Source organism: Escherichia sp. F1 (genome assembly GCF_046764225.1).
Taxonomy (GTDB): domain Bacteria; phylum Pseudomonadota; class Gammaproteobacteria; order Enterobacterales; family Enterobacteriaceae; genus Escherichia; species Escherichia coli.
Window position 1 is genome coordinate 1 of sequence record NZ_CP177202.1, and the last position, 57671, is coordinate 57671.

Genomic DNA, 57671 nt, shown 5'->3' on the forward strand with positions numbered 1-57671 from the left:
GTGTCACTTTCGCTTTGGCAGCAGTGTCTTGCCCGATTGCAGGATGAGTTACCAGCCACAGAATTCAGTATGTGGATACGCCCATTGCAGGCGGAACTGAGCGATAACACGCTGGCCCTGTACGCGCCAAACCGTTTTGTCCTCGATTGGGTACGGGACAAGTACCTTAATAATATCAATGGACTGCTAACCAGTTTCTGCGGAGCGGATGCCCCACAGCTGCGTTTTGAAGTCGGCACCAAACCGGTGACGCAAACGCCACAAGCGGCAGTGACGAGCAACGTCGCGGCCCCTGCACAGGTGGCGCAAACGCAGCCGCAACGTGCTGCGCCTTCTACGCGCTCAGGTTGGGATAACGTCCCGGCCCCGGCAGAACCGACCTATCGTTCTAACGTAAACGTCAAACACACGTTTGATAACTTCGTTGAAGGTAAATCTAACCAACTGGCGCGCGCGGCGGCTCGCCAGGTGGCAGATAACCCTGGCGGTGCCTATAACCCGTTGTTCCTTTATGGCGGCACGGGTCTGGGTAAAACTCACCTGCTGCATGCGGTGGGTAACGGCATTATGGCGCGCAAGCCGAATGCCAAAGTGGTTTATATGCACTCCGAGCGCTTTGTTCAGGACATGGTTAAAGCCCTGCAAAACAACGCGATCGAAGAGTTTAAACGCTACTACCGTTCCGTAGATGCACTGCTGATCGACGATATTCAGTTTTTTGCTAATAAAGAACGATCTCAGGAAGAGTTTTTCCACACCTTCAACGCCCTGCTGGAAGGTAATCAACAGATCATTCTCACCTCGGATCGCTATCCGAAAGAGATCAACGGCGTTGAGGATCGTTTGAAATCCCGCTTCGGCTGGGGGCTGACTGTGGCGATCGAACCGCCAGAGCTGGAAACCCGCGTGGCGATCCTGATGAAAAAGGCCGACGAAAACGACATTCGTTTGCCGGGCGAAGTGGCGTTCTTTATCGCCAAGCGTCTACGATCTAACGTACGTGAGCTGGAAGGCGCGCTGAACCGCGTTATTGCTAACGCTAACTTTACCGGACGGGCGATCACCATCGACTTCGTGCGTGAGGCGCTGCGCGACTTGCTGGCATTGCAGGAAAAACTGGTCACCATCGACAATATTCAGAAGACGGTGGCGGAGTACTACAAGATCAAAGTCGCGGATCTCCTTTCCAAGCGTCGATCCCGCTCGGTGGCGCGTCCGCGCCAGATGGCGATGGCGCTGGCGAAAGAGCTGACTAACCACAGTCTGCCGGAGATTGGCGATGCGTTTGGTGGTCGTGACCACACGACGGTGCTTCATGCCTGCCGGAAGATCGAGCAGTTGCGTGAAGAGAGCCACGATATCAAAGAAGATTTTTCAAATTTAATCAGAACATTGTCATCGTAAACCTATGAAATTTACCGTAGAACGTGAGCATTTATTAAAACCGCTACAACAGGTGAGCGGTCCGTTAGGTGGTCGTCCTACGCTACCGATTCTCGGTAATCTGCTGTTACAGGTTGCTGACGGTACGTTGTCGCTGACCGGTACTGATCTCGAGATGGAAATGGTGGCACGCGTTGCGCTGGTTCAGCCGCACGAGCCAGGGGCGACGACCGTTCCAGCGCGCAAATTCTTTGATATCTGCCGTGGTCTGCCTGAAGGCGCGGAAATTGCCGTGCAGCTGGAAGGTGAGCGGATGCTGGTGCGCTCCGGGCGTAGCCGTTTTTCGCTGTCTACCCTGCCAGCGGCAGATTTCCCGAATCTCGATGACTGGCAGAGCGAAGTCGAATTTACCCTGCCGCAGGCGACGATGAAGCGTCTGATTGAAGCGACCCAGTTTTCTATGGCGCATCAGGACGTTCGCTATTACTTAAACGGTATGCTGTTTGAAACCGAAGGTGAAGAACTGCGCACCGTGGCGACCGACGGCCACCGTCTGGCAGTCTGTTCAATGCCAATTGGTCAATCTTTGCCAAGCCATTCGGTGATCGTGCCGCGTAAAGGCGTGATTGAACTGATGCGTATGCTCGACGGCGGCGACAATCCGCTGCGCGTGCAGATTGGCAGCAACAACATTCGCGCCCACGTTGGCGACTTTATCTTCACCTCGAAACTGGTGGATGGTCGCTTCCCGGATTACCGACGCGTTCTGCCGAAGAACCCGGACAAACATCTGGAAGCAGGTTGCGATCTCCTCAAGCAGGCGTTTGCTCGCGCGGCAATTCTCTCTAACGAGAAATTCCGCGGCGTACGTCTGTATGTCAGCGAAAACCAGCTGAAAATCACCGCCAACAACCCGGAACAGGAAGAAGCGGAAGAGATCCTCGACGTTACCTATAGCGGTGCGGAGATGGAAATCGGCTTCAACGTCAGCTATGTGCTGGATGTTCTGAACGCGCTGAAATGCGAAAACGTGCGCATGATGCTGACCGATTCGGTTTCCAGCGTGCAGATTGAAGATGCCGCATCACAGTCGGCTGCCTATGTTGTCATGCCAATGAGACTGTAATGTCCCTCACCCGCTTGTTGATCCGCGATTTCCGCAATATCGAAACCGCGGATCTCGCTTTATCTCCCGGCTTTAACTTTCTGGTAGGTGCCAACGGCAGTGGCAAAACCAGCGTGCTGGAAGCCATCTATACGCTCGGCCATGGTCGGGCGTTTCGCAGTTTGCAGATTGGTCGCGTCATTCGCCATGAGCAGGAGGCGTTTGTTCTCCATGGGCGATTACAGGGCGAAGAGCGCGAGACGGCGATTGGCTTAACCAAAGACAAACAGGGCGACAGCAAAGTCCGTATTGACGGTACTGACGGGCATAAGGTTGCGGAGTTGGCGCACCTGATGCCGATGCAGCTGATAACGCCTGAAGGGTTTACTTTACTCAACGGCGGCCCTAAATACAGAAGAGCATTCCTCGACTGGGGATGCTTTCACAACGAACCCGGATTTTTCACCGCCTGGAGCAATCTCAAGCGATTGCTCAAGCAGCGCAATGCGGCGCTGCGCCAGGTGACACGTTACGAACAGCTACGCCCGTGGGATAAAGAACTGATCCCGCTGGCGGAGCAAATCAGTACCTGGCGCGCGGAGTATAGCGCCGGTATCGCGGCCGATATGGCTGATACCTGTAAGCAATTTCTCCCTGAGTTTTCTCTGACTTTCTCTTTCCAGCGCGGCTGGGAGAAAGAGACAGAGTACGCTGAGGTGCTGGAACGTAATTTTGAACGCGATCGCCAGCTAACCTACACCGCGCATGGCCCGCATAAAGCGGACTTACGCATTCGCGCCGACGGTGCGCCGGTGGAAGATACCTTATCGCGTGGGCAGCTTAAGCTGTTGATGTGCGCCTTACGTCTGGCGCAAGGAGAGTTCCTCACCCGGGAAAGCGGGCGGCGGTGTCTCTACCTGATAGATGATTTTGCCTCTGAGCTTGATGATGAGCGTCGCGGGCTGCTTGCCAGCCGCTTAAAAGCGACGCAATCACAGGTCTTTGTCAGCGCGATCAGTGCTGAACACGTTATAGACATGTCGGACGAAAATTCGAAGATGTTTACCGTGGAAAAGGGTAAAATAACGGATTAACCCAAGTATAAATGAGCGAGAAACGTTGATGTCGAATTCTTATGACTCCTCCAGTATCAAAGTCCTGAAAGGGCTGGATGCGGTGCGTAAGCGCCCGGGTATGTATATCGGCGACACGGATGACGGCACCGGTCTGCACCACATGGTATTCGAGGTGGTAGATAACGCTATCGACGAAGCGCTCGCGGGTCACTGTAAAGAAATTATCGTCACCATTCACGCCGATAACTCTGTCTCCGTACAGGATGATGGGCGCGGCATTCCGACCGGTATTCACCCGGAAGAGGGCGTATCGGCGGCGGAAGTGATCATGACCGTTCTGCACGCAGGCGGTAAATTTGACGATAACTCCTATAAAGTGTCCGGCGGTCTGCACGGCGTTGGTGTTTCGGTAGTAAACGCCCTGTCGCAAAAACTGGAGCTGGTTATCCAGCGCGAGGGTAAAATTCACCGTCAGATCTACGAACACGGTGTACCGCAGGCTCCGCTGGCGGTTACCGGCGAGACTGAAAAAACCGGCACCATGGTGCGTTTCTGGCCAAGCCTCGAAACCTTCACCAATGTGACCGAATTCGAATATGACATTCTGGCGAAACGCCTGCGTGAGTTGTCGTTCCTCAACTCCGGCGTTTCCATTCGTCTGCGCGACAAGCGCGACGGTAAAGAAGACCACTTCCACTATGAAGGCGGCATCAAGGCGTTCGTTGAATATCTGAACAAGAACAAAACGCCGATCCACCCAAATATCTTCTACTTCTCCACTGAAAAAGACGGTATTGGCGTTGAAGTGGCGCTGCAGTGGAACGATGGCTTCCAGGAAAACATCTACTGCTTTACCAACAACATTCCGCAGCGTGACGGTGGTACTCACCTGGCAGGCTTCCGTGCGGCGATGACCCGTACCCTGAACGCCTACATGGACAAAGAAGGCTACAGCAAAAAAGCCAAAGTCAGCGCCACCGGTGACGATGCGCGTGAAGGCCTGATTGCGGTCGTTTCCGTGAAAGTGCCGGACCCGAAATTCTCCTCCCAGACTAAAGACAAACTGGTTTCTTCTGAGGTGAAATCGGCGGTTGAACAGCAGATGAACGAACTGCTGGCAGAATACCTGCTGGAAAACCCAACCGACGCTAAAATCGTGGTCGGCAAAATTATCGATGCTGCTCGTGCCCGTGAAGCTGCGCGTCGCGCGCGTGAAATGACCCGTCGTAAAGGTGCGCTGGATTTAGCGGGCCTGCCGGGCAAACTGGCAGACTGCCAGGAACGCGATCCGGCGCTTTCCGAACTGTACCTTGTGGAAGGGGACTCCGCGGGCGGCTCTGCGAAGCAGGGGCGTAACCGCAAGAACCAGGCGATTCTGCCGCTGAAGGGTAAAATCCTCAACGTTGAGAAAGCGCGCTTCGATAAGATGCTCTCTTCTCAGGAAGTGGCGACGCTTATCACCGCGCTTGGCTGTGGTATCGGTCGTGACGAGTACAACCCGGACAAACTGCGTTATCACAGCATCATCATCATGACCGATGCGGACGTTGACGGCTCGCATATTCGTACGCTGCTGTTGACCTTCTTCTATCGTCAGATGCCGGAAATCGTTGAACGCGGTCACGTCTACATCGCTCAGCCGCCGCTGTACAAAGTGAAGAAAGGCAAGCAGGAACAGTACATTAAAGACGACGAAGCGATGGATCAGTACCAAATCTCCATCGCGCTGGATGGCGCAACGCTGCACACCAACGCCAGTGCACCGGCATTGGCTGGCGAAGCGTTAGAGAAACTGGTGTCTGAGTACAACGCGACGCAGAAAATGATCAACCGCATGGAGCGTCGTTATCCGAAAGCAATGCTGAAAGAGCTTATCTATCAGCCGACGCTGACGGAAGCTGACCTCTCTGATGAACAGACCGTTACCCGCTGGGTGAACGCGCTGGTCAGCGAACTGAACGACAAAGAACAGCACGGCAGCCAGTGGAAGTTTGATGTCCACACCAATGCCGAACAAAACCTGTTTGAACCGATTGTTCGCGTGCGTACCCACGGTGTGGATACTGACTATCCGCTGGATCACGAATTTATCACCGGCGGCGAATATCGTCGTATCTGCACGCTGGGTGAGAAACTGCGTGGCTTGCTGGAAGAAGATGCATTTATCGAACGTGGCGAGCGTCGTCAGCCGGTAGCCAGCTTCGAGCAGGCGCTGGACTGGCTGGTGAAAGAGTCCCGTCGTGGCCTCTCCATCCAGCGTTATAAAGGTCTGGGCGAGATGAACCCGGAACAGCTGTGGGAAACCACTATGGACCCGGAAAGCCGCCGTATGTTGCGCGTTACCGTTAAAGATGCGATTGCTGCCGACCAGTTGTTCACCACGCTGATGGGCGACGCCGTTGAACCGCGCCGTGCGTTTATTGAAGAGAACGCCCTGAAAGCGGCGAATATCGATATTTAATGGCGTTAACAATGCGAGCGTGCCTGATGCGCTACGCTTATCAGGCCTACGAGACTCCTGCAATATATTGAATTTGCATGATTTTGTAGGCCGGATCAGACGTTAACGCCGCATCCGGCAAGAAGCTATAAGAAAAGGGCGGAGATCATCTTCGCCCTTTTTATTTCTGCAATCCGCAATTATCATCCCGCAGATCTATACTTTTTGAGTCAACACGTAACGCTTTACAGGTGATTATCATGGGGCTTTTTGATGAAGTTGTCGGTGCCTTTCTGAAAGGCGATGCGGGGAAATATCAGGCCATTTTGAGCTGGGTTGAGGAGCAGGGCGGCATTCAGGTGCTGCTGGAAAAACTGCAAAGTGGCGGTTTAGGTGCCATTCTCTCAACCTGGCTGAGTAATCAACAGGGCAACCAACCAGTTAGCGGCGAGCAACTGGAATCGGCGCTCGGCACAAATGCGGTGTCCGATCTCGGGCAAAAACTGGGCGTTGATACCAGTACGGCTTCCAGTTTACTGGCAGAACAATTGCCGAAGATTATTGATGCACTCTCACCGCAAGGTGAAGTGTCACCACAAGCCAATAACGATCTGCTTTCCGCAGGCATGGAACTGCTGAAAGGGAAACTCTTCCGCTAAGCAAATGGGGAGCACGCAACGCGCGTTGCATCCCCCTTTTCCCTCGGGTGTTGTACTGATTTTTGAGCGGAATCGCGTTAGCATGGGTCAGGAACCAATCTACCTGGGGAACTCATGGCTATCAAACTCATTGCTATCGATATGGATGGCACCCTTCTGCTGCCCGATCACACCATTTCACCTGCCGTTAAAAATGCGATTGCTGCAGCTCGCGCCCGTGGCGTGAATGTCGTGCTAACGACGGGTCGCCCGTATGCAGGCGTGCACAACTACCTGAAAGAGCTGCATATGGAACAGCCGGGCGACTACTGCATTACTTATAACGGCGCGCTGGTACAGAAGGCCGCTGATGGCAGCACTGTGGCGCAAACCGCTCTCAGCTATGACGACTACCGTTTCCTGGAAAAACTCTCCCGCGAAGTCGGTTCTCATTTCCACGCGCTGGACCGCACCACGCTGTACACCGCCAACCGTGATATCAGCTACTACACGGTGCATGAATCCTTCGTTGCCACTATTCCGCTGGTGTTCTGCGAAGCGGAGAAAATGGACCCCAATACCCAGTTCCTGAAAGTGATGATGATTGATGAACCCGCCATCCTCGACCAGGCTATCGCGCGTATTCCGCAGGAAGTGAAAGAGAAATATACCGTGCTGAAAAGTGCGCCGTACTTCCTCGAAATCCTCGATAAACGCGTTAACAAAGGTACGGGTGTGAAATCACTGGCCGACGTGTTAGGTATTAAACCGGAAGAAATCATGGCGATTGGCGATCAGGAAAACGACATCGCAATGATTGAATATGCAGGCGTCGGTGTGGCGATGGATAACGCTATTCCTTCGGTGAAAGAAGTGGCGAACTTTGTCACCAAATCCAACCTTGAAGATGGCGTAGCGTTTGCTATTGAGAAGTTTGTGTTGAATTAATCTGTGGGCGGGCAAACAGCATAAACGCGTTTGCCCGCAGCGATTAACAATTTCTGGTAGTGCATAAAATCACGAACTGCAGTGGTGACGTTACTATATCCAGCGTAAGAGTGACTGGTAGCAGCGCATTAACGAGGCCGCGCGGAACGCCATCTGATGCTTTGTACTCATAAAATCCCACCGTAAAGGGTTGATGGAAAACCATCACGTTTGAGTAATCCGCTTTTTTATTTTTCTGGTGGATAGAGCCTTTCAGGCCGTCCAGCATCCATGTACAACGGCGGGTATCACAAATAAAACCATATTGTGTTGCCAGTGCCTTATCTTCTTCGTTGTTCCAGTCGTAATAGAGCGTAATAGCACCAGAGAATTTCTTATTACTGCTGCTTAAAATAAATTTCGCGTTATCAGAAACGGTGATTCTTTCACCATGAATTGCCGGATCGTTCAGCATTTTAACCACCTCACCGCCGCCGGTGGTCAACAGATAGTCCAACGATTCACCAACAAAAACATAGCCTTTCGTACCGTTACTATCTTCTGCCAGCGATAAACCCTTAATCGTGTCTGACCGCCATTGCTCGGCATGTGGACGGCTTGCAGTATTGGAAACCAATCCCCAGGTGATACATCCGGTCAACGCAAATGCCAAAGAACACAAACCGGCAGCCTTAAAAAATCCCTTAAAATTCAACTTCATGATTAATCCTTTAAACGAGTAGCTAAGCCGTTGAAAGCATACTCTTCTTTCCCTCCTGTTTAGCGCCTGTTCTCCCTTTTCAGATTTCTGCCCGACGCATGTCATTTTTTATGCATTGTTCTTTTTGTGATCTAAATTGTAGTACAACAATATAATTTTGTACTACATTACGCACACGGCAAACGCGAACGTCATCACGCTGGTACTACAAAGTTGCCGCGTTATGCATCGATCGGGGTAAAGTAGAGAAGAACATACAGAGCACAAGGACTCTCCATGACTCTCAATAAAACCGATCGCATCGTTATTACGCTGGGTAAACAGATCGTTCACGGCAAATACGTGCCAGGCTCGCCGCTTCCGGCTGAGGCGGAACTCTGTGAGGAGTTTGCAACCTCGCGCAACATTATCCGTGAGGTGTTTCGTTCGCTGATGGCGAAGCGGCTGATTGAAATGAAACGTTATCGCGGGGCGTTTGTGGCACCGCGTAACCAGTGGAATTACCTCGACACTGACGTACTGCAATGGGTGCTGGAAAACGACTACGACCCACGGCTTATCAGTGCAATGAGCGAAGTGCGAAACCTGGTGGAACCGGCGATTGCCCGTTGGGCGGCAGAACGCGCGACTTCCAGCGATCTGGCGCAGATTGAATCGGCGCTGAACGAGATGATTGCCAACAATCAGGACCGCGAAGCGTTTAACGAAGCGGATATTCGCTACCACGAGGCGGTGCTGCAGTCGGTGCATAACCCGGTGTTACAGCAACTTAGCATTGCGATCAGTTCGTTGCAGCGGGCGGTTTTTGAACGAACCTGGATGGGCGATGAGGCCAACATGCCGCAAACGCTCCAGGAACATAAGGCGCTGTTCGATGCTATACGGCATCAGGACGGCGATGCGGCAGAGCAGGCGGCGCTTACCATGATTGCCAGCTCGACACGAAGGTTAAAGGAAATCACATGACAGCTCGCTACATCGCAATTGACTGGGGATCGACCAATCTGCGCGCCTGGCTTTATCAGGGCGACCACTGCCTGGAGAGCAGGCAATCAGAAGCAGGCGTCACGCGCCTGAACGGAAAATCTCCGGCTGCGGTGTTAGCAGAAGTCACAACCGACTGGCATGAAGAGAAAACGCCAGTGGTAATGGCAGGAATGGTCGGCAGCAATGTCGGCTGGAAAGTCGCGCCGTATTTATCCGTTCCTGCCCGTTTTTCGTCTATTGGCGAACAATTAACGTCGGTTGGCGACAATATCTGGATTATTCCCGGATTATGCGTCTCTCATGACGATAACCACAATGTGATGCGCGGCGAAGAAACACAATTGATCGGCGCGCGCACTTTGGCTCCTTCCTCTCTTTATGTTATGCCCGGAACCCATTGCAAATGGGTGCAGGCCGATAGCCAGCAAATCAACGATTTTCACACCGTAATGACCGGTGAATTACATCATTTACTGTTAAATCACTCATTGATTGGCGCAGGTTTGCCGCCGCAGGAAAACTCTGCCGATGCCTTCGCGGCTGGCCTTGAGCGTGGCCTTAATGCTCCCGCCATATTGCCGCAGCTTTTTGAAGTTCGCGCTTCGCATGTGCTGGGAACACTTCCCCGCGAACAGGTCAGCGAATTTCTCTCTGGATTGTTGATTGGCGCAGAGGTTGCCAGTATGCGCGACTATGTGACCCATCAACACGCCATCACCCTTGTCGCCGGAACATCGCTGACCGCGCGCTACCAGCAAGCCTTTCAGGCGATGGGTTGCGACGTGGCGGCGGTAGCGGGCGACACGGCATTTCAGGCTGGTATAAGGAGCATCGCTCATGCAGTGGCAAACTAAACTCCCGCTGATCGCCATTTTGCGCGGTATTACGCCCGACGAGGCGCTGGCGCATGTTGGCGCGGTGATTGACGCCGGGTTCGACGCGGTTGAAATCCCGCTGAATTCCCCTCAATGGGAGAAAAGCATTCCCGCCATCGTTGATGCATACGGCGATAAGGCGTTGATTGGCGCGGGTACGGTACTGAAACCTGAACAGGTCGATGTGCTCGCCAGGATGGGCTGCCAGCTCATCGTTACGCCCAATATCCATAGTGAAGTGATCCGCCGTGCGGTGGGCTACGGCATGACCGTTTGCCCCGGCTGCGCGACGGCGACCGAAGCCTTTACAGCGCTCGACGCGGGCGCGCAGGCGCTGAAAATATTCCCGTCATCGGCTTTTGGTCCGCAATACATCAAAGCGTTAAAAGCGGTACTGCCACCGGACATCGCAGTCTTTGCCGTTGGCGGCGTGACGCCAGAAAACCTGGCGCAGTGGATAGACGCAGGTTGTGCAGGGGCGGGCTTAGGCAGCGATCTCTATCGGGCCGGGCAGTCCGTAGAACGCACCGCGCAGCAGGCAGCAGCATTTGTTAAGGCGTATCGAGAGGCAGTGCAATGAAAATCACCAAAATTACCACGTATCGTTTACCTCCCCGCTGGATGTTCCTGAAAATTGAAACCGATGAAGGCGTGGCCGGCTGGGGCGAGCCCGTGATCGAAGGCCGCGCCCGTACGGTGGAAGCGGCAGTTCACGAGCTGGGTGACTATTTGATTGGTCAGGATCCATCGCGCATCAATGACTTATGGCAAGTGATGTATCGCGCCGGATTTTATCGTGGCGGTCCAATCCTGATGAGCGCCATCGCCGGGATCGACCAGGCGTTATGGGATATCAAAGGCAAAGTGCTGAATGCGCCGGTCTGGCAACTGATGGGCGGCCTGGTTCGCGACAAAATTAAAGCCTACAGTTGGGTCGGCGGCGATCGTCCGGCGGATGTTATCGACGGCATAAAAACCCTGCGCGAAATCGGCTTCGATACCTTCAAACTGAATGGTTGTGAAGAACTGGGGCTAATTGATAACTCCCGCGCGGTAGATGCGGCGGTCAACACCGTGGCACAAATTCGTGAAGCTTTTGGCAATCAGATTGAGTTTGGTCTTGATTTCCACGGTCGCGTCAGCGCGCCGATGGCGAAAGTGCTGATTAAAGAACTGGAGCCGTATCGCCCGCTGTTTATTGAAGAGCCGGTGCTGGCAGAACAAGCCGAATACTACCCGAAACTGGCGGCACAAACGCATATTCCACTGGCGGCGGGTGAACGCATGTTCTCACGTTTCGATTTTAAACGCGTGCTGGAGGCGGGCGGTATTTCGATTCTGCAACCAGATCTCTCTCATGCAGGCGGTATTACCGAATGCTACAAAATTGCCGGAATGGCAGAAGCCTATGACGTGACCCTTGCGCCGCACTGTCCGCTCGGACCGATTGCACTGGCGGCTTGTCTGCATATCGACTTTGTTTCCTATAACGCCGTACTTCAGGAACAAAGTATGGGCATTCATTACAACAAAGGCGCGGAGTTACTCGACTTTGTGAAAAACAAAGAAGACTTCAGCATGGTCGGCGGTTTCTTTAAACCATTAACGAAACCGGGCTTAGGCGTGGAAATCGACGAAGCTAAAGTTATTGAGTTCAGTAAAAATGCCCCGGACTGGCGTAATCCGCTCTGGCGTCATGAAGATAACAGCGTAGCAGAGTGGTAATTCCTGCCACGTAAGCCCCTCATCGGGCACTAAAACAGCAATACAAAAATATAACCCTCTGTAAATTACAGGGCATGGTGAGCGGCTTCGCTATGCCCAAAATCTGGAGAAAGCTCGCTATGGATATTCCCGTTAATGCAGCAAAGCCGGGGCGTCGGCGTTATCTGACGCTGGTGATGATCTTTATTACGGTGGTCATTTGTTATGTTGACCGCGCTAACCTGGCCGTGGCTTCCGCCCATATTCAGGAAGAGTTCGGTATTACGAAAGCGGAAATGGGCTATGTATTTTCGGCCTTCGCCTGGCTTTATACGTTATGCCAGATCCCCGGCGGTTGGTTTTTAGATCGCGTAGGTTCTCGCGTGACTTATTTTATTGCGATATTTGGCTGGTCAGTGGCGACTTTATTCCAGGGCTTTGCCACGGGCTTAATGTCATTAATTGGTCTGCGCGCGATAACCGGTATTTTCGAAGCGCCCGCTTTCCCGACCAATAACCGGATGGTGACCAGCTGGTTCCCGGAACATGAACGCGCTTCTGCCGTTGGTTTTTATACGTCTGGTCAGTTTGTCGGTCTGGCGTTTCTGACTCCGCTGCTGATCTGGATTCAGGAGATGTTGAGCTGGCACTGGGTGTTCATTGTCACCGGTGGTATCGGCATTATCTGGTCGCTGATTTGGTTTAAGGTTTATCAGCCGCCGCGTCTGACCAAAGGCATCAGCAAAGCTGAACTGGATTACATTCGTGATGGCGGCGGTCTGGTGGATGGCGATGCGCCGGTGAAAAAAGAGGCGCGTCAGCCGTTAACAGCCAAAGACTGGAAACTGGTGTTCCATCGTAAACTGATCGGTGTCTATCTTGGGCAATTTGCGGTGGCTTCTACACTGTGGTTTTTCTTAACCTGGTTCCCGAACTATTTAACCCAGGAAAAAGGAATCACGGCGCTGAAAGCAGGCTTTATGACCACGGTGCCGTTCCTCGCGGCGTTTGTCGGCGTCCTGCTCTCTGGCTGGGTCGCGGATCTGCTGGTACGTAAGGGCTTTTCACTGGGCTTTGCGCGTAAAACGCCGATTATCTGCGGCTTGCTGATCTCCACCTGCATTATGGGCGCTAACTACACTAACGATCCGATGATGATTATGTGCCTGATGGCGCTGGCATTCTTCGGCAACGGTTTTGCTTCGATTACCTGGTCACTGGTCTCTTCTCTGGCACCGATGCGCCTGATTGGTTTAACCGGCGGCGTGTTTAACTTTGCCGGTGGTCTGGGCGGCATCACCGTTCCGCTGGTGGTGGGGTACCTGGCGCAGGGTTACGGTTTCGCACCTGCACTGGTTTATATTTCTGCCGTCGCGTTGATTGGCGCGCTCTCTTACATCCTGCTGGTGGGCGATGTGAAGCGCGTTGGCTAATCTTTCAACTGTGGAATATGCGCCACACCACTGCGCATAATCCACTTTCTTAAAGCCGGTGCGGTCAGGCATCGGCTTTTTACTATCTTGCCGAAGAGTTTTAAACGCAGTTTGCGGGTGGCGCGCCAGTAGGCGGCGTTGCTCTTCTCCGGCTGCTTCAGTAACACCGAACGCAGAATCTCTGCGCTATCCAGCGCATAGCTAATTCCCTCCAGCGAGCTGGCGCTGATAAATCCCGCTGCTTCACCAATCAGAAAGGCGTTGTCCTTACCGCAGACAAAATCCTGCCAACGTGAGGGAAACAACACGGTACATTTCTCACTTTTCACCGCTTTGCCAAACTGGAACTGAAAGGCGCTCATTTTCTCTTTCAGCGTCGCGAAACGCGTCTGACCGTCTTTCATTGGATAGGCACCGCCAAAGATAAAATAACCGTCTTTGCTGATACTCCATGAGTAACAGTCAGTTATCGCATTATCAAAGATGCAGGAGTAGAACGGCACCGGATGCTTCTCTGCGAACCACTGCTGGATAGCGACATATTTACGAATTTGATGGTCCGGGTAGAGATGTCGCCGCACCATCGAGTTGGCACCATCGGCACCGACCAGATAGCGGGCGGTAATATGCTGCTCCCAACCGTCTGCACGAAAAATGACATGCCATTTATCATCCTCACGCCAGATTTTCCGGCACAGGCTATCGTGGTAAACCTCAACGCTGGCGGGGATCAGCGATTTCATCCACAAGTCGAAAGCATGGCGATTAATATTGATATAGCTTCGCTGGTAGTTACGCGTGAGCGATGCGGCGACGTCGACAGTTTTGACGCTGAAAATCTGCGGATTGGCGATCACATCGACAGGAAGCGTCAGTCCATCGCGAATAAAAGATCGCTGCGCGTCCGGTGCCAGCAGACCGCCACAAGGTTTGCTGAAACCTTCAGTACCATGCTGGTGCTTTTTATCCAGCGCGATCACCTGCATTTTGCCTGCTAACTTTCGTGCCAACGCCGACCCTGCCGGGCCGAGGCCAATAATCGCCACGTCGAAATGTTCCATCTTTTCACTCACATTCATCACGATGGCGAAAGACTATTGTCTGAAAGTGAAGTCCTTGTGAAGTATGATGGCGGGAACCGTTTTGTATCAGGACCGCGCCATGAAACAGATAACCTTTGCTCCCCGTAATCACCTGCTCACCAATACCAATACCTGGACGCCCGACAGCCAGTGGCTGGTATTTGACGTTCGTCCTTCAGGGGCGTCGTTTACCGGCGAGACCATTGAGCGTGTGAATATCCATACCGGCGAGGTCGAGGTTATCTATCGCGCGTCACAGGGCGCACACGTCGGCGTGGTGACCGTTCATCCGAAGTCAGAGAAGTATGTCTTCATCCACGGCCCGGAAAATCCTGATGAAACATGGCATTACGACTTCCATCATCGGCGCGGAGTGATTGTTGAAGGCGGCAAGATGAGTAACCTTGATGCGATGGATATTACCGCGCCGTATACGCCAGGAGCGCTGCGCGGCGGCAGCCATGTGCATGTCTTTAGCCCGAACGGTGAAAGGGTGAGCTTTACCTATAACGACCATGTAATGCATCAACTCTGCCCGGCGCTGGATTTGCGAAACGTCGGTGTTGCTGCACCGTTTGGCCCGGTCAACGTACAAAAGCAGCATCCGCGTGAATACAGCGGTAGCCACTGGTGCGTGCTGGTGAGTAAAACCACGCCCACACCGCAGCCTGGCAGCGATGAAATCAATCGTGCTTATGAAGAAGGATGGGTAGGAAATCACGCGCTGGCATTTATTGGCGACACACTTTCGCCAAAGGGCGAGAAAGTGCCGGAGCTATTTATCGTTGAGTTACCGCAAGATGAAGCTGGCTGGAAAGCAGCAGGTGATGCGCCGTTAAGTGGAACGGAAACCACCCTGCCCGCGCCACCGCGCGGCGTCGTGCAGCGACGTTTAACCTTTACCCACCATCGGGCTTATCCGGGATTAGTCAACGTCCCGCGCCACTGGGTGCGCTGTAATCCGCAGGGTACGCAAATCGCGTTTTTAATGCGTGATGATAACGGCATTGTGCAACTGTGGCTTATCTCGCCACAGGGCGGCGAGCCGCGCCAGTTAACCCATAACAAAACGGATATTCAGTCTGCATTTAACTGGCATCCATCAGGAGAATGGTTGGGCTTTGTGCTGGATAATCGAATTGCTTGCGCCCATGCGCAAAGCGGCGAGGTTGAGTATTTAACCGAAAACCACGCCAATCCACCTTCTGCGGACGCCGTGGTCTTCTCGCCGGATGGTCGATGGCTGGCGTGGATGGAAGGCGGCCAGCTGTGGATCACCGAAACTGATCGCTAAATCAGTTATCAGGCATTCTGGCGGGTGGAATAACCGCATTGGTGGCTTGCGCGTTGGCTTCGCTTTTTTCAACGCGTGAGCGCACCGAGCTGTCTTTGCGGAACACATCCCACGGCAGTAAAAGCGTGTCCATCACAGCGGTAAACGGCATATCGAGAATCGCCAGCGACTTAGTGCCCCAGTTGGTTTCATCGTCGCCAATCATGGTGGCGCTGGCGCGGGTGCCGGGATACGTTCCTTCTTTCCCCCCGGTATGGGACATCACGCTGGAGCATCCTCCGAGTAATGTCATTCCGCTGCATATCATGAACGCTAACAACACATTTCTTATCATAATAAATTCATCTGTTGATCGTGGGTGTTGGCCTGATGAGTTATAGCGATCCCTTGCTGAAAATAACATCATCATTACGTCGCACTGTGGCGGCTATCGCACTTTAACGTTTCGTGCTGCCCCCTCAGTCTATGCAATAGACCATAAACTGCAAAAAAAAGTCCGCTGATAAGGCTTGAAAAGTTCATTTCCAGACCCATTTTTACATCGTAGCCGATGAGGACGCGCCTGATGGGTGTTCTGGCTACCTGACCTGTCCATTGTGGAAGGTCTTACATTCTCGCTGATTTCAGGAGCTATTGATTATGCGTAACTTTGATTTATCCCCGCTTTACCGTTCTGCTATTGGATTTGACCGTTTGTTTAACCACTTAGAAAACAACCAGAGCCAGAGTAATGGCGGCTACCCTCCGTATAACGTTGAACTGGTAGACGAAAACCATTACCGCATTGCTATCGCTGTGGCTGGTTTTGCTGAGAGCGAACTGGAAATTACCGCCCAGGATAATCTGCTGGTGGTGAAAGGTGCTCACGCCGACGAACAAAAAGAGCGCACCTATCTGTACCAGGGCATCGCTGAACGCAACTTTGAACGCAAATTCCAGTTAGCTGAGAACATTCATGTTCGTGGTGCTAACCTGGTGAATGGTCTGCTGTATATCGATCTCGAACGCGTGATTCCGGAAGCGAAAAAACCGCGCCGTATCGAAATCAACTAATTCCTTAAGGCCGCCTGGCGCGGCCTGACATCTCCATGCTCGCCGTCAGGGAGCATATGCGAATCTTCGGATTTGCAGGTACTTACTCGCTTCTTAGAAGGAGAAATGACTATGCGTAACTTCGATTTATCCCCACTGATGCGTCAATGGATCGGTTTTGACAAACTGGCCAACGCACTGCAAAACGCCGGTGAAAGCCAGAGCTTCCCGCCGTACAACATTGAGAAAAGCGACGATAACCACTACCGCATTACCCTTGCGCTGGCAGGTTTTCGTCAGGAAGATTTAGAGATTCAACTGGAAGGTACGCGCCTGAGCGTAAAAGGCACGCCGGAGCAGCCAAAAGAAGAGAAAAAATGGCTGCATCAAGGGCTTATGAATCAGCCATTTAGCCTGAGCTTTACGCTGGCTGAAAATATGGAAGTCTCTGGTGCAACCTTCGTAAACGGTTTACTGCATATTGATTTAATTCGTAATGAGCCTGAACCCATCGCAGCGCAGCGTATCGCTATCAGCGAACGTCCCGCGTTAAATAGCTAACTAGCTATTCTCTTTGCCCCGCCATTCTGGTGGGGCTTTTTTTGTCTTTCTTCTTCAACAATGCGTTAATTTTCGCCTGTTTAAGATATTTCGGCACGTTCTTTCCCGTGATAATGTGCGCTATAAGGCAAATCTGCTTCACCGATTCAGCCATAATCCGTAGCAATTAAAATGTTATCTCAAGAGAAATGGACGATGAGTGATATAGCATTAACGGTCAGTATTCTGGCTTTGGTGGCAGTCGTCGGTTTGTTTATCGGCAACGTCAAATTTCGCGGCATAGGATTAGGTATTGGCGGCGTGCTGTTTGGTGGGATCATCGTCGGCCATTTTGTTTCTCAGGCGGGGATGACATTAAGTAGCGATATGCTGCATGTTATTCAGGAATTTGGCCTGATCCTGTTCGTTTATACCATCGGGATTCAGGTGGGTCCGGGCTTCTTTGCCTCATTGCGCGTCTCCGGATTACGCCTCAACCTGTTTGCTGTTCTGATCGTCATCATCGGTGGTCTGGTTACCGCCATCCTGCATAAACTGTTTGATATTCCACTGCCGGTAGTACTGGGGATTTTCTCCGGTGCGGTAACCAATACGCCAGCACTGGGGGCAGGGCAGCAGATCTTGCGCGACCTGGGTACACCAATGGAAATGGTCGATCAGATGGGGATGAGTTACGCGATGGCGTATCCATTCGGCATTTGCGGGATTTTGTTCACCATGTGGATGTTGCGGGTTATTTTCCGCGTCAATGTCGAGACAGAAGCCCAGCAGCACGAGTCTTCACGCACCAATGGCGGCGCGCTGATCAAGACTATCAATATTCGCGTTGAGAACCCTAACCTGCATGATTTAGCCATTAAAGATGTACCGATTCTCAACGGCGACAAAATTATCTGCTCGCGTCTGAAACGAGAAGAAACCCTAAAAGTACCTTCGCCAGATACCATTATCCAACTGGGCGATTTGCTGCATCTGGTGGGGCAGCCAGCGGATTTACATAATGCGCAACTGGTGATTGGTCAGGAGGTCGATACCTCGCTGTCTACGAAAGGCACTGATTTGCGCGTCGAGCGTGTGGTGGTCACCAATGAAAACGTGCTCGGAAAACGTATTCGCGACCTGCACTTTAAAGAACGCTATGACGTTGTTATTTCGCGCCTGAACCGTGCCGGGGTCGAACTGGTTGCCAGTGGCGATATCAGCCTGCAGTTCGGCGATATCCTCAACCTGGTGGGGCGTCCGTCCGCAATTGATGCCGTTGCCAATGTGCTGGGGAATGCGCAGCAAAAACTGCAACAGGTTCAGATGCTGCCGGTGTTTATTGGTATCGGGCTTGGCGTATTGTTAGGTTCTATTCCCGTCTTTGTGCCGGGATTCCCGGCCGCGTTGAAACTGGGGCTGGCGGGCGGTCCGCTGATTATGGCGTTGATCCTCGGGCGTATCGGCAGTATCGGCAAGCTGTACTGGTTTATGCCGCCAAGTGCCAACCTCGCGCTGCGGGAGCTGGGGATCGTGCTGTTCCTCTCGGTCGTTGGTCTGAAATCTGGTGGGGATTTTGTGAATACCCTGGTCAATGGCGAAGGGCTAAGCTGGATTGGTTATGGTGCGCTGATCACCGCCGTTCCGCTGATTACTGTTGGCATTCTGGCGCGGATGTTAGCCAAAATGAATTACCTGACCATGTGCGGGATGCTGGCTGGCTCCATGACCGATCCTCCGGCGCTGGCGTTTGCTAATAATCTTCATCCAACCAGCGGTGCGGCGGCGCTTTCTTACGCCACTGTCTATCCGTTGGTGATGTTCCTGCGCATTATCACCCCCCAATTACTGGCGGTGCTCTTCTGGAGTATCGGTTAACTCTTCTCCGGGTGGAGTCGCCGTAAATGGTACTCCACCTGGTATTCGTTGGCATTTCTGAACATTACTGAATAATTCAAAAACTCCCCGCTCTCGCTATATGACAACGAGGTGATCCGCAGCAGTGGCGTGTGTTCCGCTACCTTCATTTGCCGCGCCAGCAGTCTATCGGCGAGCACCGGCGTCAGGCTTTCATAATTACCGCCAATCAGAATCCCGCACTCTTGTTCAATATATTCAAACTTCGACCCTTCCAGATGTTGCAGCGAAAGGTTACGGAACAGTTTTACCGGCATATAGCTGTCTTCCAGCATCAGCGGTTTCCCTTCCACAAAACGAACGCGACGGGAGAAGTAGATCTGCTCGTTGATTTGAATCCGTAACTGGCTGGCAATGGCCGGAGGCGCAGGCATGATTTCAAAAATCAGCACCTGGCTGGTGACCGTTTTTCCCTGGCGTTTTAACACCTCCACCAGCCCGGTCAGACTGGCGGTTTGATGCAGTACATCTTTGCGCACCAGGTAAGTGCCGCTACCGTGGCGGCGGACCACCAGCCCCCACGCTACCAGCAGGTCAATGGCTTTACGGATGGTCATCCGCGATACCGCAAATTCTTCCGCCAACTTTTTTTCACCGGGAAGAAGGCTGTTTAGCGTGAAATCCGCGGAGTTAAGTCGAATTCTTAACCGCTCCGCAATGCTTTTGTAGATCATCTCTAGATCTCTTTTTTGCCTGCAAGCCCGGGTAATGCGCCCACAAGTTCTGCTTAATCGATTGAAAAAACATCTTTTTTTTAAAGATGTGTTCGATGCTGTGTACCAGTGCTCACAGATGTCTACTTTTTTGCGAAAACGTAGATCTCTACCGCCCAACGAAAAGCATGAAAGCGATCACGAATCCCACTGGGTCGTCATGTTCTGCCGATCGCATCTTCCTATCCTCGCTCCAGGCCTGCCGCATAACCAATCAGGCTTCCTACTTACAGAATTGAGAAAAGAGGATGTGGAAATGCTCAGTCAAATTCAACGCTTTGGCGGCGCGATGTTCACGCCAGTGCTGCTGTTTCCCTTCGCCGGGATTGTGGTGGGTCTTGCCATCTTGCTGCAAAACCCGATGTTTGTCGGGGAATCACTGACCGATCCAAACAGTTTGTTCGCGCAAATCGTACATATTATTGAAGAGGGCGGTTGGACGGTATTCCGTAATATGCCGCTGATTTTTGCTGTCGGTTTACCCATTGGCCTTGCTAAGCAAGCGCAGGGGCGAGCTTGTCTGGCGGTGATGGTGAGTTTCCTGACCTGGAACTATTTCATCAACGCGATGGGAATGACCTGGGGAAGCTACTTCGGCGTCGATTTCACTCAGGACGCGGTGGCAGGTAGCGGTCTGACAATGATGGCCGGGATTAAAACCCTCGATACCAGCATTATCGGCGCAATTATCATTTCCGGCATTGTGACGGCGCTGCATAACCGTCTGTTCGATAAAAAACTGCCGGTGTTTCTCGGCATTTTCCAGGGGACATCTTATGTGGTGATTATCGCCTTCCTGGTGATGATCCCCTGCGCCTGGCTGACGTTGCTCGGCTGGCCAAAAGTACAAATGGGGATTGAATCTCTGCAAGCGTTCCTGCGTTCGGCGGGTGCGCTTGGGGTCTGGGTTTACACCTTCCTCGAACGTATTCTGATCCCAACCGGTTTACACCACTTCATCTACGGACCGTTTATCTTTGGTCCGGCAGCTGTTGAAGGCGGCATTCAGATGTACTGGGCGCAGCATCTGCAAGAGTTCAGTCTGAGCGCCGAGCCGCTGAAATCGTTGTTCCCGGAAGGCGGTTTTGCCCTGCACGGTAACTCAAAAATCTTTGGTGCCGTGGGCATTTCTTTAGCGATGTACTTCACTGCCGCACCGGAAAATCGGGTAAAAGTGGCGGGCTTGCTGATTCCCGCAACCTTAACCGCCATGCTGGTGGGAATTACCGAACCGCTGGAATTTACCTTCCTGTTCATTTCACCGTTGCTGTTTGCGGTACACGCTGTGCTTGCGGCCTCAATGTCGACCGTGATGTACCTCTTTGGTGTGGTGGGCAACATGGGCGGTGGTTTGATTGACCAGGTTTTACCGCAAAACTGGATCCCGATGTTCAGCAACCACGCGGATATGATGCTGACCCAAATCGCCATTGGGTTGTGCTTTACCCTGCTGTACTTCGTGGTTTTCCGCACCCTGATTCTGCAATTCAACATGTGCACGCCGGGACGTGAAGATGCGGAAGTGAAACTCTACTCAAAAGCCGAATACAAAGCCTCGCGAGGCCAAACCACCGCGGCAGAGCCAAAAAAAGAGCTGGATCAGGCTGCCGGTATCCTGCAAGCCCTGGGCGGGGTCGGCAATATCTCCAGCATTAACAATTGCGCGACGCGTCTACGGATTGCACTGCATGACATGTCACAAACGCTGGATGACGAAGTCTTTAAAAAGCTGGGAGCGCACGGCGTCTTCCGTAGTGGCGATGCCATTCAGGTGATCATTGGTCTGCATGTATCCCAGCTACGTGAACAGCTCGATAGCTTAATTAATTCTCATCAATCAGCAGAAAATGTTGCCATTACGGAGGCAGTATAATGACCAAATTCTCAGTGGTTGTCGCAGGCGGTGGAAGCACCTTTACGCCAGGCATCGTGTTGATGCTCCTGGCGAATCAGGACCGTTTCCCGCTTCGTGCACTGAAATTTTATGATAACGATGGCGCGCGGCAGGAAGTCATTGCTGAAGCCTGTAAAGTCATCCTTAAAGAGAAAGCGCCGGACATTGCGTTTAGTTACACCACCGATCCTGAAGTGGCGTTCAGCGACGTTGATTTTGTCATGGCGCACATCCGCGTCGGCAAATACCCGATGCGCGAACTGGATGAAAAAATCCCGCTGCGCCACGGCGTTGTTGGTCAGGAAACTTGCGGACCCGGCGGAATAGCGTACGGCATGCGTTCCATTGGCGGCGTCCTGGAACTGGTGGATTATATGGAAAAATATTCACCAAATGCCTGGATGCTCAACTACTCCAACCCGGCAGCCATTGTCGCAGAAGCCACGCGTCGTCTGCGCCCGAATGCGAAAATCCTCAACATCTGTGACATGCCAATCGGTATTGAAAGCCGGATGGCGCAAATTGTTGGGCTGCAAGATCGCAAACAGATGCGCGTGCGCTACTACGGCCTGAACCACTTTGGCTGGTGGACATCAATTGAAGATTTGCAGGGCAACGACCTGATGCCCCAGCTGCGGCAATATGTCTCGAAGCACGGTTATGTTCCACCGCAGCAAGATACACATACTGAAGCGAGCTGGAACGACACCTATGCAAAAGCGCGGGATGTCCAGGCTCTGGACCCGGATACATTACCGAATACCTATCTGAAATATTATCTCTTCCCGGATTATGTCGTTCAGCATTCCAACCCTGAACATACCCGCGCGAATGAGGTGATGGAGCATCGCGAGAAACAGGTTTTCGATGCTTGCCGCGCCATTACGGCGGCAGGAAATTCAGCGGCGGGCAAGCTGGAAATTGACGAACATGCGTCATACATCGTCGATCTTGCGGCGGCGATTGCCTTCAACACTCAGGAGCGGATGTTGCTGATTGTGCCTAACAACGGGGCAATCCATAACTTTGATGATGAAGCGATGGTCGAGATCCCGTGTCTGGTCGGGCACAACGGACCAGAACCACTGGTGGTCGGCGATATCCCGCAGTTTCAGAAAGGGTTAATGAGTCAGCAAGTGGCGGTGGAAAAACTGGTCGTGGACGCCTGGGAACAGCGTTCATATCAGCACCTGTGGCAGGCGATTACGTTGTCGAAAACGGTACCGAGCGCCTCGGTCGCCAAAGCTATTCTGGATGATTTGCTGGAGGCCAACAAAGCGTACTGGCCAGAGTTACGTTAATTGTGTGGACTGGCATCCGTTGGGTGCTGGTCCGTATTCTTTAGCACGGCTGACGGCGCATAACCAAATTTATGTTTAAAGGCTTTGCTGAAATGAAAGGAGTCGAAGAAGTTGAGCGTATCAGCGACTTCGCCAACCGAGTTCCCTTGTTGCTTTAATAGCGATAGCGCCAGATCCAGACGTGCATCGAGGTAATATTCTTTCGGCGTCTTGCCGGTATAGCGTAAAAACAGACGACGCAACCAGGCTTCGCTACAGGGGATCGTGGCAGCCATATCAGCTACGCTCCAGCGTTGTTGCAGACTGGCATGTAAAGTGGCAATTAGTTTTTCAATTTGCCGCCGTTGTGGATCTTTTTTACCGTCTGAGTACATAAGACAAATCCACTGATAAATAATTTTCGTCAGAAAAGCGACTGCCAGATTATTTTTTATTGCTTCTGGTGAAGTAATTAATTCAGCAACTTCGGTGAGTTCCTGATTATAAATTTCGCCATTATAAATAACGCTTTGCTGACCGACGGGAATATCCATCATACTGGTGGGGGTAAATTCCATCCAGTACTGTTCCCAGACTAAACCTTCACAGTGATAAGAGTGAATATCCATTGGCTTTAAAAATATAATACAGTTGCCATGCAGTGTTATTTGTTCACCATTCTTTAAAATAATTTTTCCACATCCTTGTACGGTATACACCGCAACCCATGAGTTGGCGATAAGCGGTTTCTTCTTGTCCCGCGGCCAGATCACCCGATAATGCTCGTCGGCGTAGGTATGCCAGAGCGAGATCAGAGAAATTCCGCTGGAGATCACATTTTCGTTAATCAATAAGGGAATATTGTACGGAGTTTCGTTTTTTACATCCGAACTTTGCAATTTTCCATTCATTTTAATATCCCTCCGGCGAATTATGCTCACAACCTGAACTTAACAGAAAACAATCCGTTCAGGGATACGATGTTTGTATTTTAAGAATCTGACTGCCTGACCCGACGCATTTTACCTCTCCCTATATTCATGCGTCCGGGACATAAACATAAATAAGGGCTATGAGATGAATTCGTTACAAATCTTGAGTTTTGTCGGTTTTACGCTGCTGGTGGCGGTCATCACCTGGTGGAAGGTCCGCAAAACAGATACCGGATCGCAACAAGGCTATTTTCTTGCCGGACGTTCACTAAAAGCGCCGGTTATTGCCGCTTCGTTAATGTTAACCAACCTTTCCACGGAACAACTGGTTGGTCTTTCCGGGCAGGCCTACAAAAGCGGCATGTCGGTGATGGGCTGGGAAGTCACTTCTGCGGTGACGCTGATCTTCCTCGCGCTAATCTTTTTACCGCGCTATCTGAAGCGTGGCATTGCCACCATCCCCGATTTTCTGGAGGAACGTTATGATAAAACGACGCGTATTATCATCGACTTCTGCTTCCTCATTGCCACCGGCGTCTGCTTTCTGCCGATTGTTCTCTACTCCGGCGCGTTGGCGCTCAACAGCCTGTTTCACGTCGGGGAATCGCTACAGATTTCTCACGGTGCGGCTATCTGGCTATTGGTAATTTTGCTTGGTCTGGCGGGAATTTTGTATGCGGTGATCGGCGGACTGCGCGCAATGGCAGTGGCGGACTCCATTAACGGTATTGGGCTGGTTATTGGCGGGTTGATGGTGCCGATATTTGGCCTGATCGCGATGGGCAAGGGCAGCTTTATGCAGGGCATTGAGCAACTTACCACCGTTCACGCCGAGAAATTAAACTCAGTCGGCGGCCCGACCGATCCTTTGCCGATTGGCGCGGCATTTACCGGTTTAATTCTGGTGAACACCTTTTACTGGTGTACAAATCAGGGCATCGTGCAACGCACGCTGGCGTCAAAAAGCCTGGCGGAAGGGCAAAAGGGGGCGCTGTTAACGGCGGTGCTGAAAATGCTCGACCCGCTGGTACTGGTGCTGCCAGGGTTGATTGCGTTTCATCTGTATCAGGATCTACCGAAAGCCGACATGGCCTACCCGACGCTGGTCAATAACGTTCTGCCAGTGCCACTGGTGGGTTTCTTCGGCGCGGTGTTATTTGGTGCGGTGATCAGTACCTTCAACGGCTTTCTGAATAGCGCCAGTACGTTATTCAGTATGGGTATTTACCGTCGCATCATTAACCAGAATGCCGAGCCGCAACAGCTGGTCACCGTCGGGCGCAAATTTGGTTTCTTTATCGCTATCGTTTCGGTGCTGGTCGCGCCGTGGATCGCCAACGCGCCGCAGGGGCTATATAGCTGGATGAAACAGCTCAACGGTATTTACAACGTGCCGCTGGTTACCATCATCATTATGGGCTTTTTCTTCCCGCGCATTCCGGCGCTGGCGGCAAAAGTGGCGATGGGGATTGGCATAATCAGCTACATCACCATCAACTATCTGGTGAAGTTCGACTTCCATTTCCTCTATGTGCTGGCCTGTACGTTCTGCATCAACGTGGTCGTGATGTTGGTGATCGGTTTTATCAAACCGCGCGCCACGCCGTTCACCTTCAACGATGCGTTTGCGGTGGACATGAAACCGTGGAAAAACGTCAAGATCGCGTCAATTGGCATCCTGTTCGCGATGATTGGCGTCTATGCCGGGCTGGCTGAATTCGGCGGCTACGGTACGCGCTGGTTAGCGATGATCAGTTATTTCATTGCCGCCGTAGTGATTGTCTACCTGATTTTTGACAACTGGCGGCATCGTCACGACCCAGCCGTAACCTTTACTCCCGACGCGAAGGATAGCCTATGAAACGCCCCAATTTTCTGTTCATCATGACCGATACCCAGGCCACCAATATGGTCGGTTGCTATAGCGGTAAACCGCTGAATACGCAAAATATTGATAGTCTGGCGGCGGAAGGTATTCGCTTTAATTCCGCCTACACTTGTTCACCGGTTTGTACGCCTGCACGCGCCGGACTATTCACCGGTATCTACGCTAACCAGTCCGGCCCGTGGACCAACAACGTCGCGCCAGGCAAAAACATCTCCACTATGGGGCGCTACTTTAAGGATGCCGGCTATCACACCTGTTACATCGGCAAATGGCATCTCGACGGTCATGACTATTTCGGCACTGGCGAGTGTCCGCCGGAGTGGGACGCTGATTACTGGTTCGATGGGGCGAACTATCTTAGCGAACTGACGGAAAAAGAGATTAGCCTGTGGCGCAATGGCCTAAACAGCGTCGAAGATTTACAGGCGAACCATATCGACGAAACCTTCACCTGGGCGCACCGCATCAGCAATCGGGCGGTAGATTTTCTGCAACAGCCCGCGCGCGCCGACGAACCTTTCCTGATGGTGGTTTCGTATGATGAGCCGCATCACCCGTTCACCTGTCCGGTGGAGTATTTAGAGAAATACGCTGATTTTTACTACGAACTTGGCGAGAAATCACAGGATGACCTGGCGAACAAACCGGAACATCACCGCTTATGGGCGCAGGCGATGCCATCGCCAGTCGGTGATGACGGGCTTTATCACCATCCGCTCTATTTTGCCTGCAATGACTTTGTTGATGACCAAATCGGACGTGTCATCAATGCCTTAACGCCAGAGCAACGTGAAAATACGTGGGTCATTTATACCTCCGATCACGGTGAAATGATGGGCGCACATAAGCTGATCAGTAAAGGAGCGGCGATGTATGACGACATCACCCGTATTCCGCTGATCATCCGTTCGCCGCAAGGGGAGCGGCGACAGGTCGATACGCCAGTCAGTCATATCGATTTACTGCCGACAATGATGGCGCTGGCAGATATTGAAAAACCAGAGATTCTGCCGGGGGAAAATATCCTTGCCGTAACAGAGCCACGCGGCGTGATGGTGGAATTTAACCGCTACGAGATTGAGCATGACAGCTTTGGCGGTTTTATTCCGGTGCGTTGCTGGGTGACGGATGACTTTAAACTGGTACTCAACCTCTTCACCAGTGATGAACTTTACGATCGCCGTAATGATCCAAATGAAATGCATAACCTGATAGATGATATCCGTTTTGCCGACGTTCGCAGCAAAATGCATGACGCGTTATTGGATTACATGGACAAAATTCGCGATCCGTTCCGCAGTTACCAATGGAGCCTGCGTCCGTGGCGTAAAGATGCACGGCCGCGCTGGATGGGGGCATTTCGTCCACGCCCACAAGATGGCTATTCGCCAGTGGTACGCGACTATGACACCGGCCTACCGACGCAAGGAGTGAAGGTGGAGGAGAAAAAACAGAAGTTCTGACGATAATGCCCGCTGATGATCACCCGGCGGGCATTATTCAGGCTGCTTAAACCAGCGAACCGCCGGTCAGGAAGGAAAAGATAAGGAATATCAGCAAAATGCTGCACACGATGCCGATACCAAAAAGCAAGGTATGGAAAGCCAGCGTCCCGCCGCCAAAAACCAGCGCGCCGCGAATACCCCAGCGATTTTCCTTACGCATACCGCCAATAAATGCGCAAAGTAGCGCAGCAATGGCCAGTGCGATACCGCTTTGATCGAGGATTTTATCGATATCTACGTTCTCTTTTTTCTCCACGGTGGTAATTTTTTCGCCTTTTATTCCGGCGAGAAGACCTCTTTTAATTTCAGCCGTTTTGTCCGCCACGATGCTTTCAAGCGTTGGCGGTGGTGCGGAAAAAGGGCCGAATGAAAAGTGGATAATCCCCATCATTAAAGCGATGGCACCGAACAGCATGCCCAATGAACTGATTTTAGTTTGCGCTATGATACCCATCTGACCTCCTTGTAGCGGATGGCAAAAGCATATCAGGAAACGGGCGGACGAAATTCTTAAAAAAAACCGCTAAAGATAGAGCGTTAGTGAAATTGCAAAGGAGCAACAATGAAAATTTCCCGCCTCGGAGAAGCGCCCGATTACCGCTTCTCGCTGGCTAATGAGCGTACTTTTCTGGCGTGGATCCGTACTGCACTAGGATTTCTGGCGGCGGGAGTTGGGCTTGATCAACTTGCGCCAGATTTCGCCACGCCCGTCATTCGTGAACTGCTGGCGTTGTTGTTGTGTCTGTTTTCCGGCGGATTAGCGATGTATGGCTACCTGCGCTGGTTACGCAATGAAAAAGCGATGCGTCTGAAAGAGGACCTGCCTTACACCAACAGCTTATTAATCATCAGCTTAATATTGATGGTCGTAGCGGTGATCGTCATGGGACTGGTGTTGTATGCCGGATAGCCGCAAAGCCAGACGCATTGCCGACCCAGGGCTGCAGCCGGAGCGTACATCACTGGCGTGGTTTCGTACCATGCTGGGCTACGGCGCGTTGATGGCGTTGGCTATCAAACACAACTGGCACCAGGCGGGCATGTTATTCTGGATTTCGATTGGCATTCTCACCATCGTGGCGCTGATCCTCTGGCACTACACCCGTAATCGCAATTTAATGGATGTCACGAATAGCGATTTTTCCCAATTTCACGTAGTCCGTGACAAATTTTTGATCTCCCTCGCGGTGTTATCTCTCGCAATACTGTTTGCTGTAACGCATATACATCAACTTATCGTATTTATTGAGAGAGTCGCATGACAGGAAGTCAGGTCATTGATGCTGAAGAGGACAGGCATAAACTGGTTGTAGAGTACAAGGATGCTCTGCAACCTGCCGATTTTTATCACAATTTCAAACAACGGGGTATCCGCTCCGTACAGCTCATTCCCCATCTTGAATTTGATGACCGGGGCGATCTGACGGCCGCTTCGGTGACAGCAGAGCTGTGGGGGAAATTTTTAATTGCCCTGTTTGAGTGTTGGGTGCGGGCAGATATCAGTCGTATCTCGATTGAGCTTTTTGACGCCACCTTACAAAAATGGTGTGGCAGCGAAAACCCGCAACCGCGCCGTGGCTGCCAGGCGTGCGACTGGCATCTGCTGTGTCCGCACGCTCGGGAGGAGATGCCAGACAGCGTGCTTTGTGCGGGCTATCAGGCGTTTTATTCTTACTCTGCGCCGCATATGCGGGTGATGCGTGATCTGATAAAGCAGCATCGTTCTCCCATGGAGCTGATGACGATGCTGCGGTGACGTGAGCTTAAACGGGCTGCCCCTGATGCGACATCCGCGTCGCCAGCGGTAGCCAGCACAGCACGATCAACAATCCCATTAAGGTCATCAACAACCCCAGGCTGCCCTGACCGGTTTGCGGCAACATCGCAGAGAGCGACGCCAGCACGCCGGAACCAATGTTTTGTAGACCGCCGACCAGCGCGCCAGCCGTGCCCGCTAGGAAAGGGAACGGCTCCATCGCGCCGCTGGTCGCCAGCGGAAACAGCATCCCGGCACCGAAAAAGAACAGCGCGGCGGGAACGAGCAGCGTCCAGACATTCATCACGCCAAACCAGTCGGGGATCCACATCAGTAAGCCAGCCAGCAGGCAGCAGATAACCGACTGCCACATCAACGTTGAGAAGCGTTTATTAGGACGTCCGGCAAACCATGCCCCAAAAAATGCCGCCGGAATCGGCAGAATAAACAAAATACTGACCGTCATACTGCTCAGCCCTAACACCGCGCCCATCAGCACGCCGGAGCAGGCTTCAAAGGCGGCAATCCCGGCCAGACCGCCAATCAGCATCAGCAAATAACAGTTAAAACCGCTGTTACCGAAAAGCGTTTTATAACTGGTAAGCAGGCGCGTGCGCGGTGCGTCGACCGGACGCGTTTCCGGCATCCAGCGGGCCATACTGAAGGTCACACCGGCACAAAGTACCAACAAAAAGAGATAACAGGCGCGCCAGTTCCACATCGTATCCAGCAGACCGCCGATTAGCGGTGCGAGCAACGGACTGACAAGAATTCCCATGTTTAACAGGCTATTAGCATGGCGCAACTGTGTCCGTTCATATAAATCACGCGGCAAAGTACGCGCCATTACGCCGCCAACGCCGGTGCCCATCCCCTGCATCGCGCTGGCGGCAATCAATACTGTCAAACTGGAGGTCGTGACCGCGACCAGCGTTGCCAGCATAAAAATGGACATTCCGACGAGGATCACCGGTCGGCGACCCACACGGTCGGAAATCGGGCCATAAAACAGCTGTGAGACACCGTAAGTCAGCAGATAAGCGCCCATTACGCTCTGCACCGCCCCTTCACGGACGTTGAGATCGCGCGCCATATCGGCAATAGCTGGAATATAAATGGTTTGCGCCATCTGACCGACGGCCACGAGTAATACCAACATCAATAACAAATTGACGTTTCTATGCCTTTTCATTATCACGGATGCTTTTATAAAAATAATTAGAATAAGTCACTACGCATTCCCATAAATGCGGGAGAGGAATCTATCACATTGATAAATGTTAGCCAGATATACGCCAGGAATGGGGAATTGTTTAGCGGCAGAATATGTAAACAAAAGCGGCAATAAATGTTGCCGGGAGGGATGGTAGGGCGGATAAGATGCATCAGCATCGCATCCGACACCAACCCGCACGCTAAATATGAAAGGGGAGCGGTTACCCGCTCCCCTTTGGTGCGACTTGAATCTGAATTACTTCAGGTATTTCAGAACAGCATCAAGCAGTTGCAGTGCTGCAACAATGAGTTTGAGGATAAGAATGGCGATATCCACCAGGCTCATACGCGTCTCCTGTGGTTCAGGAGCACTGCCAGCTGACGTACCTTTCCGCTGCCTGTTGCCAGCTGTTGTGCACGCAGTATCTCAAGGAGAAACGTTGTGCTTGTTGACATAACACAGTGTGCTCACGCGGGGTTAAGGCGCTGACGGCACCACCCGTTTCAGCCAGGACTTAGTGCGCCGGGTAACGATGCGGCCCCCGCATAACACATTGCGTACAGTGATATTATAGAAGTTTACTGTATAAATAAACAGTAATATTTGGACAAAACGCAAACTGTGATCGATACTCAACTATGCACTAAATACGTCAAAATTCGTGCCGAAATTGCGCGTTCTGCGCGGAACACGTATACTTTCTGTGTTGACATAATACAGTGTGCTTTGCGGTTACCAGCCGCGGGCGGCTGACGAAACCTCGCTCCGGCGGGGTTTTTTGTTACCTGCAGTACAGTACAAAACGTGATCAACCCCTCAATTTTCCCTTGCTGAAAAATTTTCCATTGTCTCCCCTGTAAAGCTGTGCTTGTATAAATATTGTTAAACACAAAACCAACAAGGTCCCCAATGACTACTTCCATGTTCAACGCAAAACTACTACCAACTGCGCCATCCGCCGCAGTGGTCGTCGTGCGTGTGGTGGTGGTCGTCGGCAATGCGCCGTAGGGACTGGAACAACACACGATTCCAAAACCCCGCCGGCGCAAACCGGGCGGGGTTTTTCGTTTAAGCACCTCCCGGAAAGTCGGCCCAGAAGAAAAGGACTGGAGCATGGCAAGTTCGGGCACAACATCGACGCGTAAGCGCTTTACCGGCGCAGAATTTATCGTTCATTTCCTGGAACAGCAGGGCATTAAGATTGTGACGGGCATTCCGGGCGGTTCTATCCTGCCTGTTTACGATGCCTTAAGCCAAAGCACGCAAATCCGCCATATTCTGGCTCGCCATGAACAGGGCGCGGGGTTTATCGCTCAGGGAATGGCGCGCACCGACGGTAAACCGGCGGTCTGTATGGCCTGTAGCGGGCCGGGTGCGACTAACCTGGTGACCGCCATTGCCGATGCACGGCTGGACTCCATCCCGCTGATTTGCATCACTGGTCAGGTTCCCGCCTCGATGATTGGCACCGACGCCTTCCAGGAAGTCGACACCTACGGCATCTCTATCCCCATCACCAAACACAACTATCTGGTCAGACATATCGAAGAACTCCCGCAGGTCATGAGCGATGCCTTCCGTATTGCGCAATCAGGCCGCCCTGGCCCGGTGTGGATAGACATTCCTAAGGATGTGCAAACGGCCGTTTTTGAGATTGAAGCACAGCCCGCGGTGGCAGAAAAAGCCGTCGCGCCCGCCTTTAGCGAAGAAAGCATTCATGACGCAGCGGCAATGATTAATGCTGCCAAACGCCCGGTGCTTTATCTGGGCGGTGGTGTGATCAATGCGCCTGCGCGAGTGCGTGAACTGGCGGAGAAAGCGCAGCTGCCTACCACCATGACTTTAATGGCGCTGGGTATGCTGCCAAAAGCGCATCCGCTGTCGCTGGGTATGCTGGGGATGCACGGTGTGCGCAGCACCAACTATATCTTGCAGGAGGCGGATCTGCTGATTGTTCTCGGCGCGCGTTTTGATGACCGGGCGATTGGCAAAACCGAGCAGTTCTGCCCGAATGCCAAAATTATTCATGTCGATATCGACCGCGCAGAGCTGGGTAAAATCAAGCAGCCGCACGTAGCGATTCAGGCGGATGTTGATGACGTGCTGGCGCAGCTGATCCCGCAGGTGGAAGCGCAACCGCGTGCAGAGTGGCACCAGTTGGTAGCGGATTTGCAGCGCGAATTCCCGTGTCCAATCCCGAAAGCGTGCGATCCATTAAGCCATTACGGCCTGATCAACGCCGTTGCCGCCTGTGTCGATGACAATGCGATTATCACCACCGATGTGGGTCAGCATCAGATGTGGACCGCGCAAGCTTATCCGCTCAATCGCCCACGCCAGTGGCTGACCTCCGGTGGGCTGGGCACGATGGGCTTTGGTCTGCCTGCGGCCATTGGCGCGGCGCTGGCGAACCCGGATCGCAAAGTGTTGTGTTTCTCCGGCGACGGCAGCCTGATGATGAATATTCAGGAGATGGCGACCGCTAGCGAAAATCAGCTGGATGTCAAAATCATTCTGATGAACAACGAAGCGCTGGGGCTGGTACATCAGCAACAGAGTCTGTTCTACAAGCAGGGCGTTTTTGCCGCTACCTATCCGGGAAAAATCAACTTTATGCAGATTGCCGCCGGATTCGGCCTCGAAACCTGTGATTTGAATAACGAAACCGATCCGCAGGCTGCATTGCAGGAAATCATCAATCGCCCTGGTCCGGCACTGATCCATGTGCGCATTGATGCCGAAGAAAAAGTGTACCCGATGGTGCCGCCAGGTGCGGCGAATACAGAAATGGTGGGGGAATAAGCCATGCAAAACACAACTCATGACAACGTGATTCTGGAACTCACCGTTCGCAACCATCCGGGCGTAATGACCCACGTTTGTGGCCTTTTTGCCCGCCGCGCTTTTAACGTTGAAGGTATTCTTTGTCTGCCGATTCAGGACAGCGACAAAAGCCATATCTGGCTACTGGTCAATGACGACCAGCGTCTGGAGCAGATGATAAGCCAAATCGATAAGCTGGAAGATGTGGTGAAAGTGCAGCGTAATCAGTCCGATCCGACGATGTTTAACAAGATTGCGGTGTTTTTTCAGTAAGGAGCGACATTAAACCGCTCGGGGGAGTTACTGATGAGCGATTTTTGATAGATCCGTTCAGATATATAGGGTGAAATTGTGCCAGAGACCATCTCAGGCACAATTTATTAGCCCAGGACGTTAATTTAAGTCGCTGCACCGGTAACCTGGGGGTGACAGTTAGGGCTAAATTTTCCAGCGATGGTTTTAAATTCTGATTGCTGTCTATACCAGTGGTCATGACCAGCATTCTATTAATTAATGGTTCATCGTGAGGTATATTATGGCAAGCCCTATAAACAGCGGAACAATGATGTCAAATCCCTGCCCTTCCACCTTTTTGGATAAAAATAGAATTATTGCTGCTGAGCTTAATATCACAAATAACGAGAAAAAATATTCACCTGGCAGTAATTTCGCAAAATGGATGTTACAGGAAATAAAACGCTTAATAGCAAATATTATGTCCGGTTCTCGCAGTGTTAATACCGAAATCCTTAACTATTTTCACCCTATGCCAGGCACTGAAAATAATGGCAATCGTACCTGGATGGCGGCAACTGGAGAGAACGAATATACCGTAATCGAACAAACAGGTGGCAAATCCTTTAAAGTTATACAGTTTGATGCAGGTGAAAAAAATACAAAAAAAATAGTAAAAGAAACATCATATTCTGGAGTGGCTGTGGCGACTATTATCAAATCGCTGTCTGAAAAAACTGCTGCGTTAGAAACACATTCTGCTGACACGGTTTTGAGGAAAAAATTAGTTAATAGTATTGTTATGATGAATACGGATTGTAGTTACGAAATGCCTGCAGACATTGTGAGTAATACATATGATTTATTAAACCTGCGAATTCAAAAAGATGAGGGCCATTTACCTGTTCAGGAAAAAATTGATATTACTGAGGATTATTTACACTCTATGACTATGGATGCTCATAGATGTATAAAAGAACAAACTAAACCAAGTGGCGCTGCAAAAATAACTTGCTGTGGTGTTGAGTTAAGTAAAGATATTCTTAAAATATTTGCAAGCAAAATTGAAATAATTGAAAAAGATCTAAGTTATAGTCAAAAGACACCTGAACAATTGGTTGCACAGGTATGCTTTAATGATGATGATTGTGCTCGGGTAAGAGAATTATTAAAACAATCAAACGGTAATATTACGGATGATAAGATTGATGAAATAATCGCTTGCTTAGCCAGTCCTCAGGGGATTACATGTTTTTATTATTCTTCCGCACAAGGCTATCAGACTTGCTTACAACATACATCTCAAGATGTTCGCGAGTTACTCTCAAAAAGTATTGATAGTTTCATTTCACCAACAGTGGATTTAAAAAAATCAGGAAATTCTTTTTTTGGGTCTGGAAAGTATCTTAATGAAATGGATTTTACTATAAATGGGTTTAGTCAGAAGATGTATTCGATGGCGGTTAATAATGTTGGAAATGAAGTTAAGCTTCAGTGTTCTCGTTATTTTACTACCGGTAGGGTCGACGAACAAAACTCCAAAATCGATAAAGTCACTTTTACATTTTTCGGTGCCGCAACAACTGCTGATTTATGATTTTTGCCTGATAAATCGCGTTTATCATTAAGGTGAACGCGTATTGTTAACCGTCTGTGTATAAACAGTCTTTTGAAATAATGAGCGATTTTTGATAGTGAATAAGTAGAGTTAGTGATGCAATTGCATTGGGAAAATCGTTAAAAATTAACGACACATGGTCTTATTATTGAAATAAATGAAATATAGCGGTTAGCATTGACATATTTATCATGCTAACCATTGATGCTTCTAAAATGTCAAAATATGCAAAGTGTCATATTGCGAGGTTACTATGGTTAGTGTGACGAGTTATACATATCCAACGGAAACAGAGAATGATAATAGCCAGTTTCAGAGTCAGAGTCAGAGTCAGGGCCTGAGCCAGAGTCTAAGAGATAGTATCGAGGGTAATATTGCTGCATTTGATGCGATGGAACAAAGCGGCCTGCTCGATAATTGTAGAACATTATCTAAAGATGCCACTTTTCGTGAAGTTTTCCGAAATATATTATTATACATTTTAGATTCTTTTCATATCTATCGGCATGATATCAGTGGTAAATTGGTTTCTTATTTTCATGTTACGCCTGAATCAGCGAATGCGAATTATAAGACATGGATCGCTACCACAGGCATGGATAGCTATATAAAAATTGAGCAGACCGGCAGTGATAAGTTTAAAGTCACTGATGTGTATCGTGAGTTAAAAGGCAACAGTTTGAAAAAACAGAGTAGAGACAGGGATTTTAGTGGTCGTAATGTGAAAGAGTTTATAGGGTTATTATCAGAGCACGATGTATTGGAAAAGTATCAACTCTCAAAAGTAGCAGTTGCTGCAAATGCTCTTAAGCAAGAAATTGTTAATAATAACTCTGAAATTAAATGCAGCTTTGGAGTTACTGATGCTGAGCGCCAATTAAAAAAAGCGTTAAATGAACAAGCTCAATTAACTCCAGATAAATTAATTCCAGATGATTGTAGTTATAAATCAGACATAAAAAAACTAGATGTTCAGGAGGGAGAGTTTAGTGCACTTCTTGCTGATGCATCAAGACACGTTGGAGAGGGTAGCTCAATTATTTCATGTTGTGGAGTTAAAATAAATAGCACAATCCATGAATTTCTGCGGGGTAAAACCATGGCTTTGTCTGGTCATGGAGGTGTTAGAAAATATAAAGATTTCGAAAAACTTTTTAGTGAAATTGTATTTACGCCAGATGAATGTAATATTGTGAGAAACTCTCTACAGAAAGATGGTGTTGAGATAAATATCACAGAGAATATTATTTCTTGCCTCTCCAGTATTTCAGGAATAGGTAACCTGTATTATGCTTGTTCACAGGCATTTCCTGTCGCGCTTGATAGGGGGGATATTAATGCAATACAGGCAAACGATTCTGTTTCTGCCGGGCTTAATAATAACCCAGGGTTTTGTGCTTTGCTGGGAAAAACAAATTTTCTTGTTGCTGACTTTTCACAGCATACATTCACACAAACTCATTATATTGTAAAAGCCGAAATAAATGAAGCTGGTAACGATTTTAATATTGCTAATTTCATTTATCGAACATACGGTGAGGATTATATTCATAACGACTCAGTGGATGACTCTCTTAATGAGCGTTCCGCTGAAGATTATAGGTTTCTGGATGACTCTTTGTTACCTGAAAACGATTTCCGCAACAGGAGGAGAAATTTTTCAGGCAATATTGCAATCGCAACCTACAAATAATTCGCTTTTTCTCAATAACACGTACCAAACGCTTACCTTTCAGGTAAGCGTTTTGACGATAAGCTCAACATCATTAAGCCAATACATACCCCATATCCAACTTGAACAACATCGCGCTTATCGTTAAGGTATGCGCGTTTTTTATCCGCCAGGACCCAATCATGATCACCGTTGCACTTATAGACGATCACCTCATCGTCCGCTCCGGCTTTGCGCAGTTGCTCGGACTGGAACCTGATTTGCAAGTAGTTGCCGAGTTTGGTTCGGGGCGCGAGGCGCTGGCGGGGCTGCCGGGGCGCGGTGTGCAGGTGTGTATTTGCGATATCTCCATGCCCGATATCTCCGGTCTGGAGCTGCTAAGCCAGCTGCCGAAAGGTATGGCGACAATTATGCTCTCCGTTCATGACAGTCCGGCGCTGGTTGAGCAGGCGCTTAACGCGGGGGCGCGCGGCTTTCTCTCCAAGCGTTGTAGCCCTGACGAACTGATTGCTGCGGTGCATACGGTTGCCACAGGCGGCTGTTATCTGACGCCGGATATTGCCATTAAACTGGCATCCGGTCGCCAGGACCCGCTAACCAAACGTGAACGCCAGGTGGCGGAAAAACTGGCGCAAGGAATGGCGGTGAAAGAGATTGCTGCCGAACTGGGCTTGTCACCGAAAACGGTACACGTCCATCGCGCCAATCTGATGGAAAAACTGGGCGTCAGTAACGACGTTGAACTGGCGCGCCGTATGTTTGATGGCTGGTGATGAAGACGTTGTTCTCCCGCTTAATTACCGTTATTGCCTGCTTTTTTATCTTCTCTGCCGCATGGTTTTGCCTGTGGAGTATCAGCCTGCACCTGGTTGAGCGCCCTGATATGGCGGTGCTGTTATTTCCGTTTGGTCTGCGTCTGGGGCTAATGCTGCAATGCCCGCGCGGATACTGGCCGGTGCTGCTGGGCGCGGAGTGGCTGCTGATTTACTGGCTAACGCAGGCGGTCGGGTTAACCCATTTTTCCTTATTGATGATCGGTAGTTTACTGACGTTACTGCCCGTGGCGCTGATCTCGCGCTATCGCCATCAACGTGACTGGCGCACCTTGCTGTTACAGGGTGCGGCGTTAACGGCGGCGGCGTTGTTGCAGTCGCTGCCCTGGCTTTGGCACGGCAAAGAGTCGTGGAATGCGCTGTTGCTGACTTTAACTGGCGGCCTGACGCTGGCCCCGATATGTCTGGTGTTCTGGCACTATCTCGCCAATAACACCTGGCTGCCGCTCGGGCCGTCGTTAGTTTCTCAACCGATCAACTGGCGCGGGCGGCATCTGGTCTGGTACTTGCTGCTGTTTGTTATCAGTCTCTGGCTCCAGTTGGGCTTGCCGGACGAACTGTCGCGCTTTACGCCATTCTGTCTGGCGCTGCCGATTATCGCGCTGGCCTGGCACTACGGCTGGCAAGGGGCGCTGATTGCGACGTTGATGAACGCCATCGCGCTGATCGCCAGTCAAACCTGGCGCGATCATCCGGTGGATTTATTGCTCTCGCTGCTGGTGCAAAGTCTGACAGGGTTGTTACTGGGCGCAGGCATCCAGCGGTTGCGTGAACTTAACCAGTCGCTGCAAAAGGAACTAGCGCGCAATCAGCATCTCGCTGAACGTTTGTTAGAAACTGAAGAGAGCGTGCGCCGTGATGTGGCGCGTGAGCTGCACGACGATATCGGCCAGACCATCACTGCTATTCGTACTCAAGCGGGCATTGTTCAGCGGCTGGCGGCAGATAACGCCAGCGTGAAGCAGAGCGGGCAGCTCATCGAACAACTGTCGCTGGGCGTGTACGACGCGGTGCGCCGTTTGTTAGGGCGGTTGCGTCCGCGCCAGCTGGATGATCTCACCCTGGAGCAGGCCATCCGCTCACTGATGCGGGAAATGGAGCTGGAAGGGCGCGGTATTGTCAGCCATCTCGAATGGCGAATCGATGAGTCCGCGTTAAGTGAAAACCAGCGTGTGACGCTGTTTCGCGTCTGCCAGGAAGGGCTGAACAACATTGTGAAACATGCCGATGCCAGCGCGGTCACCCTGCAAGGCTGGCAGCAGGATGAACGGTTGATGCTGGTAATTGAAGACGATGGCAGCGGTTTGCCGCCGGGTTCCGGGCAACAAGGTTTTGGCCTCACCGGAATGCGCGAGCGCGTAACGGCGCTGGGCGGCACATTACACATTTCCTGTCTGCACGGCACGCGTGTCAGCGTTTCTCTACCTCAACGCTATGTCTAAGGTTTGATGATGTTGCCGTTTCTGAAAGCGCCTGCCGATGCGCCATTAATGACTGATAAACATGAAATTGATGCCCGCTATCGCTACTGGCGTCGGCATATTCTGCTGACCATCTGGCTGGGTTACGCGCTGTTTTACTTCACGCGGAAAAGTTTTAACGCCGCCGTACCAGAAATCCTTGCTAACGGCGTGCTCAGCCGTAGCGATATCGGCCTGTTAGCGACCCTGTTTTACATTACCTACGGCGTGTCGAAGTTTGTCTCCGGCATTGTCAGCGATCGCTCAAATGCCCGTTATTTTATGGGGATAGGGCTTATCGCGACGGGCATCATCAACATTCTGTTTGGCTTCTCGACGTCGCTATGGGCGTTTGCCGTACTCTGGGTGCTGAACGCCTTTTTCCAGGGCTGGGGTTCACCGGTGTGTGCACGTCTGTTAACGGCCTGGTATTCTCGTACCGAGCGCGGTGGTTGGTGGGCATTATGGAACACGGCGCATAACGTTGGTGGTGCGCTCATTCCCATTGTGATGGCAGCAGCTGCGCTGCATTACGGCTGGCGTGCCGGGATGATGATTGCGGGTTGTATGGCGATCGTCGTGGGGATTTTTCTCTGCTGGCGGCTGCGCGATCGCCCGCAGGCGTTAGGTTTACCTGCGGTTGGTGAATGGCGGCACGATGCGCTGGAGATTGCTCAACAACAAGAAGGGGCAGGGCTGACGCGTAAAGAGATCCTCACCAAGTATGTGTTGTTGAATCCGTATATCTGGCTGCTTTCGTTTTGCTATGTGCTGGTCTATGTGGTCCGGGCGGCAATCAACGACTGGGGCAATTTGTATATGTCCGAGACGCTGGGCGTCGATCTGGTCACGGCGAATACGGCAGTGACGATGTTTGAACTGGGCGGATTTATCGGTGCGCTGGTAGCGGGTTGGGGCTCGGACAAACTGTTTAACGGCAACCGCGGGCCGATGAATTTGATTTTCGCCGCCGGAATTTTGCTTTCAGTCGGTTCGCTGTGGCTGATGCCATTTGCCAGCTACGTGATGCAGGCAACTTGCTTCTTCACCATTGGTTTTTTTGTCTTTGGCCCGCAGATGTTAATCGGCATGGCGGCGGCAGAATGTTCCCACAAAGAGGCGGCAGGGGCGGCGACGGGGTTTGTCGGCTTGTTTGCTTATCTGGGGGCGTCGCTTGCTGGTTGGCCGCTGGCGAAAGTGCTCGATACCTGGCACTGGAGCGGATTTTTTGTGGTTATCGCCATTGCCGCCGGGATTTCCGCACTGCTGTTACTGCCCTTTTTGAACGCCCAGACACCGCGCGAAGCGTGATGCATCTCACCTTTTTACTTCATATCCGGCAAAACTAAGAAATTTTCCAGGTTTTGCCTGGACGCTATCTCAGGCCTGATTTGCTGCTGATTTTTACAATGCCATCATTCATTAATTCTTTCCCAAAATAATTCAAGTTGCAGGAACGCAGCAAACGCGTGAGTCCCGGGAGCATAGTGAACTATGTGACCGGGAGGAATGCGTGCAGCTAAGTCACCTGCGGCTTGAAGTATGAAGGGAAATCAGGAGTAACCCATGCTGGCTTTCTTAAACCAGGTTCGCAAGCCGACCCTGGACCTTCCGCTCGAAGTGCGGCGCAAAATGTGGTTCAAACCGTTCATGCAATCCTACCTGGTGGTCTTTATCGGCTACCTGACGATGTACCTGATTCGCAAGAACTTTAACATCGCGCAGAACGATATGATTTCGACCTACGGGTTGAGCATGACGCAGCTGGGGATGATCGGCCTGGGTTTCTCCATCACTTATGGCGTGGGTAAAACGCTGGTTTCCTACTACGCCGACGGCAAAAACACCAAACAATTCCTGCCGTTCATGCTGATCCTGTCTGCCATTTGTATGTTGGGCTTCAGCGCCAGTATGGGCAGCGGCTCGGTTAGCCTGTTCCTGATGATTGCCTTCTACGCCTTAAGCGGCTTTTTCCAGAGCACCGGCGGTTCGTGCAGTTACTCCACCATCACCAAATGGACGCCGCGTCGTAAGCGCGGGACCTTCCTCGGTTTCTGGAACATTTCTCACAACCTTGGCGGTGCAGGCGCAGCGGGTGTGGCGCTGTTCGGCGCAAATTACCTGTTCGATGGTCATGTCATCGGCATGTTTATTTTCCCGTCGATTATCGCGCTGATTGTCGGTTTTATCGGCCTGCGTTACGGCAGCGACTCCCCGGAATCTTATGGCCTCGGCAAAGCTGAAGAGCTGTTCGGCGAGGAGATCAGCGAAGAGGACAAAGAGACAGAATCTACCGATATGACCAAGTGGCAGATCTTTGTTGAGTATGTGCTGAAAAACAAAGTGATCTGGCTGCTGTGCTTCGCCAACATTTTCCTCTATGTGGTGCGTATTGGTATCGACCAGTGGTCAACTGTGTACGCGTTCCAGGAACTGAAACTCTCTAAAGCGGTGGCGATTCAGGGCTTTACGCTGTTTGAAGCTGGCGCGCTGGTCGGTACGCTGCTGTGGGGCTGGCTCTCTGACCTGGCGAACGGTCGCCGTGGCCTGGTGGCCTGTATCGCGCTGGCGCTGATTATCGCCACGCTCGGTGTGTATCAACACGCCAGCAACGAATATATCTACCTGGCTTCTCTCTTTGCGTTGGGTTTCCTGGTCTTTGGCCCGCAATTGTTGATTGGTGTGGCTGCTGTTGGCTTTGTACCTAAAAAAGCGATTGGCGCTGCCGATGGTATTAAAGGCACCTTTGCTTACCTGATTGGCGACAGCTTTGCCAAGTTAGGTCTGGGAATGATTGCCGATGGGACGCCAGTATTCGGCCTTACCGGCTGGGCAGGCACCTTCGCTGCGCTGGATATCGCCGCGATTGGTTGTATTTGCCTGATGGCGATAGTGGCGGTGATGGAAGAACGCAAAATCCGCCGCGAGAAAAAAATTCAGCAGTTGACAGTGGCATAAACGTAACTGGTGACTTTTGCCCGGCATGACGCCGGGCTTTTTTTTATTATTCAGTGACTTCCAGCGTGGTGAAGGCAAACATCTCGCCATCAAACAGCCCCTGGCTGGTTAGTTTCAGCGCGGGGATCACTGGCAGGGAAAGAAACGCCATCTGAATAAACGGTTCATCGGGTAACGGACCGCATTCACGGGCGGCGGCTTTCAAGGCGTCAATTTGCTCCGCCAGCGACTGCGCCGTGTCGGTGCTCATCAGCCCGGCAATGGGTAACGGCAGATGGCTTTGGACCTGGCCGTTACGTACCACGCACAACCCGCCGCCATCCTGAATCACCTGATTGACCGCCAGCGCCATCTCTTCGGCACTGCGACCGATCACCACAATATTATGGCTGTCATGGCTGACCGTCGCAGCCAGCGCGCCTTCATTCAGGCCAAAGCCGCCGAGCAAACCACAGGCCGGAGCCAGTCGTTGCCCGTAACGCTCAAGTACGGCAATAAAGCACACATCATCGCGATCAAAACCATTTTCGCTGTAGACGCTGGAGTGGGAGTGCGTAATCAATTCGTTATGGATGACGTCAATGACCCGATAGCGTTTTCCGGGCGTAAATTGCAGGGCAAAGTCGCTGGCGGAAACAGGCTGGCGGGCAATGGTATTGCCATACGGCGGAGCGGATTGTGCCAGTCTCGCCGACTCTTCCGCCTGTAAGGTTTGCGCATCAATCGGCTCGCCTTTCACCAGTACCTGCTGCACCGTGACCTTACGCGCATCGCTCAACAGGACGATATCGGCCTGCTTGCCGGGTGCCAGTAAGCCGAGGTGATTCAGACCAAAGTGGCGCGCCGTCGACCAGCTGGCGACGCGATATGCCACATGCAGCGGCACATTGTGTTGTTCGATCAGGCGGCGAATTAAGGCATCGATGTGTCCTTCATGGGCGATCTCCCACGGGTTACGGTCATCAGTACAGAGCATGCATTGCGGGCTGTTAAATTCGTTGATCAACGGTGCCAGTGCGTTGAGATTGCGGGCAGCGGACCCTTCGCGGATCATCAACGACATGCCGAGTTGTAATTTCCGGCGTCCTTCTTCCAGCTGATAACTTTCGTGGCAGTTTTCAATACCCGCAGCAATATAGGCGTTAAGTGCTTTACCACCCAAACCCGGGCAGTGACCGTCCAGCGTCAGGTGGCGAAATGCATCCAGTTTATCGAGCAGCGCATTCTGCCCGCTAATTACGCCAGGGTAGTCCATCATTTCTGCAAGGCCGGTAACCTGCGGATGGTCCCGCCAGGCGTGCATCTGTTCAAGGGTAAAACTGGCACCGTTAACATCGCAGCCTTCCAGAGCGGGTACGCAAGAGCTGACCTGTAAGTACTGGTTTTGCCTTGCCTGTTCGGCACAGCGGGCAAACCAGGCGAAACCGGCTTCGCCCATCACGTTGACGATTTCATGAGGATCGCAAATAACAGTTGTCAGGCCGCGCGGCAGGGTGGCGGTTTCAAAGGTGACCGGCGTCATCATGCTGGATTCAATATGCAGGTGAGCATCAATAAACCCTGGCACCGCCGTTGCGCCGTGGGCATCAATCCGCTGCAAAGCCGGAGCATCAGTGTATTCTGCGCCAACACCGGCAATGTAACGTCCTTTAATCACAATTGGGCCGGAAATTTCTCCGCCATTGATCAGGTCGAGAATAGAGACATTATCAATAATATAATCGGCAACAGCGTCGCCACGGGAAACGGCTAACAATTCCTGGTATTTCGCCCGGCTAATGTGATGAAATTTATGGCTAATAGAATTATTCATATTTTTCTCATTTTGATTTTATCAATTTGATTATTATTTATCATAAAGAAACGTCGCGAGATTATTAAAGAATATCCATTAATGCGCAATTGAAATGTGATAATTATCACTGAACCGTTGTTGTCATTTGTTTTACAAAAGCAAGGGATTAAATCTCCTCCAATGGACAAAAAAATGAATAATGACAATACCGATTACGTGAGTAATGAATCAGGGACGCTTTCGCGATTATTTAAACTACCTCAGCATGGGACCACCGTCCGCACAGAATTGATTGCGGGGATGACCACTTTTTTAACCATGGTGTACATCGTTTTTGTGAACCCGCAAATCCTCGGCGCGGCACAAATGGACCCGAAAGTGGTGTTTGTTACCACCTGTTTGATTGCCGGTATCGGCAGTATTGCGATGGGGATATTTGCTAACTTACCCGTGGCGCTGGCTCCGGCAATGGGGCTGAACGCCTTCTTTGCGTTCGTGGTCGTGGGGGCGATGGGTATCTCCTGGCAGACCGGGATGGGCGCGATATTCTGGGGCGCAATTGGGCTATTTTTGCTCACGCTATTTCGTATCCGGTACTGGATGATCTCCAACATTCCATTAAGTTTACGTATTGGTATCACCAGCGGAATCGGATTATTTATCGCCTTAATGGGATTAAAAAATACTGGCGTTATTGTCGCCAATAAAGACACCCTGGTGATGATTGGCGATTTAAGTTCTCACGGCGTGTTGTTAGGTATTTTAGGGTTTTTTATTATAACCGTGTTGTCATCACGTCATTTTCATGCCGCGGTGCTTGTTTCTATTGTGGTGACGTCTTGCTGTGGCTTATTTTTCGGTGATGTTCATTTTAGCGGTGTCTATTCCATTCCGCCTGATATTAGCGGCGTCATTGGTGAAGTAGATTTGAGCGGCGCGTTAACACTTGAACTCGCCGGTATCATTTTCTCCTTTATGCTGATCAACCTATTTGATTCATCAGGAACATTAATTGGTGTAACTGATAAAGCTGGCTTAATAGATAGTAACGGTAAATTCCCCAATATGAATAAGGCGCTGTATGTTGATAGCGTCAGTTCGGTGGCGGGCGCATTTATTGGTACCTCATCTGTTACCGCCTATATTGAAAGTACTTCTGGTGTGGCGGTCGGTGGTCGCACGGGGCTGACTGCGGTTGTGGTCGGCGTTATGTTCCTGTTGGTTATGTTCTTCTCACCGCTGGTGGCGATGGTTCCTCCTTACGCAACCGCCGGAGCGTTAATCTTTGTTGGCGTGCTGATGACTTCGAGCCTGGCGCGCGTTAACTGGGATGATTTTACCGAATCGGTGCCCGCATTTATTACCACGGTGATGATGCCCTTTACTTTCTCGATCACCGAAGGGATTGCACTTGGCTTTATGTCGTACTGCATCATGAAAGTGTGCACCGGGCGCTGGCGCGATCTGAACCTGTGTGTGGTGGTGGTCGCAGCTCTGTTTGCACTGAAGATTATTCTGGTGGATTAGTAACTGGCGAGGGTTTCCAGATATCATGAGTTCTGATTACGCAGGAGAACTCATGATCTGGATAATGCTCGCCACGCTGGCGGTAGTGTTTGTGGTTGGTTTTCGGGTGCTGACATCCGGGGCCAGAAAAGCGATTCGCCGTCTCAGCGATCGGCTGAATATCGATGTCGTACCCGTGGAGTCGATGGTCGATCAAATGGGAAAGTCAGCCGGTGACGAATTTTTACGTTATTTGCATCGTCCGGATGAGTCGCACCTGCAAAACGCCGCGCAGGTGTTGCTCATCTGGCAAATTGTCATTGTCGATGGTAGCGAACAGAACCTGCTGCAATGGCATCGGATTTTACAAAAAGCCCGCCTTGCCGCGCCGATTACCGATGCTCAGGTCAGGCTGGCGCTGGGTTTTCTGCGCGAAACCGAACCTGAAATGCAGGATATTAATGCTTTTCAGATGCGCTATAACGCGTTCTTTCAGCCTGCCGAGGGCGTTCACTGGCTGCATTAAAACCGCTTCGTCTTATCAGCCTACAGACCGCGCCTGACCTGTAGGGTGGATAAGGCGTTCACGCCGCATCCGGTATCGGAACTGACAGTAGGTGAACGCATTATCTACGTTCTATTTACAGCAGCACCTCCAGCCCGTGTTTTTGCACAATGCTGAGCAGTTTTAATGAAATGCCATTGGGGCGTTTAGCGCCACTTTCCCATTTTTGTACAGTTGAAACGCTGGTATTGAGATAGTGAGCGAAGACGGGCTGACTCACTTTTAATTTTTCCCTCAGTGCTTTTATCTCAACAGGTTGTAAGTCTTGCACGCTGGTCAGGCAGGCTTTGTCAAAAGTACGCATCGTTTCAGCAGAAATAGCATCGACGCTGGACAATCCAGCCGCTGCGCTGTGAATAGCCTCAAATGCAGGACTTTTAAATTTAGTTTTTGCAGTCATAGCAGATCTCTGTCAGTTCTTTAGTGTTAATCATTGCTGTTAGTTGGGCTTTCGTCAGGAAGGCATAATGCTTTGCAAGTTCACGAAACCCAGCCAGTTCCTGACTATTGATGTTCGACATATCCTGTTTTGCATATAAAAACGTGTAAAACCAATTGCTTCCCCCTTTCGCCAGAATAATTGCACGCTCACGATTTTTGTGAAGGCGCTTTTTAAAAACGCCACCACCAAGTACATCAGCTTTACCTTGTTCCGTTTCTAAAATGGCCCGGCACAACTCTTCATCTGTTATTGCATGAGACCTGGCTTCCCTTGCAAACCATTTGGTTTTAAACACGCGCATATCGTTGAGGTCCTGTTATTAAAGTATATCACCAAGTGCAATACTTTATCCCTTGTTCCCAACACAATCGCGAAAATACATATCACCTTGCCCTATGATTTTTATTTCTTCGAGCAGCCTCGAACTTTTCCCACAACACCGTAAAAGTTGCAAAAACGTTAAATACGTCACACATTTCAATGTTAAAGTGGTCGGCTTTTCCCCTGAAACATGCCACGGGTAACACCATGAGTGAATTTATTGCCGAAAACCGCGGCGCGGATGCCATCACCCGACCGAACTGGTCAGCCGTTTTCTCGGTGGCGTTTTGCGTCGCCTGTCTGATTATCGTTGAGTTTTTGCCCGTCAGTTTGTTGACGCCAATGGCCCAGGATTTAGGCATTTCGGAAGGGGTTGCCGGGCAATCGGTGACCGTGACCGCCTTTGTGGCAATGTTTGCCAGTTTGTTTATTACCCAGACAATTCAGGCCACTGACCGCCGCTACGTTGTTATTTTGTTTGCCGTTTTGCTGACGCTCTCCTGCTTGCTGGTTTCCTTTGCTAACTCATTCAGTTTGCTTTTAATCGGTCGTGCCTGTCTGGGGCTGGCGCTGGGCGGGTTCTGGGCGATGTCGGCGTCGCTGACCATGCGTCTGGTACCGCCGCGTACGGTGCCGAAGGCGCTGTCGGTGATCTTCGGCGCGGTTTCTATTGCGCTGGTGATTGCCGCACCGTTGGGCAGTTTTTTAGGCGAGCTTATCGGTTGGCGCAATGTCTTTAATGCGGCGGCGGTGATGGGCGTACTGTGTATTTTCTGGATTATCAAATCATTGCCCTCGCTGCCAGGCGAACCCTCGCATCAGAAACAAAATACTTTCCGCTTATTACAACGTCCGGGTGTGATGGCAGGGATGATCGCCATCTTCATGTCTTTCGCCGGGCAGTTTGCTTTCTTCACATATATTCGCCCGGTGTATATGAACCTGGCGGGATTCGGCGTGGATGGCTTAACTCTGGTGCTGTTGAGTTTTGGTATCGCCAGCTTTATTGGTACGTCGCTTTCGTCGTTCATTCTTAAACGTTCGGTAAAACTGGCCTTAGCAGGCGCGCCGTTAATACTGGCTGTGAGTGCGTTGGTGCTGACGTTGTGGGGAAGCGATAAAATCGTTGCTACCGGCGTGGCGATTATCTGGGGGCTGACTTTTGCATTGGTTCCTGTCGGCTGGTCAACGTGGATCACCCGCTCACTGGCCGATCAGGCAGAAAAAGCCGGGTCTATTCAGGTGGCGGTTATTCAGCTTGCTAATACCTGTGGCGCGGCAATCGGTGGTTATGCGCTGGATAATATTGGTCTGACTTCGCCGTTGATGTTGTCCGGCACATTGATGTTGCTGACGGCGTTATTGGTCACCGCAAAGGTGAAAATGAAGTAACGTATTTACAGGAGGGGTTACTGCTCTGGCGGGAAGCTCTCCTGTTCTTCCTCCTGATAATCCTTGATCAGGTATTGTTCTTATCTTGTTGTTATTTCCATTATTCCGCCTGTATTCATCATTTGCTAATCATGAATCATCATTTTCCCTCATGTTAAAGAAAGGTCATTTAATCTGAACACATAGCGACAGGGATGACAAATGGCAGGGAAAGCGCATGGGAATGGCGATCGTCGGGGCGATATCACCATATGTGGATTGGGGGATCGTCTACGTCGTCTGACCGCCGGTATTTGTCTGATAACACAAACTATATTCCCTGTTATGGCCGCTGCCCCTACGCATATTAACCCTGCGCATTCGGATACTGCCACGTCACTGATCCTGCCGAACGTTAAAACTATTCCATATACCCTGGGTGCGTTGGAATCGCCACCAACGGTCGCGGCACGCTTTGGTATCACCGTTGATGAATTACGTCGCCTGAATCAGTTCCGTACCTTTGCGCGGGGCTTTGACAATGTGCGTCAGGGCGATGAAATAGATGTGCCCCTCATTAACAGTAACAGCCCTGAAGCGCGCAACCTGAAAGCAATGCAGATGGAGCGCGACGGCAAAGATCCGCAAATGCAGGTCGCGGAAGTGGCGCAGCAAAGCGGAACACTTTTAGCGCGCGATATGGACAGCGAACAGGCTGCGAGTATGGTGCGTGGCTGGGTGGCTTCTTCTGCCTCTGCGCAGGCAACGGACTGGCTCAGTCGTTGGGGAACTGCCCGGGTATCTCTTGGTGTGGATGAAGATTTCAGCCTTAAAAGCTCGTCATTTGAATTTCTCCATCCCTGGTACGAAACGCCGGATAACCTGGTCTTCAGCCAGCACACACTTCACCGTACGGATGATCGCACTCAAACCAACCACGGTATCGGCTGGCGTTATTTCACACCGAGCTGGATGTCTGGCGTCAATATGTTTATCGATCATGACCTGACCCGCTATCACACCCGAACCGGGATGGGCGTTGAATACTGGCGCGATTACCTGAAACTGAGCGGCAACGGTTATCTGCGCCTGAGTAACTGGCGTAGTGCACCGGAACTGGACAATGACTATGAAGCACGTCCGGCGAACGGTTGGGATCTTCGCGCCGAAGGCTGGTTACCGGCCTGGCCGCAGCTGGGCGGCAAGCTGGTCTATGAACAATATTATGGCGATGAAGTGGCGCTGTTTGGTAAAGACGAGCGACAAAATGATCCTCACGCGATTACCGCAGGTTTGAGTTACACCCCCGTTCCCCTGATCTCCTTTAGTGCCGAGCAACGGCAGGGCAAACAGGGAGAAAACGACACCCGAATTGGTATGGAGTTGACGTTGCAACCCGGTCATTCACTGCAAAAACAGCTCGATCCGGCTGAAGTTGCAGCACGACGCAGCCTTGTGGGCAGTCGCTATGACCTGGTCGATCGTAATAACAATATTGTCCTTGAATATCGCAAGAAAGAGCTGGTGCGGCTGACGCTGACCGATCCGTTGAAAGGCAAGCCGGGTGAGGTTAAATCGCTGGTTTCTTCCTTACAAACCAAATATGCGCTGAAAGGTTATGACATTGAAGCAGCCTCCCTGCAATCAGCGGGCGGAAAAGTAGCAGTTTCCGGCAAGGATATTCAGGTCACTATTCCTCCCTACCGATTCACGGCAATGCCTGAAACCGACAACACTTACCCGATAGCGGTTACAGCGGAAGATTCGAAAGGAAATTTCTCCCGGCGTGAAGAAAGTATGGTGGTCGTGGAAAAACCCACACTAAGCCTCACCGATTCAACGCTTTCTGTCGATCTGCAAATCCTGCTTGCTGATGGAAAATCAACCTCAACGCTGACCTATACCGCGCGAGATTCCAGCGGCAAGCCAATCCCCGGTATGACGTTAAAAACACAGGCGAAAGGTTTGCAGGATTTCGCCTTAAGCGAATGGAAAGACAACGGTAACGGAACCTATACCCAAATAGTTACCGCCGGGAAGACGTCTGGCGCGTTATCGCTGATGCCGCAATTTAACGGCGACGATATCGCTAAGACGCCAGCGCTGATTGCTATCGTGGCGAATACAGCATCCCGCGCTGACTCCACGATTGAGACAGACCAGGATAATTACGTCGCGGGTAAGCCGATAGTCGTTAAAGTGACCCTGAGAGATGATAACGGCAACGGGGTTACCGGACGAAAAGAACTTCTCAAACAAACCGTTAAAGTTGACAACACGAAGGCTGATGCCGTTAGTGCCTGGACGGAAGAAAGTGAGGGAATTTACAAAGCAAGCTATACGGCCCATCTCATTGGCGACAAATTAACGGCCCAGCTGACGATGCCCGGCTGGCAAACCAAACATTCGGATGCGTTCAGTATTGCGGGTGATAAAGATACCGCCAAAATCGCTGCGATGCAGATCACCGCGAATAACGCAGTTGCCAGACGCGATCACAATACCGTCGCTGTGACGGTCAGGGATGTGCATCAAAATTTACTGCAGGGACAAAATGTTACCTTCACGGTCGTGAATGGTGCGGCGGTTTTTGCCGATCCAAATGGCGGTATTGTGACGACAGATAAAGACGGGATTGCCAGCATTAACCTTGCCAGTGACCAGGCGGTAAACAGTCTTATCAAGGCCGAGATCAATGGCAGTAGTCAGTCTGTGGAAGTGAGCTTTATCACTGGCGATATCTCGCAGCTGACCTCCACCATCAAAACGGACGATGTGACATACACCGCGGGTGGCCAGATAAAAGTGTCCGTCACCCTTATGGATGAGCAGAAAAACCTGGTGAAAGGGATGGCTTCGCTGCTGGCGGGTAGCAGTGTGGTCGAGGTGAGCGGTACAGATAAAAATGAAACGGGTAACTGGAGCGAAGAGTCTGATGGCGTTTACACCACCACCCGAACCGCGAAGATTGCTGGCGATCGCCATTACGCCACGCTGAAACTATCGACATGGAGTAGCGCGCAGCAATCCGATGCGTATGCCATCCGCGAAAGCGGAGCTGTGTTGGCTTATTCCTCCATCGTTACCGACAAAACGACCTACACCGCGGGCGGCGCGATAAAAGTTACGGTAACACTCAAGGATAGCTATGAAAACCTGGTCGGGGGGCAACGAGACGCTATCAACCTGGCTATCCAGCTGCCAAATACAAAAGCGGAAAGCATCGCCTGGAATGAAGATCAAAAAGGAATTTATACCGCAACGTATACCGCCTTACTCCCTGGCACCGGTTTAAAAGCACAGCTACAGATGGCCGGCTGGGCGAGCGCTTTGACTTCAAATGATTACAGTATTAGTGGCGATGCCGCCAGCGCACAAATTGTCGCGATGCAAGTGACAACGGGTAACCCGGATGTGCTGGCGAATGGCAGCGATCGACATACGGTGAATGTCCGGGTGGAAGATCAGTTTGGCAATGTGCTGCCGGAGCAGACCGTCACCTTTACGGTGACGAAGGGGGCGGCTGTATTTGCCAATGCAGGGCAGAGCGCAGATATCAGGACGGATGCGCATGGCATGGCAGAGGTTGATCTGAGCAGTACCGTAGCGGATGCCAGCACTGTTGAGGCTAAGATCAATCAAAGCAGCGATAGTAAAACGGTGAACTTTGTTGCTGATGTTAGCACGGCGCAGGTCGCGGAGCTGGTGGTGATTAAGGATGGTTCAGAGGCGGACGGTTCGACGGCGAACACGCTGCGGGTGAAGGTCACCGATGCGTTCGGTAATACGCTTGCCGGGCAGACGGTCAGCGTGTTGGCGGACAACAGCGCAACGGTTGCTCCGGTGGTCATCACAGGGCCGGACGGCACGGTGGAGATCTCAGTCACCAGCCAGACCGCCGGAACCAGTGCGGTCACCGCCAGCATCAACAACAGCAGCCAGAGCCGGAACGTGACGTTTGTCGCCGATGTCAGGACGGCGAAGATCGCTGATCTGGTGGTCATTAAGGATGGTTCAGAGGCGGACGGTTCGACGGCGAACACGCTGCGGGTGAGGGTGACGGATGCGTTCGGGAATACGCTTGCTGGGCAGACGGTCAGCGTGTTGGCGGATAACGGCGCAACGGTGTCTCCGACGGTCACTACAGAGCCGGACGGCACGGTGGAGATCAGTGTCACCAGCCAGACCGCCGGAACCAGTACAGTCACCGCCAGCATCAACAACAGCAGCCAGAGCCGGGATGTGACGTTTATCGCCGATATCAAGACGGCGCAGATCGCTGATCTGGTGGTCATTAAGGACGGCTCAGTGGCAGACGGTGCAATGGCGAACACGCTGCGGGTGAGGGTGACGGATGCGTTCGGTAATGTGCTTGCCGGGCAGACGGTCAGCGTGTTGGCGGACAACGGCGCAACGGTCACTCCGACGGTCACCACACAGCCGGACGGCACGGTGGAGATCTTTGTCACCAGTCAGACGGCGGGGATCAGTACAGTCACTGCAACCATCAACAACAGCAGCCTGAGCCGGAACGTGATGTTTGTCGCGGATGTCAGGACGGCGCAGATCGCTGATCTGGTGGTCATTAAGGACGGCGCAGTGGCAGACGGCGCAATGGCGAACATGCTGCAGGTAAAGGTTACCGACGCGTTCGGTAATGCGCTTGCCGGACAGACGGTCAGCGTGTTGGCAGGCAACGGTGCCACGGTTGTCCCAACGGTGATTACAGAGCCGGACGGCACGGCGAAGATCCCTGTCACCAGCCAGACGGCGGGAGTCAGTGCAGTCACCGCCAGCATCAACAGCAGCAGCCAGAGCCGGGATGTGACGTTTATCGCCGATGTCAGAACGGCGCAGATCGCGAGTCTGGAGGTGACGCAGGATAACGCCGTGGCTGACGGCGCAATGGCGAACACGCTGCAGGTGAGGGTCACCGATGCGTTCGGTAATACGCTTGCCGGGCAGACGGTCAGCGTGTTGGCGGACAACGGCGCAACGGTTGCTCCGGTGGTCACCACGCAGCCGGACGGCACGGTGGAGATCAGTGTCACCAGCCAGACGGCGGGCAGCAGTGCGGTCACCGCCAGTATCAACAACAGCAGCCTGAGCCGGAACGTGACGTTTATTGCGGATGTCAGGACGGCGAAGATCGCTGATCTGGTAGTCACCCGGGATAACTCAGTGGCAGACGGTGCAATGGCGAACACGCTGCGGGTGAGGGTCACAGATGCGTTCGGGAATACGCTTGCCGGGCAGACGGTCAGCGTGATGGCAGACAACAGCGCAACGGTGTCTCCGACGGTCACTACAGAGCCGGACGGCACGGTGGAAATCAGTGTCACCAGCCAGACGGCAGGCACCAGTGCGGTCACCGCCAGTATCAACAGCAGTACCGCGAGCCGGAACGTGACGTTTGTTGCAGATGTCAGGACGGCGAAGATCGCTGATCTGGTGGTCATTAAGGACGGCTCAGTGGCTGACGGCGCAATGGCGAATATGCTGCTGGCGAGGGTCACCGATGCATTCGGTAATGCGCTGAATGGACAGACGGTCAGCGTGACGGCAGGCAACGGCGCAACGGTTGCTCCGGTGGTCACCACGCAGCCGGACGGCACGGTGGAGATCAGTGTCACCAGCCAGACGGCGGGCAGCAGTGCGGTCACCGCCAGTATCAACAACAGCAGCCTGAGCCGGAACGTGACATTTATTGCGGATGTCAGGACGGCGAAGATCGCTGATCTGGTGGTCATTAAGGATGGTTCAGAGGCGGACGGTTCGACGGCGAACACGCTGCGGGTGAGGGTGACGGATGCGTTCGGTAATGCACTTGCCGGGCAGACGGTCAGCGTGTTGGCGGACAACGGCGCAACGACTGCCCCGACGGTCATCACAGAGCCGGAAGGTACGGTGGAGATCTCAGTCACCAGCCAGACGGCGGGAGTCAGTGCAGTCACTGCAACCATCAACAGCAGTACTCAGAGTCAGAACGTGACATTTATCGCCGATGTCAGGACGGCGAAGATCGCGGATCTGGTGGTCATTAAGGATGGTTCAGAGGCGGACGGTTCGACGGCGAACACGCTGCGGGCGAGGGTGACCGATGCGTTCGGTAATGCGCTTGCCGGGCAGACGGTCAGCGTGATGGCAGGTAACGGCGCAACGGTCGCTCCGACGGTGATCACAGAGCCGGACGGTACGGTGGAGATCTCAGTCACCAGCCAGACCGCCGGAACCAGTGCGGTCACCGCCAGCATCAACAACAGCAGCCAGAGCCGAAACGTGACGTTTATTGCCGATGTCAGCACGGCGCAGATCGCTGATCTGGTGGTGACGCAGGACGGCTCAGTGGCAGACGGTTCGACGGTGAACATGCTGCGGGTGAGGGTCACCGATGCGTTCGGTAATGCGCTTGCCGGACAGACGGTCAGCGTGTTGGCAGGCAACGGCGCAACGGTTGCTCCGACGGTCACCACGCAGCCGGGTGGCACGGTGGAGATCAGTGTCACCAGCCAGACGGCGGGGATCAGTACAGTCACTGCAACCATCAACAACAGCACCCTGAGTCAGAACGTGACATTTATCGCCGATGTCAGGACGGCGAAGATCGCGGACCTGGTGGTCATTAAGGACGACTCAGTGGCAGACGGTGCAATGGCGAATATGCTGCGGGCGAGGGTCACCGATGCGTTCGGTAATACGCTTGCCGGACAGACGGTCAGCGTGTTGGCAGGCAACGGTGCCACGACTGCTCCGACGGTCACCACGCAGCCGGACGGGACGGTGGAAATCAGTGTCACCAGCCAGACCGCCGGAATCAGTGCGGTCACTGCAACTATCAACAACAGCACCGCGAGCCAGAACGTGACATTTATCGCCGATGTCAGGACAGCGAAGATCGCTGAACTGGAGGTCATCCGGGATAACGCGGTGGCAGACGGTTCGACGGCGAATACGCTGCAGGTGAAGGTCACCGATGCTAACGGTAATACGCTTGCCGGACAGACGGTCAGCGTGATGGCAGACAACGGTGCAACGGTCGCTTCGACGGTGACCACAAAGCCGGACGGCACGGCGGAGATCTCTGTCACCAGCCAGACGGCGGGCACCAGTGCGGTCACCGCCAGCATTAACAACAGCAGCCAGAGCCGGAACGTGACGTTTATCGCCGATGTCAGCACGGCGCAGATCGCGGATCTGGTGGTCATTAAGGATGGTTCAGAGGCGGACGGTTCGACGGCGAACACGCTGCGGGCGAGGGTCACCGATGCGTTCGGTAATACGCTTGCCGGGCAGACGGTCAGCGTGTTAGCAGACAACGGTGCAACGGTCGCTTCGACGGTCACCACGCAGCCGGGCGGCACGGTGGAGATCTCTGTCACCAGCCAGACGGCGGGGATCAGTACAGTCACCGCCAGTATCAACAGCAGCAGTCAGAGCCGGGATGTGACATTTATCGCCGATGCCAGCACGGTGCAGATCGCGGACCTGGTGGTCATTAAGGACGGCTCAGTGGCAGACGGTTCGACGGCGAATACGCTGCAGGTGAAGGTGACCGATGCGTTCGGGAATGCACTTGCCGGACAGACGGTCAGCGTGTTGGCGGACAACGGCGCAACGGTTGCTCCGACGATGACCACAAAGCCTGACGGGACGGCGGAGATCTCTGTCACCAGCCAGACCGCCGGAATCAGTGCGGTCACTGCAACCATCAACAACAGCACCGCGAGCCGGGACGTGACGTTTATCGCCGATGTCAGGACGGCGAAGATCGCGGACCTGGTGGTCATTAAGGATGGTTCAGAGGCGGACGGTTCGACGGCGAACACGCTGCGGGCGAGGGTGACCGATGCATTCGGTAATACGCTTGGCGGACAGACGGTCAGCGTGATGGCAGACAACGGAGCAACGACTGCCCCGACGGTGATCACCGAGCCGAACGGGACGGCGGAGATCTCTGTCACCAGCCAGACGGCAGGAATCAGTGCAGTCACTGCCAGCATCAACAGCAGCAGTCAGAGTCAGAACGTGACGTTTGTCGCCGATGTCAGGACGGCGAAGATCGCTGATCTGGTGGTCATTAAGGACGGTTCAGAGGCGGACGGTTCGACGGCGAACACGCTGCGGGTGAGGGTCACCGATGCGTTCGGGAATGCGCTGAATGGGCAGACGGTCAGCGTGATGGCAGGCAACGGTGCAACGACTGCCCCAACGGTGATTACAGAGCCGGACGGCACGGTGGACATCTCTGTCACCAGCCAGACGGCAGGAACCAGTACCGTCACTGCCAGCATCAACAACAGCACCCTGAGCCAGAACGTGACATTTATCGCTGATGTCAGGACGGCGCAGATCGCGGATCTGGTGGTCATTAAGGATGGTTCAGAGGCGGACGGTTTGACGGCGAACACGCTACGGGCGAGGGTGACCGATGCGTTCGGTAATGCGCTTGCCGGGCAGACGGTCAGCGTGTTGGCGGACAACGGCGCAACGGTCGCCCCGACGGTCACCACGCAGCCGGACGGTACGGTGGAGATCTCTGTTACCAGCCAGACGGCGGGGATCAGTGCGGTCACAGCCAGCATCAACAACAGCAGTCTGAGCCGGAACGTGACATTTATCGCCGATGTCAGCACGGCGAAGATCGCTGATCTGGTGGTCATTAAGGATGGTTCAGAGGCAGACGGTTCGACGGCGAATACGCTGCAGGTGAAGGTCACCGATGCTAACGGTAATACGCTTGCCGGACAGACGGTCAGCGTGTTGGCAGGCAACGGTGCCACGACTGCTCCGACGGTCACCACGCAGCCGGACGGCACGGTGGAGATCAGTGTCACCAGCCAGACGGCGGGAGTTAGCGCAGTCACCGTCAGCATCAACAGCAGCAGTCAGAGCCGGGACGTGACATTTATCGCCGATGTCAGGACAGCGAAGATCGCTGAACTGGAGGTCATCCGGGATAACGCGGTGGCAGACGGTTCGACGGCGAATACGCTGCAGGTGAAGGTCACCGATGCTAACGGTAATACGCTTGCCGGACAGACGGTCAGCGTGTTGGCAGGCAACAGCGCAACGGTCGCTTCGACGGTGACCACAAAGCCGGACGGCACGGTGGAGATCAGTGTCACCAGCCAGACGGCGGGCACCAGTACAGTCACCGCCAGCATCAACAACAGCAGCCTGAGCCGGAACGTCACCTTTGTACCGGGTGACGCATCGCAGCTCACTTCAACCGTTGAAACAAATAAGTCGAACTACACGGTTGGAGAGACAATCACCATCACGGTAACGCTCCGGGATGCGTTCGATAATCTGGTAACCGGTGCAGCTTCACAGTTAGCCGCTGATGGTGTGCTGACGGTGGCTGGCACTGACCCGTCAGAAACGGGAAGCTGGGTTGAATCAGGTGGCGTGTATACCACAACCCGAATGGCGACGATTGCCAGTACCAATCAGCACGCCAACCTGCAATTGCAGACGTGGAGTGATGGCGTAACGTCAGATCGCTATGACATACAGTCCGGTTCTCCGGCGCAAGCCACATCAACTATCGCTACGGATAAAAACGCCTACACCGCTGGTGACACTATAACCGTCGCTGTGACGCTGAAAGACGCGCACGGTAACCTGGTTGAAGGGGGCGAGTCCTTATTGTCTGGTGATAACGTAACAGTAGAAGGAGCCGTACGTTCAGGAGGATGGTCTGAAACCGCCGGTGTTTATACTGCTACATGGTCG

Annotated in this window: 47 protein-coding genes and 1 other annotated feature (1 of these 48 running past the window's edge); of the genes, 36 read left to right on the forward strand and 11 right to left on the reverse strand. The window is 52.3% G+C overall.

The annotated features are described in order from the left end of the window. The 6 genes from dnaA (at position 1) to yidA (ending at position 7590) form a co-directional block, all read left to right on the forward strand. Positions 1 to 1404, forward strand: a complete 1404-nt coding sequence (gene dnaA / locus ACK8NJ_RS00005) for a chromosomal replication initiator protein DnaA (protein ID WP_000059111.1) — start codon at positions 1 to 3, stop codon at positions 1402 to 1404. A 4-nt stretch (positions 1405 to 1408) separates the two neighbouring features. Then, positions 1409 to 2509: a DNA polymerase III subunit beta gene (gene dnaN / locus ACK8NJ_RS00010; protein ID WP_000673464.1), complete on the forward strand. Its 1101-nt coding sequence runs from the start codon at positions 1409 to 1411 to the stop codon at positions 2507 to 2509. Next, the gene (gene recF / locus ACK8NJ_RS00015) at positions 2509 to 3582 is read left to right on the forward strand and encodes a DNA replication/repair protein RecF (protein WP_000060112.1); all 1074 of its coding nucleotides are present in this window, start codon (positions 2509 to 2511) and stop codon (positions 3580 to 3582) included. The genes dnaN and recF overlap by 1 nt, the downstream gene beginning before the upstream one ends. Positions 3583 to 3610: 28 nt before the next feature. Beyond that, a complete protein-coding gene (gene gyrB / locus ACK8NJ_RS00020; RefSeq protein ID WP_001298010.1) occupies positions 3611 to 6025 on the forward strand; it encodes a DNA topoisomerase (ATP-hydrolyzing) subunit B in 2415 nt (804 codons plus the stop codon). A gap of 239 nt (positions 6026 to 6264) precedes the next feature. After that, positions 6265 to 6663, forward strand: a complete 399-nt coding sequence (locus tag ACK8NJ_RS00025) for a YidB family protein (RefSeq protein WP_000522200.1) — start codon at positions 6265 to 6267, stop codon at positions 6661 to 6663. Between the two features lie 114 nt (positions 6664 to 6777). Then, positions 6778 to 7590, forward strand: coding sequence for a sugar-phosphatase (yidA, locus tag ACK8NJ_RS00030; protein WP_000985548.1), 813 nt, complete (start codon positions 6778 to 6780; stop codon positions 7588 to 7590). Positions 7591 to 7633: 43 nt separating this feature from the next. On the opposite strand, the gene ACK8NJ_RS00035 is transcribed toward yidA, so the two are convergent. Continuing rightward, on the reverse strand, positions 7634 to 8290 hold the full coding sequence (locus tag ACK8NJ_RS00035; protein ID WP_411962016.1) for a hypothetical protein: 657 nt from the start codon (positions 8288 to 8290) through the stop codon (positions 7634 to 7636). Positions 8291 to 8566: 276 nt separating this feature from the next. On the opposite strand from ACK8NJ_RS00035, the gene dgoR reads away from it, so the two are divergent. From dgoR to ACK8NJ_RS00060, 5 genes are all read left to right on the forward strand, one after another. Then, positions 8567 to 9256, forward strand: a complete 690-nt coding sequence (dgoR, locus tag ACK8NJ_RS00040; protein ID WP_000174305.1) for a D-galactonate utilization transcriptional regulator DgoR — start codon at positions 8567 to 8569, stop codon at positions 9254 to 9256. Continuing rightward, the gene (dgoK, locus tag ACK8NJ_RS00045) at positions 9253 to 10131 is read left to right on the forward strand and encodes a 2-dehydro-3-deoxygalactonokinase (RefSeq protein ID WP_411962017.1); all 879 of its coding nucleotides are present in this window, start codon (positions 9253 to 9255) and stop codon (positions 10129 to 10131) included. Before dgoR ends, dgoK begins: the two co-directional genes overlap by 4 nt. After that, a complete protein-coding gene (gene dgoA / locus ACK8NJ_RS00050; protein WP_048968365.1) occupies positions 10115 to 10732 on the forward strand; it encodes a 2-dehydro-3-deoxy-6-phosphogalactonate aldolase in 618 nt (205 codons plus the stop codon). Before dgoK ends, dgoA begins: the two co-directional genes overlap by 17 nt. Next, a complete protein-coding gene (dgoD, locus tag ACK8NJ_RS00055; protein ID WP_032352954.1) occupies positions 10729 to 11877 on the forward strand; it encodes a galactonate dehydratase in 1149 nt (382 codons plus the stop codon). The genes dgoA and dgoD overlap by 4 nt, the downstream gene beginning before the upstream one ends. 74 nt (positions 11878 to 11951) lie before the next feature. Beyond that, positions 11952 to 13289 (forward strand): MFS transporter, encoded by a 1338-nt coding sequence (locus ACK8NJ_RS00060; protein ID WP_000253455.1) that lies wholly within the window; start codon positions 11952 to 11954, stop codon positions 13287 to 13289. Here the strand turns inward: ACK8NJ_RS00060 and cbrA are convergent. Then, on the reverse strand, positions 13286 to 14350 hold the full coding sequence (cbrA, locus tag ACK8NJ_RS00065) for a colicin M resistance lipid reductase CbrA (RefSeq protein ID WP_001362495.1): 1065 nt from the start codon (positions 14348 to 14350) through the stop codon (positions 13286 to 13288). The two genes, ACK8NJ_RS00060 and cbrA, sit on opposite strands and share 4 nt — an antisense overlap. Before the next feature lie 100 nt (positions 14351 to 14450). Here cbrA and ACK8NJ_RS00070 point away from each other — a divergent pair, with 100 nt between their 5' ends. Next, positions 14451 to 15665, forward strand: a complete 1215-nt coding sequence (locus ACK8NJ_RS00070; RefSeq protein ID WP_411962018.1) for a DUF3748 domain-containing protein — start codon at positions 14451 to 14453, stop codon at positions 15663 to 15665. Between the two features lies 1 nt (position 15666). On the opposite strand, the gene ACK8NJ_RS00075 is transcribed toward ACK8NJ_RS00070, so the two are convergent. Next, positions 15667 to 15999, reverse strand: coding sequence for a YceK/YidQ family lipoprotein (locus tag ACK8NJ_RS00075; protein ID WP_000620888.1), 333 nt, complete (start codon positions 15997 to 15999; stop codon positions 15667 to 15669). Positions 16000 to 16238: 239 nt separating this feature from the next. Further along, positions 16239 to 16311: a sequence feature (ROSE (Repression Of Heat Shock gene Expression) occurs in the 5'-region of heat shock genes and acts as an RNA thermometer to modulate expression.), on the forward strand. Between ACK8NJ_RS00075 and ibpA the strand changes: the two genes are divergently transcribed. The 3 genes from ibpA to ACK8NJ_RS00090 all read left to right on the forward strand — a co-directional run bounded on the left by ibpA (position 16305) and on the right by ACK8NJ_RS00090 (position 19115). Beyond that, a complete protein-coding gene (ibpA, locus tag ACK8NJ_RS00080) occupies positions 16305 to 16718 on the forward strand; it encodes a small heat shock chaperone IbpA (RefSeq protein ID WP_001243437.1) in 414 nt (137 codons plus the stop codon). It overlaps the preceding feature by 7 nt. Positions 16719 to 16829: 111 nt before the next feature. Beyond that, entirely contained in the window at positions 16830 to 17258 is a 429-nt protein-coding gene (gene ibpB / locus ACK8NJ_RS00085; RefSeq protein WP_001243431.1) for a small heat shock chaperone IbpB, read from the forward strand. Between the two features lie 195 nt (positions 17259 to 17453). Beyond that, positions 17454 to 19115, forward strand: coding sequence for a putative transporter (locus tag ACK8NJ_RS00090; protein ID WP_001279752.1), 1662 nt, complete (start codon positions 17454 to 17456; stop codon positions 19113 to 19115). On the opposite strand, the gene ACK8NJ_RS00095 is transcribed toward ACK8NJ_RS00090, so the two are convergent. Beyond that, the gene (locus ACK8NJ_RS00095; protein ID WP_001309076.1) at positions 19112 to 19828 is read right to left on the reverse strand and encodes a GntR family transcriptional regulator; all 717 of its coding nucleotides are present in this window, start codon (positions 19826 to 19828) and stop codon (positions 19112 to 19114) included. The two genes, ACK8NJ_RS00090 and ACK8NJ_RS00095, sit on opposite strands and share 4 nt — an antisense overlap. A gap of 295 nt (positions 19829 to 20123) precedes the next feature. On the opposite strand from ACK8NJ_RS00095, the gene ACK8NJ_RS00100 reads away from it, so the two are divergent. Both ACK8NJ_RS00100 and ACK8NJ_RS00105 read left to right on the forward strand, forming a co-directional pair. Continuing rightward, a complete protein-coding gene (locus tag ACK8NJ_RS00100; RefSeq protein ID WP_000952127.1) occupies positions 20124 to 21740 on the forward strand; it encodes a PTS sugar transporter subunit IIB in 1617 nt (538 codons plus the stop codon). Further along, complete coding sequence (locus ACK8NJ_RS00105) at positions 21740 to 23062, forward strand: 6-phospho-alpha-glucosidase (RefSeq protein ID WP_000160111.1); 1323 nt, start codon at positions 21740 to 21742, stop codon at positions 23060 to 23062. Before ACK8NJ_RS00100 ends, ACK8NJ_RS00105 begins: the two co-directional genes overlap by 1 nt. Here the strand turns inward: ACK8NJ_RS00105 and ACK8NJ_RS00110 are convergent. Beyond that, a complete protein-coding gene (locus ACK8NJ_RS00110) occupies positions 23059 to 23952 on the reverse strand; it encodes a helix-turn-helix transcriptional regulator (RefSeq protein WP_024180364.1) in 894 nt (297 codons plus the stop codon). The two genes, ACK8NJ_RS00105 and ACK8NJ_RS00110, sit on opposite strands and share 4 nt — an antisense overlap. A gap of 166 nt (positions 23953 to 24118) precedes the next feature. Here ACK8NJ_RS00110 and ACK8NJ_RS00115 point away from each other — a divergent pair, with 166 nt between their 5' ends. Together ACK8NJ_RS00115 and ACK8NJ_RS00120 are read left to right on the forward strand one after the other, a co-directional pair. Next, positions 24119 to 25834, forward strand: a complete 1716-nt coding sequence (locus ACK8NJ_RS00115; protein ID WP_411962019.1) for a solute:sodium symporter family transporter — start codon at positions 24119 to 24121, stop codon at positions 25832 to 25834. Next, the gene (locus ACK8NJ_RS00120) at positions 25831 to 27324 is read left to right on the forward strand and encodes a sulfatase-like hydrolase/transferase (protein WP_411962020.1); all 1494 of its coding nucleotides are present in this window, start codon (positions 25831 to 25833) and stop codon (positions 27322 to 27324) included. Before ACK8NJ_RS00115 ends, ACK8NJ_RS00120 begins: the two co-directional genes overlap by 4 nt. Before the next feature lie 46 nt (positions 27325 to 27370). Here the strand turns inward: ACK8NJ_RS00120 and yidI are convergent, their stop codons facing one another. After that, positions 27371 to 27820 (reverse strand): protein YidI, encoded by a 450-nt coding sequence (gene yidI, locus ACK8NJ_RS00125; RefSeq protein WP_411962021.1) that lies wholly within the window; start codon positions 27818 to 27820, stop codon positions 27371 to 27373. 108 nt (positions 27821 to 27928) lie between these two features. On the opposite strand from yidI, the gene ACK8NJ_RS00130 reads away from it, so the two are divergent. Genes ACK8NJ_RS00130 through ACK8NJ_RS00140 form a run of 3 tightly spaced genes read left to right on the forward strand, consistent with a single transcriptional unit; the run spans position 27929 to position 29122 of the window. Beyond that, positions 27929 to 28276 carry a YidH family protein gene (locus tag ACK8NJ_RS00130; protein ID WP_000703959.1) on the forward strand — a complete coding sequence of 116 codons (348 nt, stop codon included), beginning with the start codon at positions 27929 to 27931 and terminating at the stop codon, positions 28274 to 28276. Next, positions 28266 to 28628 carry a DUF202 domain-containing protein gene (locus tag ACK8NJ_RS00135; protein WP_001113437.1) on the forward strand — a complete coding sequence of 121 codons (363 nt, stop codon included), beginning with the start codon at positions 28266 to 28268 and terminating at the stop codon, positions 28626 to 28628. The genes ACK8NJ_RS00130 and ACK8NJ_RS00135 overlap by 11 nt, the downstream gene beginning before the upstream one ends. Beyond that, positions 28625 to 29122, forward strand: a complete 498-nt coding sequence (locus ACK8NJ_RS00140; RefSeq protein WP_000148043.1) for a radical SAM protein — start codon at positions 28625 to 28627, stop codon at positions 29120 to 29122. Before ACK8NJ_RS00135 ends, ACK8NJ_RS00140 begins: the two co-directional genes overlap by 4 nt. 7 nt (positions 29123 to 29129) lie before the next feature. On the opposite strand, the gene emrD is transcribed toward ACK8NJ_RS00140, so the two are convergent. Beyond that, positions 29130 to 30314, reverse strand: coding sequence for a multidrug efflux MFS transporter EmrD (emrD, locus tag ACK8NJ_RS00145; RefSeq protein ID WP_001306726.1), 1185 nt, complete (start codon positions 30312 to 30314; stop codon positions 29130 to 29132). An 81-nt stretch (positions 30315 to 30395) separates the two neighbouring features. Here emrD and ysdE point away from each other — a divergent pair, with 81 nt between their 5' ends. Beyond that, positions 30396 to 30470: a protein YsdE gene (ysdE, locus tag ACK8NJ_RS00150; protein ID WP_211180519.1), complete on the forward strand. Its 75-nt coding sequence runs from the start codon at positions 30396 to 30398 to the stop codon at positions 30468 to 30470. A 123-nt stretch (positions 30471 to 30593) separates the two neighbouring features. Here ysdE and tisB read toward each other — a convergent pair whose 3' ends face one another. After that, positions 30594 to 30683, reverse strand: a complete 90-nt coding sequence (tisB, locus tag ACK8NJ_RS00155; RefSeq protein WP_000060506.1) for a type I toxin-antitoxin system toxin TisB — start codon at positions 30681 to 30683, stop codon at positions 30594 to 30596. A 564-nt stretch (positions 30684 to 31247) separates the two neighbouring features. On the opposite strand from tisB, the gene ivbL reads away from it, so the two are divergent. The 9 genes from ivbL to uhpT all read left to right on the forward strand — a co-directional run bounded on the left by ivbL (position 31248) and on the right by uhpT (position 41936). Then, positions 31248 to 31346: an ilvB operon leader peptide IvbL gene (gene ivbL / locus ACK8NJ_RS00160; protein WP_001312198.1), complete on the forward strand. Its 99-nt coding sequence runs from the start codon at positions 31248 to 31250 to the stop codon at positions 31344 to 31346. Between the two features lie 105 nt (positions 31347 to 31451). Further along, positions 31452 to 33140, forward strand: a complete 1689-nt coding sequence (ilvB, locus tag ACK8NJ_RS00165; protein WP_096931016.1) for an acetolactate synthase large subunit — start codon at positions 31452 to 31454, stop codon at positions 33138 to 33140. A gap of 3 nt (positions 33141 to 33143) precedes the next feature. Continuing rightward, entirely contained in the window at positions 33144 to 33434 is a 291-nt protein-coding gene (gene ilvN, locus ACK8NJ_RS00170) for an acetolactate synthase small subunit (protein ID WP_001181706.1), read from the forward strand. A gap of 1075 nt (positions 33435 to 34509) precedes the next feature. Next, positions 34510 to 34992, forward strand: a complete 483-nt coding sequence (locus ACK8NJ_RS00175; RefSeq protein WP_143365078.1) for a hypothetical protein — start codon at positions 34510 to 34512, stop codon at positions 34990 to 34992. Positions 34993 to 35266: 274 nt separating this feature from the next. Continuing rightward, entirely contained in the window at positions 35267 to 36706 is a 1440-nt protein-coding gene (locus ACK8NJ_RS00180) for a hypothetical protein (protein ID WP_157914468.1), read from the forward strand. 161 nt (positions 36707 to 36867) lie between these two features. Further along, positions 36868 to 37458, forward strand: coding sequence for a transcriptional regulator UhpA (uhpA, locus tag ACK8NJ_RS00185; protein ID WP_000633668.1), 591 nt, complete (start codon positions 36868 to 36870; stop codon positions 37456 to 37458). After that, on the forward strand, positions 37458 to 38960 hold the full coding sequence (uhpB, locus tag ACK8NJ_RS00190; protein ID WP_001308147.1) for a signal transduction histidine-protein kinase/phosphatase UhpB: 1503 nt from the start codon (positions 37458 to 37460) through the stop codon (positions 38958 to 38960). Before uhpA ends, uhpB begins: the two co-directional genes overlap by 1 nt. Before the next feature lie 9 nt (positions 38961 to 38969). Next, on the forward strand, positions 38970 to 40289 hold the full coding sequence (gene uhpC, locus ACK8NJ_RS00195; RefSeq protein WP_001301991.1) for an MFS transporter family glucose-6-phosphate receptor UhpC: 1320 nt from the start codon (positions 38970 to 38972) through the stop codon (positions 40287 to 40289). A 255-nt stretch (positions 40290 to 40544) separates the two neighbouring features. After that, on the forward strand, positions 40545 to 41936 hold the full coding sequence (gene uhpT / locus ACK8NJ_RS00200; protein ID WP_000879194.1) for a hexose-6-phosphate:phosphate antiporter: 1392 nt from the start codon (positions 40545 to 40547) through the stop codon (positions 41934 to 41936). Between the two features lie 46 nt (positions 41937 to 41982). Here the strand turns inward: uhpT and adeD are convergent, their stop codons facing one another. Next, on the reverse strand, positions 41983 to 43749 hold the full coding sequence (gene adeD / locus ACK8NJ_RS00205; RefSeq protein ID WP_411962022.1) for an adenine deaminase: 1767 nt from the start codon (positions 43747 to 43749) through the stop codon (positions 41983 to 41985). 174 nt (positions 43750 to 43923) lie between these two features. Here adeD and adeQ point away from each other — a divergent pair, with 174 nt between their 5' ends. Both adeQ and ACK8NJ_RS00215 read left to right on the forward strand, forming a co-directional pair. After that, a complete protein-coding gene (gene adeQ / locus ACK8NJ_RS00210) occupies positions 43924 to 45258 on the forward strand; it encodes an adenine permease AdeQ (RefSeq protein WP_001362489.1) in 1335 nt (444 codons plus the stop codon). A 52-nt stretch (positions 45259 to 45310) separates the two neighbouring features. Beyond that, a complete protein-coding gene (locus ACK8NJ_RS00215; RefSeq protein ID WP_001295241.1) occupies positions 45311 to 45763 on the forward strand; it encodes a DUF1198 domain-containing protein in 453 nt (150 codons plus the stop codon). 115 nt (positions 45764 to 45878) lie between these two features. On the opposite strand, the gene ACK8NJ_RS00220 is transcribed toward ACK8NJ_RS00215, so the two are convergent. Then, a complete protein-coding gene (locus tag ACK8NJ_RS00220) occupies positions 45879 to 46202 on the reverse strand; it encodes a helix-turn-helix domain-containing protein (RefSeq protein WP_000125643.1) in 324 nt (107 codons plus the stop codon). Then, positions 46186 to 46539, reverse strand: a complete 354-nt coding sequence (locus tag ACK8NJ_RS00225; protein ID WP_122988444.1) for a type II toxin-antitoxin system RelE/ParE family toxin — start codon at positions 46537 to 46539, stop codon at positions 46186 to 46188. The genes ACK8NJ_RS00220 and ACK8NJ_RS00225 overlap by 17 nt, the downstream gene beginning before the upstream one ends. Before the next feature lie 233 nt (positions 46540 to 46772). Between ACK8NJ_RS00225 and nepI the strand changes: the two genes are divergently transcribed. Then, positions 46773 to 47957 (forward strand): purine ribonucleoside efflux pump NepI, encoded by a 1185-nt coding sequence (gene nepI / locus ACK8NJ_RS00230; protein WP_001288548.1) that lies wholly within the window; start codon positions 46773 to 46775, stop codon positions 47955 to 47957. 201 nt (positions 47958 to 48158) lie between these two features. Next, positions 48159 to 57671: the 5' portion of an inverse autotransporter adhesin IatC gene (gene iatC, locus ACK8NJ_RS00235; RefSeq protein ID WP_411962023.1), read on the forward strand. Its footprint extends 1620 nt past the window's final position; 9513 of the gene's 11133 nt are visible here — the first part of the coding sequence; it begins with the start codon at positions 48159 to 48161; the stop codon falls past the right edge of the window.

What these genes read in the sequence shown, in the direction of transcription:
- uhpA (WP_000633668.1), top strand. Translation starts at nt 36,868, where the DNA reads ATGATCACCGTTGCACTTATAGACGATCACCTCATCGTCCGCTCCGGC.
- dgoK (WP_411962017.1), top strand. Translation starts at nt 9,253, where the DNA reads ATGACAGCTCGCTACATCGCAATTGACTGGGGATCGACCAATCTGCGC.
- adeD (WP_411962022.1), bottom strand. Translation starts at nt 43,749, where the DNA reads ATGAATAATTCTATTAGCCATAAATTTCATCACATTAGCCGGGCGAAA.
- ACK8NJ_RS00110 (WP_024180364.1), bottom strand. Translation starts at nt 23,952, where the DNA reads ATGAATGGAAAATTGCAAAGTTCGGATGTAAAAAACGAAACTCCGTAC.
- ACK8NJ_RS00060 (WP_000253455.1), top strand. Translation starts at nt 11,952, where the DNA reads ATGGTGAGCGGCTTCGCTATGCCCAAAATCTGGAGAAAGCTCGCTATG.
- cbrA (WP_001362495.1), bottom strand. Translation starts at nt 14,350, where the DNA reads ATGGAACATTTCGACGTGGCGATTATTGGCCTCGGCCCGGCAGGGTCG.
- ACK8NJ_RS00075 (WP_000620888.1), bottom strand. Translation starts at nt 15,999, where the DNA reads ATGATAAGAAATGTGTTGTTAGCGTTCATGATATGCAGCGGAATGACA.
- uhpC (WP_001301991.1), top strand. Translation starts at nt 38,970, where the DNA reads ATGTTGCCGTTTCTGAAAGCGCCTGCCGATGCGCCATTAATGACTGAT.
- ACK8NJ_RS00120 (WP_411962020.1), top strand. Translation starts at nt 25,831, where the DNA reads ATGAAACGCCCCAATTTTCTGTTCATCATGACCGATACCCAGGCCACC.
- nepI (WP_001288548.1), top strand. Translation starts at nt 46,773, where the DNA reads ATGAGTGAATTTATTGCCGAAAACCGCGGCGCGGATGCCATCACCCGA.
- dnaN (WP_000673464.1), top strand. Translation starts at nt 1,409, where the DNA reads ATGAAATTTACCGTAGAACGTGAGCATTTATTAAAACCGCTACAACAG.
- ibpA (WP_001243437.1), top strand. Translation starts at nt 16,305, where the DNA reads ATGCGTAACTTTGATTTATCCCCGCTTTACCGTTCTGCTATTGGATTT.
- ACK8NJ_RS00135 (WP_001113437.1), top strand. Translation starts at nt 28,266, where the DNA reads ATGCCGGATAGCCGCAAAGCCAGACGCATTGCCGACCCAGGGCTGCAG.
- ivbL (WP_001312198.1), top strand. Translation starts at nt 31,248, where the DNA reads ATGACTACTTCCATGTTCAACGCAAAACTACTACCAACTGCGCCATCC.
- yidI (WP_411962021.1), bottom strand. Translation starts at nt 27,820, where the DNA reads ATGGGTATCATAGCGCAAACTAAAATCAGTTCATTGGGCATGCTGTTC.
- ACK8NJ_RS00130 (WP_000703959.1), top strand. Translation starts at nt 27,929, where the DNA reads ATGAAAATTTCCCGCCTCGGAGAAGCGCCCGATTACCGCTTCTCGCTG.
- dgoA (WP_048968365.1), top strand. Translation starts at nt 10,115, where the DNA reads ATGCAGTGGCAAACTAAACTCCCGCTGATCGCCATTTTGCGCGGTATT.
- ibpB (WP_001243431.1), top strand. Translation starts at nt 16,830, where the DNA reads ATGCGTAACTTCGATTTATCCCCACTGATGCGTCAATGGATCGGTTTT.
- ilvB (WP_096931016.1), top strand. Translation starts at nt 31,452, where the DNA reads ATGGCAAGTTCGGGCACAACATCGACGCGTAAGCGCTTTACCGGCGCA.
- adeQ (WP_001362489.1), top strand. Translation starts at nt 43,924, where the DNA reads ATGAATAATGACAATACCGATTACGTGAGTAATGAATCAGGGACGCTT.
- ACK8NJ_RS00215 (WP_001295241.1), top strand. Translation starts at nt 45,311, where the DNA reads ATGATCTGGATAATGCTCGCCACGCTGGCGGTAGTGTTTGTGGTTGGT.
- ACK8NJ_RS00090 (WP_001279752.1), top strand. Translation starts at nt 17,454, where the DNA reads ATGAGTGATATAGCATTAACGGTCAGTATTCTGGCTTTGGTGGCAGTC.
- ACK8NJ_RS00035 (WP_411962016.1), bottom strand. Translation starts at nt 8,290, where the DNA reads ATGAAGTTGAATTTTAAGGGATTTTTTAAGGCTGCCGGTTTGTGTTCT.
- ACK8NJ_RS00140 (WP_000148043.1), top strand. Translation starts at nt 28,625, where the DNA reads ATGACAGGAAGTCAGGTCATTGATGCTGAAGAGGACAGGCATAAACTG.
- ACK8NJ_RS00115 (WP_411962019.1), top strand. Translation starts at nt 24,119, where the DNA reads ATGAATTCGTTACAAATCTTGAGTTTTGTCGGTTTTACGCTGCTGGTG.
- tisB (WP_000060506.1), bottom strand. Translation starts at nt 30,683, where the DNA reads ATGAGCCTGGTGGATATCGCCATTCTTATCCTCAAACTCATTGTTGCA.
- ACK8NJ_RS00180 (WP_157914468.1), top strand. Translation starts at nt 35,267, where the DNA reads ATGGTTAGTGTGACGAGTTATACATATCCAACGGAAACAGAGAATGAT.
- gyrB (WP_001298010.1), top strand. Translation starts at nt 3,611, where the DNA reads ATGTCGAATTCTTATGACTCCTCCAGTATCAAAGTCCTGAAAGGGCTG.
- dgoD (WP_032352954.1), top strand. Translation starts at nt 10,729, where the DNA reads ATGAAAATCACCAAAATTACCACGTATCGTTTACCTCCCCGCTGGATG.
- ACK8NJ_RS00220 (WP_000125643.1), bottom strand. Translation starts at nt 46,202, where the DNA reads ATGACTGCAAAAACTAAATTTAAAAGTCCTGCATTTGAGGCTATTCAC.
- dgoR (WP_000174305.1), top strand. Translation starts at nt 8,567, where the DNA reads ATGACTCTCAATAAAACCGATCGCATCGTTATTACGCTGGGTAAACAG.
- ACK8NJ_RS00095 (WP_001309076.1), bottom strand. Translation starts at nt 19,828, where the DNA reads ATGATCTACAAAAGCATTGCGGAGCGGTTAAGAATTCGACTTAACTCC.
- uhpB (WP_001308147.1), top strand. Translation starts at nt 37,458, where the DNA reads ATGAAGACGTTGTTCTCCCGCTTAATTACCGTTATTGCCTGCTTTTTT.
- emrD (WP_001306726.1), bottom strand. Translation starts at nt 30,314, where the DNA reads ATGAAAAGGCATAGAAACGTCAATTTGTTATTGATGTTGGTATTACTC.
- ACK8NJ_RS00070 (WP_411962018.1), top strand. Translation starts at nt 14,451, where the DNA reads ATGAAACAGATAACCTTTGCTCCCCGTAATCACCTGCTCACCAATACC.
- yidA (WP_000985548.1), top strand. Translation starts at nt 6,778, where the DNA reads ATGGCTATCAAACTCATTGCTATCGATATGGATGGCACCCTTCTGCTG.
- ACK8NJ_RS00100 (WP_000952127.1), top strand. Translation starts at nt 20,124, where the DNA reads ATGCTCAGTCAAATTCAACGCTTTGGCGGCGCGATGTTCACGCCAGTG.
- recF (WP_000060112.1), top strand. Translation starts at nt 2,509, where the DNA reads ATGTCCCTCACCCGCTTGTTGATCCGCGATTTCCGCAATATCGAAACC.
- ACK8NJ_RS00025 (WP_000522200.1), top strand. Translation starts at nt 6,265, where the DNA reads ATGGGGCTTTTTGATGAAGTTGTCGGTGCCTTTCTGAAAGGCGATGCG.
- ACK8NJ_RS00105 (WP_000160111.1), top strand. Translation starts at nt 21,740, where the DNA reads ATGACCAAATTCTCAGTGGTTGTCGCAGGCGGTGGAAGCACCTTTACG.
- uhpT (WP_000879194.1), top strand. Translation starts at nt 40,545, where the DNA reads ATGCTGGCTTTCTTAAACCAGGTTCGCAAGCCGACCCTGGACCTTCCG.
- ilvN (WP_001181706.1), top strand. Translation starts at nt 33,144, where the DNA reads ATGCAAAACACAACTCATGACAACGTGATTCTGGAACTCACCGTTCGC.